At 70.0% G+C, this 54471-nt stretch carries 49 protein-coding genes and 1 tRNA gene; 27 read left to right on the top strand and 23 right to left on the bottom strand.

From position 1 onward, the window contains the following. The coding region (locus PUT80_RS38620) for a PHP domain-containing protein (RefSeq protein ID WP_275295086.1) at window positions 1–341 on the bottom strand (341 nt) is incomplete at its 3' end. 390 nt (window positions 342–731) lie between these two features. Here PUT80_RS38620 and PUT80_RS38615 point away from each other — a divergent pair. The 4 genes from PUT80_RS38615 (at window position 732) to PUT80_RS38600 (ending at window position 5661) form a co-directional block, all read left to right on the top strand. Beyond that, window positions 732–1409: an FCD domain-containing protein gene (locus PUT80_RS38615; RefSeq protein ID WP_043835998.1), complete on the top strand. Its 678-nt coding sequence runs from the start codon at window positions 732–734 to the stop codon at window positions 1407–1409. Further along, window positions 1406–2842 (top strand): amino acid permease, encoded by a 1437-nt coding sequence (locus tag PUT80_RS38610; protein ID WP_037820504.1) that lies wholly within the window; start codon window positions 1406–1408, stop codon window positions 2840–2842. The genes PUT80_RS38615 and PUT80_RS38610 overlap by 4 nt, the downstream gene beginning before the upstream one ends. Then, the gene (locus PUT80_RS38605) at window positions 2839–3783 is read left to right on the top strand and encodes an asparaginase (protein ID WP_134733740.1); all 945 of its coding nucleotides are present in this window, start codon (window positions 2839–2841) and stop codon (window positions 3781–3783) included. The genes PUT80_RS38610 and PUT80_RS38605 overlap by 4 nt, the downstream gene beginning before the upstream one ends. Before the next feature lie 252 nt (window positions 3784–4035). After that, window positions 4036–5661 carry a CocE/NonD family hydrolase gene (locus PUT80_RS38600; protein WP_275295085.1) on the top strand — a complete coding sequence of 542 codons (1626 nt, stop codon included), beginning with the start codon at window positions 4036–4038 and terminating at the stop codon, window positions 5659–5661. Here PUT80_RS38600 and PUT80_RS38595 read toward each other — a convergent pair. Both PUT80_RS38595 and PUT80_RS38590 read right to left on the bottom strand, forming a co-directional pair. Beyond that, on the bottom strand, window positions 5651–6412 hold the full coding sequence (locus PUT80_RS38595; RefSeq protein WP_275295084.1) for a metallophosphoesterase: 762 nt from the start codon (window positions 6410–6412) through the stop codon (window positions 5651–5653). The two genes, PUT80_RS38600 and PUT80_RS38595, sit on opposite strands and share 11 nt — an antisense overlap. Before the next feature lie 4 nt (window positions 6413–6416). Continuing rightward, window positions 6417–7031 (bottom strand): GntR family transcriptional regulator, encoded by a 615-nt coding sequence (locus PUT80_RS38590; protein WP_275295083.1) that lies wholly within the window; start codon window positions 7029–7031, stop codon window positions 6417–6419. A 45-nt stretch (window positions 7032–7076) separates the two neighbouring features. On the opposite strand from PUT80_RS38590, the gene PUT80_RS38585 reads away from it, so the two are divergent. Continuing rightward, the gene (locus tag PUT80_RS38585; protein WP_275295082.1) at window positions 7077–8261 is read left to right on the top strand and encodes an aminotransferase class V-fold PLP-dependent enzyme; all 1185 of its coding nucleotides are present in this window, start codon (window positions 7077–7079) and stop codon (window positions 8259–8261) included. 281 nt (window positions 8262–8542) lie between these two features. On the opposite strand, the gene PUT80_RS38580 is transcribed toward PUT80_RS38585, so the two are convergent. From PUT80_RS38580 to PUT80_RS38570, 3 genes are all read right to left on the bottom strand, one after another. After that, window positions 8543–8614: transfer RNA gene (locus tag PUT80_RS38580), tRNA-Val, on the bottom strand. 44 nt (window positions 8615–8658) lie between these two features. Beyond that, window positions 8659–9123: a peroxiredoxin gene (locus PUT80_RS38575; RefSeq protein ID WP_020657595.1), complete on the bottom strand. Its 465-nt coding sequence runs from the start codon at window positions 9121–9123 to the stop codon at window positions 8659–8661. Window positions 9124–9178: 55 nt separating this feature from the next. After that, window positions 9179–9613 carry a DUF3052 domain-containing protein gene (locus PUT80_RS38570; RefSeq protein ID WP_009074710.1) on the bottom strand — a complete coding sequence of 145 codons (435 nt, stop codon included), beginning with the start codon at window positions 9611–9613 and terminating at the stop codon, window positions 9179–9181. Window positions 9614–10011: 398 nt separating this feature from the next. Between PUT80_RS38570 and aceE the strand changes: the two genes are divergently transcribed. The 3 genes from aceE (at window position 10012) to PUT80_RS38555 (ending at window position 14466) form a co-directional block, all read left to right on the top strand. Beyond that, the gene (gene aceE, locus PUT80_RS38565; RefSeq protein WP_275295081.1) at window positions 10012–12807 is read left to right on the top strand and encodes a pyruvate dehydrogenase (acetyl-transferring), homodimeric type; all 2796 of its coding nucleotides are present in this window, start codon (window positions 10012–10014) and stop codon (window positions 12805–12807) included. Window positions 12808–12912: 105 nt separating this feature from the next. Next, window positions 12913–14124 (top strand): alpha-hydroxy acid oxidase, encoded by a 1212-nt coding sequence (locus tag PUT80_RS38560; protein ID WP_275295080.1) that lies wholly within the window; start codon window positions 12913–12915, stop codon window positions 14122–14124. A 96-nt stretch (window positions 14125–14220) separates the two neighbouring features. Continuing rightward, a complete protein-coding gene (locus tag PUT80_RS38555; RefSeq protein WP_037820494.1) occupies window positions 14221–14466 on the top strand; it encodes a hypothetical protein in 246 nt (81 codons plus the stop codon). A gap of 2 nt (window positions 14467–14468) precedes the next feature. Here PUT80_RS38555 and PUT80_RS38550 read toward each other — a convergent pair whose 3' ends face one another. From PUT80_RS38550 to PUT80_RS38535, 4 genes are all read right to left on the bottom strand, one after another. Further along, a complete protein-coding gene (locus PUT80_RS38550) occupies window positions 14469–15107 on the bottom strand; it encodes a nicotinamide mononucleotide transporter family protein (protein ID WP_275295079.1) in 639 nt (212 codons plus the stop codon). Between the two features lie 416 nt (window positions 15108–15523). Further along, window positions 15524–16387 carry a hypothetical protein gene (locus tag PUT80_RS38545; protein WP_275295078.1) on the bottom strand — a complete coding sequence of 288 codons (864 nt, stop codon included), beginning with the start codon at window positions 16385–16387 and terminating at the stop codon, window positions 15524–15526. Window positions 16388–17097: 710 nt separating this feature from the next. Continuing rightward, a complete protein-coding gene (locus tag PUT80_RS38540; RefSeq protein WP_107051249.1) occupies window positions 17098–18312 on the bottom strand; it encodes an ABC transporter permease in 1215 nt (404 codons plus the stop codon). Then, the gene (locus tag PUT80_RS38535; protein WP_043835984.1) at window positions 18309–19226 is read right to left on the bottom strand and encodes an ATP-binding cassette domain-containing protein; all 918 of its coding nucleotides are present in this window, start codon (window positions 19224–19226) and stop codon (window positions 18309–18311) included. Before PUT80_RS38535 ends, PUT80_RS38540 begins: the two co-directional genes overlap by 4 nt. Window positions 19227–19381: 155 nt before the next feature. On the opposite strand from PUT80_RS38535, the gene PUT80_RS38530 reads away from it, so the two are divergent. The 5 genes from PUT80_RS38530 to PUT80_RS38510 all read left to right on the top strand — a co-directional run bounded on the left by PUT80_RS38530 (window position 19382) and on the right by PUT80_RS38510 (window position 24783). Continuing rightward, on the top strand, window positions 19382–20593 hold the full coding sequence (locus PUT80_RS38530) for a helix-turn-helix domain-containing protein (protein ID WP_037820487.1): 1212 nt from the start codon (window positions 19382–19384) through the stop codon (window positions 20591–20593). A gap of 680 nt (window positions 20594–21273) precedes the next feature. Continuing rightward, a complete protein-coding gene (locus PUT80_RS38525) occupies window positions 21274–22185 on the top strand; it encodes an ACP S-malonyltransferase (RefSeq protein WP_078870821.1) in 912 nt (303 codons plus the stop codon). Continuing rightward, window positions 22182–23165, top strand: coding sequence for a beta-ketoacyl-ACP synthase III (locus tag PUT80_RS38520; RefSeq protein ID WP_037820483.1), 984 nt, complete (start codon window positions 22182–22184; stop codon window positions 23163–23165). The genes PUT80_RS38525 and PUT80_RS38520 overlap by 4 nt, the downstream gene beginning before the upstream one ends. A 70-nt stretch (window positions 23166–23235) precedes the next feature. Continuing rightward, window positions 23236–23481 carry an acyl carrier protein gene (locus PUT80_RS38515; protein WP_037820481.1) on the top strand — a complete coding sequence of 82 codons (246 nt, stop codon included), beginning with the start codon at window positions 23236–23238 and terminating at the stop codon, window positions 23479–23481. Between the two features lie 51 nt (window positions 23482–23532). Beyond that, complete coding sequence (locus PUT80_RS38510) at window positions 23533–24783, top strand: beta-ketoacyl-[acyl-carrier-protein] synthase family protein (protein WP_037820479.1); 1251 nt, start codon at window positions 23533–23535, stop codon at window positions 24781–24783. A 66-nt stretch (window positions 24784–24849) separates the two neighbouring features. On the opposite strand, the gene PUT80_RS38505 is transcribed toward PUT80_RS38510, so the two are convergent. Together PUT80_RS38505 and PUT80_RS38500 are read right to left on the bottom strand one after the other, a co-directional pair. Further along, complete coding sequence (locus PUT80_RS38505; RefSeq protein WP_037820478.1) at window positions 24850–25449, bottom strand: hypothetical protein; 600 nt, start codon at window positions 25447–25449, stop codon at window positions 24850–24852. 23 nt (window positions 25450–25472) lie between these two features. Beyond that, window positions 25473–25976 (bottom strand): DUF3145 domain-containing protein, encoded by a 504-nt coding sequence (locus PUT80_RS38500; protein WP_093576929.1) that lies wholly within the window; start codon window positions 25974–25976, stop codon window positions 25473–25475. 2281 nt (window positions 25977–28257) lie between these two features. On the opposite strand from PUT80_RS38500, the gene PUT80_RS46360 reads away from it, so the two are divergent. Further along, window positions 28258–28857: a hypothetical protein gene (locus PUT80_RS46360; protein WP_238607729.1), complete on the top strand. Its 600-nt coding sequence runs from the start codon at window positions 28258–28260 to the stop codon at window positions 28855–28857. Between the two features lie 400 nt (window positions 28858–29257). On the opposite strand, the gene PUT80_RS38490 is transcribed toward PUT80_RS46360, so the two are convergent. Continuing rightward, window positions 29258–29827 (bottom strand): TetR/AcrR family transcriptional regulator, encoded by a 570-nt coding sequence (locus tag PUT80_RS38490; protein WP_275295076.1) that lies wholly within the window; start codon window positions 29825–29827, stop codon window positions 29258–29260. 29 nt (window positions 29828–29856) lie between these two features. Then, window positions 29857–31251 (bottom strand): NAD(P)/FAD-dependent oxidoreductase, encoded by a 1395-nt coding sequence (locus PUT80_RS38485; protein WP_275295075.1) that lies wholly within the window; start codon window positions 31249–31251, stop codon window positions 29857–29859. A gap of 145 nt (window positions 31252–31396) precedes the next feature. On the opposite strand from PUT80_RS38485, the gene PUT80_RS38480 reads away from it, so the two are divergent. Continuing rightward, window positions 31397–32104: a histone-like nucleoid-structuring protein Lsr2 gene (locus PUT80_RS38480; RefSeq protein ID WP_275295074.1), complete on the top strand. Its 708-nt coding sequence runs from the start codon at window positions 31397–31399 to the stop codon at window positions 32102–32104. A gap of 78 nt (window positions 32105–32182) precedes the next feature. Here the strand turns inward: PUT80_RS38480 and PUT80_RS38475 are convergent, their stop codons facing one another. Genes PUT80_RS38475 through PUT80_RS38465 form a run of 3 tightly spaced genes read right to left on the bottom strand, consistent with a single transcriptional unit; the run spans window position 32183 to window position 34004 of the window. Then, complete coding sequence (locus tag PUT80_RS38475; RefSeq protein WP_037820464.1) at window positions 32183–32911, bottom strand: lipoate--protein ligase family protein; 729 nt, start codon at window positions 32909–32911, stop codon at window positions 32183–32185. Window positions 32912–32956: 45 nt separating this feature from the next. Further along, window positions 32957–33358 carry a VOC family protein gene (locus PUT80_RS38470; protein WP_037820462.1) on the bottom strand — a complete coding sequence of 134 codons (402 nt, stop codon included), beginning with the start codon at window positions 33356–33358 and terminating at the stop codon, window positions 32957–32959. Between the two features lie 4 nt (window positions 33359–33362). Then, complete coding sequence (locus PUT80_RS38465; RefSeq protein ID WP_235146962.1) at window positions 33363–34004, bottom strand: TetR family transcriptional regulator; 642 nt, start codon at window positions 34002–34004, stop codon at window positions 33363–33365. A 128-nt stretch (window positions 34005–34132) separates the two neighbouring features. On the opposite strand from PUT80_RS38465, the gene PUT80_RS38460 reads away from it, so the two are divergent. From PUT80_RS38460 to PUT80_RS38425, 8 genes are all read left to right on the top strand, one after another. Further along, window positions 34133–35221 (top strand): ferredoxin reductase, encoded by a 1089-nt coding sequence (locus PUT80_RS38460; protein ID WP_275295073.1) that lies wholly within the window; start codon window positions 34133–34135, stop codon window positions 35219–35221. 17 nt (window positions 35222–35238) lie between these two features. Next, window positions 35239–36348, top strand: a complete 1110-nt coding sequence (locus PUT80_RS38455) for an acyl-CoA desaturase (RefSeq protein WP_275295072.1) — start codon at window positions 35239–35241, stop codon at window positions 36346–36348. Between the two features lie 8 nt (window positions 36349–36356). Further along, window positions 36357–36575, top strand: a complete 219-nt coding sequence (locus PUT80_RS38450; RefSeq protein ID WP_037820457.1) for a hypothetical protein — start codon at window positions 36357–36359, stop codon at window positions 36573–36575. Window positions 36576–36671: 96 nt separating this feature from the next. Beyond that, entirely contained in the window at window positions 36672–38264 is a 1593-nt protein-coding gene (locus PUT80_RS38445) for a sensor domain-containing protein (RefSeq protein ID WP_343076914.1), read from the top strand. 24 nt (window positions 38265–38288) lie between these two features. Then, on the top strand, window positions 38289–38933 hold the full coding sequence (locus PUT80_RS38440; protein ID WP_275295070.1) for a response regulator transcription factor: 645 nt from the start codon (window positions 38289–38291) through the stop codon (window positions 38931–38933). A gap of 16 nt (window positions 38934–38949) precedes the next feature. Then, complete coding sequence (locus PUT80_RS38435) at window positions 38950–39360, top strand: YjbQ family protein (RefSeq protein WP_134669575.1); 411 nt, start codon at window positions 38950–38952, stop codon at window positions 39358–39360. A 30-nt stretch (window positions 39361–39390) separates the two neighbouring features. After that, window positions 39391–40092, top strand: a complete 702-nt coding sequence (locus tag PUT80_RS38430; RefSeq protein ID WP_343076915.1) for a haloacid dehalogenase-like hydrolase — start codon at window positions 39391–39393, stop codon at window positions 40090–40092. 234 nt (window positions 40093–40326) lie between these two features. Then, entirely contained in the window at window positions 40327–42498 is a 2172-nt protein-coding gene (locus PUT80_RS38425) for a DUF2156 domain-containing protein (RefSeq protein WP_275295068.1), read from the top strand. On the opposite strand, the gene PUT80_RS38420 is transcribed toward PUT80_RS38425, so the two are convergent. Together PUT80_RS38420 and PUT80_RS38415 are read right to left on the bottom strand one after the other, a co-directional pair. Further along, entirely contained in the window at window positions 42438–43415 is a 978-nt protein-coding gene (locus tag PUT80_RS38420; protein WP_275295067.1) for a hypothetical protein, read from the bottom strand. The two genes, PUT80_RS38425 and PUT80_RS38420, sit on opposite strands and share 61 nt — an antisense overlap. Window positions 43416–43420: 5 nt before the next feature. Next, the gene (locus PUT80_RS38415) at window positions 43421–45169 is read right to left on the bottom strand and encodes a proline--tRNA ligase (protein WP_275295066.1); all 1749 of its coding nucleotides are present in this window, start codon (window positions 45167–45169) and stop codon (window positions 43421–43423) included. Between the two features lie 124 nt (window positions 45170–45293). Between PUT80_RS38415 and PUT80_RS38410 the strand changes: the two genes are divergently transcribed. Beyond that, on the top strand, window positions 45294–45650 hold the full coding sequence (locus PUT80_RS38410) for a VOC family protein (protein ID WP_043834320.1): 357 nt from the start codon (window positions 45294–45296) through the stop codon (window positions 45648–45650). A gap of 452 nt (window positions 45651–46102) precedes the next feature. Here the strand turns inward: PUT80_RS38410 and PUT80_RS38405 are convergent, their stop codons facing one another. Then, window positions 46103–47068 (bottom strand): GNAT family N-acetyltransferase, encoded by a 966-nt coding sequence (locus PUT80_RS38405; RefSeq protein WP_275295065.1) that lies wholly within the window; start codon window positions 47066–47068, stop codon window positions 46103–46105. Window positions 47069–47133: 65 nt separating this feature from the next. On the opposite strand from PUT80_RS38405, the gene yaaA reads away from it, so the two are divergent. Then, window positions 47134–47877: a peroxide stress protein YaaA gene (yaaA, locus tag PUT80_RS38400; protein ID WP_238607742.1), complete on the top strand. Its 744-nt coding sequence runs from the start codon at window positions 47134–47136 to the stop codon at window positions 47875–47877. A gap of 207 nt (window positions 47878–48084) precedes the next feature. On the opposite strand, the gene PUT80_RS38395 is transcribed toward yaaA, so the two are convergent. Beyond that, complete coding sequence (locus PUT80_RS38395; RefSeq protein ID WP_275295064.1) at window positions 48085–49173, bottom strand: FAD-dependent oxidoreductase; 1089 nt, start codon at window positions 49171–49173, stop codon at window positions 48085–48087. Between the two features lie 4 nt (window positions 49174–49177). After that, on the bottom strand, window positions 49178–50725 hold the full coding sequence (locus PUT80_RS38390; RefSeq protein ID WP_275295063.1) for an NAD(P)/FAD-dependent oxidoreductase: 1548 nt from the start codon (window positions 50723–50725) through the stop codon (window positions 49178–49180). An 83-nt stretch (window positions 50726–50808) separates the two neighbouring features. Here PUT80_RS38390 and PUT80_RS38385 point away from each other — a divergent pair, with 83 nt between their 5' ends. Continuing rightward, window positions 50809–51795: an aldo/keto reductase gene (locus tag PUT80_RS38385; protein WP_275295062.1), complete on the top strand. Its 987-nt coding sequence runs from the start codon at window positions 50809–50811 to the stop codon at window positions 51793–51795. Window positions 51796–51880: 85 nt separating this feature from the next. Here PUT80_RS38385 and PUT80_RS38380 read toward each other — a convergent pair whose 3' ends face one another. After that, window positions 51881–52483, bottom strand: coding sequence for a TetR/AcrR family transcriptional regulator (locus PUT80_RS38380; RefSeq protein ID WP_037820363.1), 603 nt, complete (start codon window positions 52481–52483; stop codon window positions 51881–51883). Window positions 52484–52575: 92 nt separating this feature from the next. Between PUT80_RS38380 and PUT80_RS38375 the strand changes: the two genes are divergently transcribed. After that, on the top strand, window positions 52576–54090 hold the full coding sequence (locus PUT80_RS38375; RefSeq protein WP_275295061.1) for an FAD-dependent oxidoreductase: 1515 nt from the start codon (window positions 52576–52578) through the stop codon (window positions 54088–54090). Window positions 54091–54471 lie beyond the last annotated feature (381 nt).

Below are 54471 nucleotides of genomic sequence, written 5' to 3'. Positions count from 1 at the left end.
ACCATCGTCATGTGCGTATACGCACCGCCACCCGAGACGTCGCCGCCCTCGCCGAACTCGTCCGACCCCCGCTGCGACGCCTGCCCCCAGAACACCGGCTTCTTGTGAAACCGCGACTCCGGCGCGATGTACGCCTCAATACCGATGATCGGCTTGATCCCGTGCTTCTTCGACGTCTGATAAAACTCGTCGCCGCCGTACATGTTCCCGTGGTCGGTCATCCCGACCGCGGGCATGTTCAGCCGGGCCGCCTCCGCGAAAAGGGGTCCGATCTTCGCCGCACCATCCAGCATCGAGTACTCGGTGTGGACGTGCAGGTGGACGAAAGAATCGTTCGACACCAGCGAAAACCTCCCCTAGGCAGACGGCTTCCCGGCTCCGGTCGACGCGGCGGGCCCGGGCTGTCCACCCTAGTCCGCCGCGGTCTGAGCGCTCCGTCTGGATCCTCTCTCTTCCGTAGGCCGGGCGCGGCTCCGACGCGCCGGGCGCGTTCGGCGTGGTGATCGCCGGTGCGCCCTCAGTACCCGGACACGGTCGCACCCGGCACCGACAAAACCGGCGCCTCGGACAGCCGGGCCGCCCAGAGTCACCCGGGAGCGTGAACCAGCCCACAACCGCCGAGCAAGGGGCCATGGCTCCGCTTGACAGCGGCCGGGCCGGAACCGACGATCCGTCGCGTGAACCTGTCTGACAGCCGGGCAGCCGGACCGCTCCCCCGGCGCGTCAGCGCGATGGAGGCCGTCCTCGGCCATCTGCGGCAGGCGATCGAGCACGGCGAGTACGCGATCGGCGACCAGCTGCCGTCGGAGGCCGCGCTGAGCAGGGAGTTCGAGGTCAGCCGCTCGGTCGTGCGCGAGGCGCTGCGCGGGCTGCAGGCGCTCGGGCTGACCGTGTCCCGCACCGGCCGCGGCACGTTCGTCACCGCGAGCGGCCCGCCGGAGAACCCTACGTTCGGCGACTACTCGGCCCGCGACCTGGTCGAGGTGCGCAGGCACGTCGAGGTCCCGGTGGCCGCGTACGCCGCGCGCCGCCGCGATGCCGACCAGCTCGCCCGGCTCGCCGATCTCGTCGACCGGATGGACGCCGAGACCGCGGACGCCGCCTGGGTGGCGCTCGACTCACAGTTTCACGTCACGATCGCACGGGCATCTGGCAATCCGGTGTTCGCGAAGGTGATCGAGGAGATCCGCGACGCACTGGCCCGCCAGTCGGCGTTCCTGAACCAGCTCGGCGGACGGCGCACCCAGTCGAACGTCGAGCACCGGCGCATCGTCACGGCGATCGCCGAAGGCGAGGAAGACGCGGCGGCGGCCGCGATGACCGAGCATCTCGATCACGTCGAGAAGACCCTGACCACGATCGTCCGACCGGCGCGCGCCGGCGAAGCAGAAACAGGTACCACCGCGTGAGTGAAGAAACCCTGCCCGCCACTGCCGAGGCGGGTCCCGCCGACGCGGGCGACGCCGGATACAACAAGGCGCTGAAATCCCGGCACATCAACATGATCGCCATCGGCGGCGCGATCGGCACCGGCCTGTTCCTCGGCGCGGGCGGACGGCTCGCGCAAGCCGGTCCGGCGCTCGCGATCGTGTACGCGGTGTGCGGGCTCTTCGCGTTCTTCGTGGTGCGCTCGCTCGGCGAACTGATCCTGCACCGTCCGTCGTCCGGCGCGTTCGTGTCCTACGCGCGCGAGTTCATGGGCGAGAAGGGCGCGTACGTCGCGGGCTGGATGCACTTCCTCAACTGGTCGACGACCGGCATCGCGGACATCACCGCCATCGCGCTGTACGCGCACTTCTGGTCGTTCTTCACGCCGATCCCGCAGTGGGTGCTCGCGCTGATCGCGCTGGCGGTCGTGCTGTCGCTGAACCTCGTGTCGGTGAAGCTGTTCGGCGAGATGGAATTCTGGTTCTCGATCGTCAAGGTCGCCGCGCTGGTGCTGTTCCTGATCGTCGGCATCGTCCTGCTGGTGACGCAGCATCCGATCGACGGCCACATCCCCGGCCCGCAGCTGATCTCCGACCACGGCGGCGTGTTCCCGGCGGGCATCGTGCCGATGATCCTGATCGTGCAGGGCGTCGTGTTCGCCTACGCCTCGTGCGAACTGGTCGGCGTCGCGGCGGGCGAAACGGAGAACCCGAAGAAGATCGTGCCCAAGGCGATCAACTCGATCATGTGGCGGATCGCGCTGTTCTACGTCGGCTCGGTCGTGCTGCTGGCGATGCTGCTGCCGTGGGACGCGTACTCGGCCGACCAGAGCCCGTTCGTCACCGTGCTGGCGAAACTGGGCGTGCCCGGCGCGGACAGCATCATGAACCTGGTCGTGCTGACCGCCGCGCTGTCGAGCCTCAACTCCGGCCTGTACTCGACCGGGCGGATCCTGCGCTCGATGTCGCTGGCCGGGTCCGCGCCGAAGTTCACCGGCGTGATGAACCGCAACCAGGTGCCCTACGGCGGGATCCTGCTGACGTCGTCGGTGTGCGTGGTCGGCGTCGGGCTGAACTACGTGGTGCCGAAGGACGCGTTCGAGATCGTGCTGAACTTCGCCGCCGTCGGCATCCTCGGCACCTGGGCGATCATCGTGCTCAGCCACCTGCTGTTCGTGCGGAAGGCCAAGCGCGGCGAGGTGACCCGGCCGCACTTCCGGCTGCCGTTCTCGCCCTACACCGAAATCGCGACGCTCGCCTTCCTCGCCGCGGTCGTCGTGCTGATGGGCTTCGACAAGACCGGCCGGATCACCCTGATGGCGCTGCCGGTGATCGTCGTCGCGCTCGTCGCCGGCTGGTTCGTCGTGCGCAAGCGGATCGACATGAGCGCGTTCGACAAGGCAGAGGCGTCGTGATCCCGCAGGAACGCGAACCGCGGCACGTCCCGCTGGTCCACCTTCTGCGCGACGGCATGGTCGAGGGCGTCCACCACGGTTCCGTCGTCGTGCTCTCGCCCGACGGTTCGACGCTGTTCGAGGCGGGCGACCCCGACGTCGCGATGTACCCGCGTTCGACCGCGAAGCCGTTGCAGGCCGCCGCGATGGCCCGGCTCGGACTGCGCCTCGACCCGTCCGGTTTCGCGATCGCCGCGGCCAGCCACTCCGGCGAACCGCGGCATCTCGAGGCAGCCGCCGCCGTGCTGGAAAGCCGCGGCTTCACCGAAACCGATCTGGGCAACCCCGCTGACCTGCCCTACGACCCGGTCGAGCGGGACGCCTGGATCGCTGCTGGACGGCAGCCGTCGCGACTCGCGCACAACTGCTCCGGCAAGCACGCCGCGATGCTGGCCGTGTGCCAAGAGCAGCGGTGGGACGTCGACGGTTACCTCGATCCGGCACACCCGCTGCAGCGTGCGATCCGGGAAACCGTCGAGGAACTGACCGGGCAAACCGTGCCGCGCGTAGCCACGGACGGCTGCGGTGCGCCACTGTTCGCGCTGTCTCTGCGAGGTTTGGCGAAGGCTGCTTCGCGGATCGCGACCGCGCCAGAGGGTTCGCCGGAATCGTTGGTGGCCAACGGGATCCGGCAGCATCCGGATCTGGTGGCCGGGAGCCGACGCGACGTCACCCGGCTGATGCGGGCCGTGCCGGGACTGATCGCGAAGGACGGTTTCGAGGCCGTGCAGCTCGCCGCGTTGCCGGACGGAACCGCAGTGGCGCTGAAGATCGCGGACGGCGGCGACCGAGCCCGTCCTGCCGTACTCGCGGCGGCGCTGGCACGAGCAGGCGTCGATCCGGAACTGCTCGCCCCGTTCCGCAACCCCGCCCTCCAAGTGACGGACGCACTCGCCGCCTAGGTACGTGAGGGGAACCCTCATTGACTCTGATTCCCTCAGGGTTCCCTTCACGACCAGCCACCGGTCCGGCCCCGCGCCCCGCCGGGATGCCGCCCCAACCGCAGCCAGCGCGCCCACCGCATCGAGGCACCCAGTCCCTCCCCCGCACCCCGATACGAAGCCTCCCGTCAGCACACTCGGGATTCGGGGTGCCCCACGTACCCCACTTCTCACCAAGAGCGGAACGGTAGCGACTCGCGTACGTTCGATTACGTGCTGAACCGAATCGTCGACCGACTGCTCGGTCTCCCCGCCGCCGAGGGTCCGGCCCCGACCGCAGCCAAGGGCCTCCGCGTCCCGATGCACGACGGCGTGCACCTCCTAGCCGATCGCTACACCCCGGCGGGCCTGACGAACGGCCCCGTAGTCCTGATCCGCACCCCATACGGCCGCACCGGCCCCCTCGCCAAGCTCTTCGGCGAAACCTTCGCGCGCCACGGCCTGCAAACCGTCCTGCAAAGCACCCGCGGCACCTTCGGCTCCGAAGGCGAATTCCGCCCGTTCCACCTCGAACGCGAGGACGGGATCGCCACCGCCGAATGGCTGCGCGCACAGCCCTGGTGCGACGGGCGGATCGCGATGGCGGGCGCGAGCTATCTCGGGCACACGCAATGGGCAGTCGGCCCGTATCTCGATCCGCCGCTGGAAGCCATGTGCCTCGGGATCACCGCGTCGGAATTCGTCAGCACGTTCTATCCGGGCGGGGTGCTCGCGGCGGACAACATGGTGTCCTGGTCGGCGATGATCGGGAAGCAGGAGGAGCGGTTCGCCGCGCTGCCGAACCCGTTGCAGACGCGGCGCACGCGCAGTGCGATGGCGTACCTGCCGATCGCGGGCGCGGACGTGGCGGCGATCGGCAAGCCGGTGCAATTCCTGCAGGACGTCACCGAGCACGCCGAACCGGACGACGATTTCTGGCAGATGTCCGACCACAGCGCCGAAGTCGCGAAACTCGACGTGCCGGTCAGCATGGTCACCGGCTGGTACGACCTGTTCATCCGCGCGCAGATGCGGGACTTCCGCACGCTGCAGGACGCCGGACGGTCGCCGCGGATCACCGTCGGCCCGTGGTCGCACGGCGAACCGGCCAGCTTCCGCGTGCTGATCCAGGACCAGCTCGGCTTCCTGCGCGCGCACCTCGCCGACGACCGCACCCAGTTGCAGCGCTCCCCCGTGCGGATCTTCCTGCAGAAGGCGTCGACCTGGCTCGATTTCGACCACTGGCCGCCGGCTTCCGAGCCCACGCACGCACACCTGCGCCCGGTCGGCGGTCTCGGCGAGACGGTGCCCGGCGAGGCCCTGCCCACGCCCTTCACCTACGACCCGGCGGACCCGACCCCGGCTGTCGGCGGGCCGTTGCTGATGGGAAAGTCCAAGCAGCGCGACAATTCCGAGATCGAGGCGCGCGACGACGTGCTGGTGTTCACCGGCGAACCGCTGGTGCACGACGTCGACGTGATCGGCGATGTGTCCGCCACCGTGTTCGTGCGGACCGAATTGGCCGACGCCGACGTGTACGTGCGGCTGTGCGACGTCGACCCCGGCGGCATCTCGCGCAACGTCACCGACGGGATCCTGCGGCTGCGTCCCGGCCTGCCGGAAGCCGACGCCGACGGAGTGGTGCGGGCCGAGGTGGAGCTCGACCCGACCGCGTACCGCTTCCGTCGCGGGCACCGGTTGCGGGTTCAGGTCGCGGGCGGCGCGTTCCCCCGGTTCGCGCGCAATCACGGTACGGGAGAACGGGTTTCGTCCGCGGTGCGCGGCACGCCGAACCGGTTCGAGGTGTTCCACGACGAGACCCGGCCCTCGCGGGTCACGCTGCCGGTTTTTACTCGGTGACCGCGCGCTGATGCGTCGTCAGCCTGCCGTCGTCGTGCAGCACGTGCAGCAGCAGCGACGGCGGGCTGTCGAAGTCCAGCGGCCCGCCTTCGTCCCAGCCGCGGCCCGCGCCGGGTTCCACCGGCAGCAGTGAACCGGACACCACGCCCGGCGCGATCCGCACCGGCACGCCCGCGAACTCCGTTGCCGCGCCGGTGTGCACGTGCCCGCACAACAGCGCCACGACGCCGGGATGCCGCTTCAGCACGGCAGCGAGACGGTCTTCGCCGGTCTGGCGGATCGCGTCCACCAGCGGCACCCCGACGTCGAGCGGCGGGTGGTGGAACGCGACGAACGACGGACCGTCGTGCCCGGCGAGCGTGTCGTCCAGCCAGGCGAGCGTCTCGTCGGCGAGGTAGCCCGCGCCCTTGCCCGGGATCGTCGAATCGCACGACACGAGCAGGACATCGGCCACCTTGGTCGCGGAGTTCACCGGTGCGTCGCCAGCCGGCTCTCCCAACAGCGCTTCGCGAAACTGCGCGCGGACGTCGTGGTTGCCGGGGCAGACCACCACCGGCACCGGAAGGTCCAGCAGTTCGGCCGCGCGACGGTATTCCTCGGGCAGGCCGTGATCGGCGATGTCGCCGGTGGCGAACACAGCGTCGACCGGCGCTTCGAGGTTTCGCAGGTACCGCGTCACTGCGGCGGCCCGTGCGTCGGCGCGCTCGCTGCCGTCGAGGTGGATGTCGGAAAGATGCGCGAAAACCCGCACCGGATCAGCTCCCTTGCAAGTACGTCAACGCTTTCACCCAGTTCCGGACCAGCAGCGCGGACGCGCCGGGCAAATCGTTCGCCCGCAAGGCCGCCGCGATCTCGCGGTGTTCGGCCACGCTCTCCGCCACTCGGTCCCGCCCGCCGAAGTATGCCGTCTCGTAGCGTTTGAGCAACGGCTTTGTCTGCTCGATCAAGCGCAGCAGATGGGGGTTGCCGCAGCGGGACGTGAGCAGCGCGTGCCACCGGTCGTCGGCCGTCGGGAGATCGCAGGAATCGGCTATCTCGTCGGAAATCCGGTCGAGCGCGTCCGGCAGCGAGGCGAGTTCCAGCGGCGACGTCCAGCGCAGCGCGAGCGCTTCCAGTTCGGCGATCAGCGGGTACAGCCGGCGCGCTTCCTGCGGATCGAGTGGCGCGACGAGGAATCCGCGCCCCGGAGCGGCGACGAGCAGCCCGCGGTCGGCCAGTCCGATCAGCGCCTCGCGCAACGGCGTGCGGGAGACGCCCAGCTCGTTCGCCAGGTGGACCTCGTTGATCCGGGTCTCGGCGGGGAACCGTCCGTCGAGGACGCGCGCGGTGATCTCCTCGATGAGTTCACCGCGCAGGAGTCTCTTGCCCATGCGGCGAGTATTGCACACAGTTCACTCGTACTGTATTCAGTTCATATGGCCAGCTCTTTCGATGTCGCCCGCGCACGGTCCGAAACCCCAGGGTGCGTCGGAGTCACGCACTTCAACAACGCCGGCTCCGCGCTCCCGCCCGCACGCGTCACCGACACCGTGATCGACTACCTGCGCACCGAATCCCTGCTCGGCGGCTACGAAGCGGTCGAACAGGCCAAGGACCGCATCGACGGCGTATACGCCTCGATCGCGCGGTTGCTCAACGCCGCTCCGGACGACATCGCGCTCAGCGACAACGCCACCCGCTCGTGGCAGGCGATCTTCTACGCGCTGCCGTTCGGACCGGGCGACCGGATCCTCACCGCGAGCGCCGAATACGCCAGCAACGCCATCGCCTACCTCCAGATCGCGCGCCGCACCGGAGCGACCGTCGAGGTCGTGGGCGACGACGAAACCGGCCAGCTCGACGTCGCCGACCTGCGCCGCCGGATCGACTCCGACGTCAAGCTCATCGCGGTGACCCACGTGCCCACCCAGGGCGGCCTGGTGAACCCCGCCGAGGAAATCGGCGCCGTCGCGCGCGAGGCGGGCATCCCGTTCCTGCTCGACGCGTGCCAGTCGGCCGGACAGCTGGACCTCGACGTCGAACGCATCGGCTGCGACGCCCTGACCACCACCGGCCGCAAGTACCTGCGCGGCCCGCGCGGCACCGGCTTCCTGTACGTGCACCCGCGGCTGCGCGACCGGCTCGAACCGGCGATGCTCGACCTGCACTCGGCCAAGTGGACCTCCCCCACCGAGTACGTCGTCGACCCGACCGCCAAGCGATTCGAGGTATGGGAACGCGATTACGCCGCGGTACTCGGCCTCGGCGCGGCCGTGGACTACGCGCTGGAATGGGGCCTGCCCGCGATCGAAGAACGCGTCACCGCCCTGGCCGCGACCCTGCGCTCCCGCCTGGCCGAACTGGACCGAGTCACCGTGCACGACGCGGGCGCGCGCAAATGCGGGCTCGTGACCTTCAGCGTCGACGGACTGCCCGCGGACGAGATCAAGGACCGGCTGAACGCGGCGAAAATCAACACGAGCGTGGCACGCCCGCCGTCGGCGCAGTACGACTTCACCGCCCGCCAATTGCCGGATCTGGTGCGCGCGTCGGTGCACTACTACAACACCGACGAGGAGATCGACCGGCTGATCGGAGAGGTCGCCGCACTCGCGCGGTGAGATCACCCGGTTGGCGCAGTATCCAGCGCCGCCGAAGCCGTCTCTTGTCTCGCGTACACCCGCGGAGTGCGCTGCGGCCGGGCCTGTCGAGGGGGCAGGCCCGACGGGGCAAGGGGAGGAACGAGAAGGCCTCTTGGGCCGGGAACGATGGGGGATCCCGGTTCGAGGGGCCTTCTCTTGCGTCCGCGGACACCGCACCGGATGCTCACCAGTCCAGGCGGCGAAAACAAGCCGACCCCATCCGGTGAAAACTCCACCGGATGGGGTCGGCTCGAGAACGGTGGGCGCAGCAGGGATCGAACCTGCGACCGCTCGGGTGTAAACCGAGTGCTCTCCCGCTGAGCTATGCGCCCGCGCGCCGGAACGGGGAATCCCCGCCCCGGCGAGCGAAAAGAATTCAGGCGGTCAGTTCCTCGACCGCCTTCTTCCACCCGGCCTGGTCGCGCGCCTCGCCCGGCGCGTTGACCTCGGCGAAGCGGACCACGCCTTCGGTGTCGATCAGGAAGGTGCCGCGGACGGCGAGCCCTGCCTGGTCGTTGAACACGCCGTACTTCTGCGCCACCTCGCCGTGCGGCCAGAAGTCCGACAGCAGCGGGAACTGGTAGCCCTCGACCTCGGCCCACGCCTTGAGCGAGAACGGCGTGTCGACCGAGACGCCCAGCACCTGGACGCCCTTGCCGTCGTAGTCGCCGAACTCGTCGCGCAGCTGGCACAGTTCGCCGGTGCAGATCCCGCTGAAAGCGAACGGGTAGAACACCAGCAGGACCGGCTTGTCGCCCTTGAACTGCGACAGCGTGACCGGCTGCTTGTTGTAGTCGTTGAGCGTGAAGTCAGGGGCCTGCGAACCGACCTCGACGGCCATACCGGCGATTCCTCTCCAGAGCGAACACGAGCGTGCCGCCCACCCTATCGCGGCCTCAGCGCTGCTTGGCCTTCGAGGACTTCGGCGACACCAGCCGGGTGCCCAGCCAGCCGGGGCCCACGCTGATGTTGGCCGTCTGGGCGAGCCCGACCTGGGGCACCGCCTCGGCGATGTCGCTGGGCTCGACGTGCCCGGGCTGCCCGGTCTTCGGGGTCAGCACCCAGATCACGCCGTTCTCGTCCAGCGGGCCTCGCGCGTCGACCAGCGCGTCCCCGAGGTCTCCGTCGTTGTCGCGCCACCACAGCAGCACAACGTCGATGACCTCCTGCGCGTCTTCGTCGAGGAGCTCACCGCCGATGGTTTCCTCGATCGCCGCGCGGACGTCGTCGTCGACGTCCTCGTCCCAGCCGATCTCCTGGACCACCATGTCCGGCTTGATGCCAAGGCTCTCGGCGACGCCGGCGTTGCCTGCGTCTCCCGCGGCGACCACTGCTTCCACTCCTCCAACTACGACGGAGCGCGGCGGTAGGTCCGCCGCACTCGGATACACGGTTGTCGAACAGCGAACACTGACGCGGCGCTGCGCGCAACCGTCCACACCGGATCTTTGGCAAGTCGTGTCTGCAGCGTAGGGGCTTGCCGCCTCCCCGCCCGACTCCGGGTGGCACTCAGTACCCACCGCTGCGACGCCCTCCCCGAGAGCCTCCTTTAGGGTGGAGGAGAGAAAACGCGCGCGCGATACACCGTGCGCGGGGAGTGGCGACACTCGGGCGGCCGATGTTACCGGGCAGTACAGGTGACGGGAACCCCAACCGGGACGACCATGGACGTCGGCGAGCACTCCCGCCCACCAGCTACAACGGCTACAACCAGCTACAAGGAGACCCCTTGGCCCCGCAGAACGACGGCGCCTCCGGCAAGGAGACCCCGGCTCGCGTACGCGTCATCCGTGACGGACTCGCGGCGCACCTTCCCGACATCGACCCGGAAGAGACCAGCGAATGGCTGGACTCCTTCGACGAGGCGCTGGCGCGAGGGGGCCAGCAGCGGGCCAGGTACCTGATGCTGCGCATCCTCGAGCGCGCCCGGGAGCGCAACGTCGGCGTCCCGGCGCTCACGTCGACCGACTACGTGAACACGATCCCCACCGAGAACGAGCCGTGGTTCCCGGGCGACGAGGAGATCGAGCGCCGCTACCGCCGCTACATCCGCTGGAACGCGGCGATCATGGTGCACCGCGCGCAGCGGCCGGGCGTCGGCGTCGGCGGCCACATCTCCACCTACGCCTCGTCGGCGGCGCTGTACGAGGTCGGCTTCAACCACTTCTTCCGCGGCAAGGACCACTCCGGCGGCGGCGACCAGGTCTTCTTCCAGGGCCACGCCTCCCCCGGCATGTACGCCCGCGCGTTCCTCGAGGGCCGCCTTTCCGAGCAGCAGCTCGACGGGTTCCGCCAGGAGTACAGCCACGCGGGCGAGGGCGGCGGCCTCCCGTCGTACCCGCACCCGCGGCTGATGCCGGAGTTCTGGGAGAACCCGACGGTGTCGATGGGCCTCGGCCCGATGAACGCGATCTACCAGGCGCGGTTCAACCGCTACCTGCACGACCGCGGCATCAAGGACACCTCCGACCAGCACGTCTGGGCGTTCCTCGGCGACGGCGAGATGGACGAGGCCGAATCGCGCGGCCTGATCCACGTGGCCGCGGGCGAGGGCCTCGACAACCTGACCTTCGTGATCAACTGCAACCTGCAGCGGCTCGACGGCCCGGTGCGCGGCAACGGCAAGATCATCCAGGAGCTGGAATCCTACTTCCGCGGCGCCGGCTGGAACGTGATCAAGGTCATCTGGGGCCGCGAGTGGGACGCGCTGCTCTCGGCCGACCGCGACGGCGCGCTGGTCAACCTGATGAACGTCACGCCGGACGGCGACTACCAGACGTACAAGGCCAACGACGGCGCCTTCGTCCGCGAGCACTTCTTCGGCCGCGACCCGCGGACGAAGGAACTGGTCAAGGACCTGTCCGACGCCGACGTCTGGAACCTCAAGCGCGGCGGGCACGACTACCGCAAGGTGTACGCGGCGTACAAGGCGGCCATGGAGCACCACGGCCAGCCGACGGTGATCCTGGCCCACACCATCAAGGGCTACGGCCTCGGCCCGTCGTTCGAGGGCCGCAACGCCACGCACCAGATGAAGAAGCTCACCCTCGACGACCTGAAGCTGTTCCGGGACGCGCAGCGGATCCCGATCAGCGACGAGGAGCTCGAGAAGAACCCGAAGCTGCCGCCGTACTTCCACCCCGGCCCGGATTCGCCGGAGATCGAGTACATGCGCGGCCGCCGCAAGGCGCTGGGCGGGTACCTGCCGGAGCGCCGCCCGAAGACCGCCAAGGCGCTCGTGCTGCCCGGCGACAAGGTCTACGAGGGCGTCCGCAAGGGCTCGGGCAAGCAGGAGGTCGCCACCACGATGGCGATCGTCCGGCTCATCCGCGAGCTGGCGAAGGACTCGGAGATCGGCAAGCGGATCGTCCCGATCATCCCGGACGAGGCGCGCACGTTCGGCCTCGACTCGATGTTCCCGACCGCCAAGATCTACAACCCGCACGGCCAGACCTACACCTCGGTCGACGCGAGCCTGATGCTGGCGTACAAGGAGTCCGAGAAGGGCCAACTGCTGCACGAGGGCATCAACGAGGCGGGTTCCACCGCGTCGTTCACCGCCGTCGGCACGTCGTACGCGACGCACGGCGAGCCGATGATCCCGATCTACATCTTCTACTCGATGTTCGGGTTCCAGCGCACCGGCGACGGCCTGTATGCGGCGGCGGACCAGATGGCCCGCGGTTTCGTGCTGGGAGCCACCGCCGGCCGCACCACGCTGACCGGTGAGGGTCTCCAGCACGCGGACGGGCACTCGCTGCTGCTGGCGGCGACGAACCCGGCCGTGGTGGCGTACGACCCGGCGTACTCGTTCGAGATCGCCCACATCGTCAAGGACGGCCTGCGCCGGATGTACGGCGAGACCGGCCCGGACGGCAACGGCGAGAACGTCTTCTACTACATCACCATCTACAACGAGCCGTACCAGCAGCCGGCGGAGCCGGAGAACCTGGACGTCGACGGCGTCCTGAAGGGCCTCTACCGGTACGCCGACGCCCCTGAGGGCGACGGCCCGGAGGTCCAGGTGCTGGTCTCCGGCGTCACGATGCCGGACGCGCTCAAGGCGCAGAAGATGCTGGCCGAGGAGTGGGGCGTGCGCGCCGCGGTGTGGTCGGCGACGTCGTGGGGCGAACTGCGCCGCGAAGCGGTCGAGATCGACCACGAGAACCTGCTGCACCCGGACCAGACGCCGCGGGTTCCGTACGTCACGCAGAAGCTGGCCGAGGTTTCCGGCCCGGTCGTGGCGGTGTCGGACTGGATGCGCGCGGTGCCGGACATGATCCGTCCGTGGGTGCCCACCGACATGCTCACGCTCGGCACCGACGGGTTCGGCTTCTCCGACACCCGCCCGGCCGCGCGGCGCAAGTTCCTGGTGGACGCCGAGTCGATCACCGTCGGGGCGCTGTCCGCGCTCGCCAAGCGCGGCGAGTTCGACCAGGCGAAGGTCGCCGAGGCGGCGCGCCGCTACCGGCTCGACGACGTGGCGGCCGCCGGGCCGCAGACGTCCGACTCCGGCAACGCGTGACCGCTGCCTGACTGCGGAGGCCCCTCCAGGACGATGTCCTGGCGGGGCCTCTGCCTTAAGGTAGACATCGGATGTATCCGGATGCCTGACGAAAGGTGGTCGAGCGTGACCCAGCGTCGCCTGCCCCGGCCCAGCGAGCTCAAAGAGATCCTGCGGCCGAAGCCGATCGTGCTCAACCCGACCGACCGGCGCCTGGCCGGCGCGCACACGATCGCCGACCTGCGGATGATCGCGCGCAAGCGGACCCCGCGCGCGGCGTTCGACTACACCGACGGCGCGGCCGAGCTCGAGGACAGCCTGCGCCGCGCCCGGCAGGCCTACCGCCGGGTGGAATTCCAGCCCAACGTGCTGCGCGGCGTGTCCGATGTGGACACCAGCAGGGAGATCCTCGGCAAGCGCTCGGCGCTGCCGTTCGCGTTCGCGCCCACCGGGTTCACGCGGATGATGCAGACCGAAGGCGAGCGCGCGGTGGCCAGGGTGGCGCAGCGCAACAACATGCCGATGGCGCTTTCGACGATGGGCACCACGTCGATCGAGGATCTCGCGGCCGCCGCGCCGGACGCGCGCAAGTGGTTCCAGCTGTACGTGTGGCGCGACCACGGCGCGGGCGAAGATCTGATGAATCGCGCGTGGGAGAGCGGATACGACACGCTCCTGCTGACCGTCGACACCCCGGTCGCGGGCCAGCGGCTGCGCGACGTCCGCAACGGCCTCACCATCCCGCCCGCGATCACGCTGAAGACGTTCGTGGACGGCGCGATGCATCCGGCCTGGTGGTTCAACATGCTGACCACCGAGCCGCTGAACTTCGCGTCGCTCAACCGGTTCGGCGGCACCGTCGCGGAACTGCTGGACAAGCTTTTCGACCCGACGCTGAACTTCGACGACCTCGATTGGGTGCGCAAGACCTGGCCGGGCAAGCTCGTGATCAAGGGCGTGCAGAACGTCGACGACGCCCGCGAGGTGGTGAAACACGGCGCGGACGCGGTCCTGCTGTCCAACCACGGCGGCCGTCAGCTCGACCGGGCCCCGACGCCGATCGAGCTGCTGCCCGCGACGCTGGACGCGGTCCAGGGCAGCGCCGAGGTCTGGGTCGACACCGGCATCCTGTCCGGCGGCGACATCGTGGCCGCGCTCGCCCGCGGCGCGAACGCGGTGCTGATCGGCCGCGCGTTCCTGTACGGCCTGATGGCGGGCGGCGAACGCGGCGTGCAGCGCTGCGTGGACATCCTGCGCACCGAGATGATCCGCACGATGCAGCTGCTCGGGGTCCGGCGGGTGGACGACCTGCGCCCCACCCACGCCACGCTCCGCTGAGCGGGGCGCGGGCGCGGACTGGTGCGGTCGGCGTAATCGCGTATCCAGTGACGGACATCACGTCTCCTGCCTTCGGAAGATCCGAGGGGGAAGACCATGTCCGTCACGCTGAACCGCCGCGCGCTGGCGATGCTCCGCGCGATCGCCGCCGGCCGAGCCGAACTCACCCGCAGCTGCGAACCGGATCTGAGGGTCGACGGCCTGCCCTGCTGCGACCAGACGACCGCGCACGATCTCGTCCGGGAAGGCCTGGTCCGCCCGGTATCCGCGCTGGGCGGCCCGGTCGGGCAGTGGACGCGGGCCGAGCTGACCCCGGACGGGCAGCTCGCGCTCGGCGCCTGACCTCAGCGCGCCGCGGCGACGGCCTTCTCGCCGGACACCGCGGTGCGCGCCGAGCGATTCCAGGTGACCCAGCCGTGGACGACCAGCGCGGCGAAGACGAGGTAGATCGCGGCCGAGAAGTACAGGCCGGAGCTGATCTGCAGCGGCACGCCGATCGCGTCGACCACCAGCCACACGCCCCAGAACTCCACGAGCCCGACGCCTTGCGCGGCGAACGCGACGAGCGTCCCGACGAAGATCGCGGCGTCCGGCCAGGGCGCCCACGAGGCGTCGAGTGCCTGGAGCGTCAGCGCCATCGCGACCGTGCCCAGTCCGAACGCGCCGAGCATCACGGCCCGCTCGGTCCAGCGGCCCTTGCGCACGACGACGCCGTACACCGGGTCGGTCCTGCGGTTCCAGGCCCACCAGCCGTAGAGCGAGATGAGCAGGATCGCGACCTGCCGTCCGGCGAGGCCGCCGAGATGCGCGGACGCGTAAACGGAGAAGAGCAGGACGGTCGCGCCGACCTGCACCGGCCAGGTCCACAGCGTCCGCCGCTGCGCGAGGAACACGACCGCGAGCGCGAACACCTGCCCGGCCAGCTCGGCGATCGAGATCCACTGGCCGAACACGGTCACGCCGTGATGCAACAGGAAGTCCACGTCGGCACCCCTTCCGATCTACGCCTCCCAACATGCAACACGGAGCCGCCATTCCCGTGCCGATGTGAGACTGCAGACAGTCCCGCTGAGTGGACGCCGGAGCCGGACATGGCGAAGGCCCGGCGCCGGGGTGGCACCGGGCCTCCATCGCCCGAGCGGCGGGGCCGACTGTGGTCGTCGAGCCCCAGCCCTACATGCCGTCCTTGCCGACCGCCGCGAGCAGACTGGCGGCAGGCAGACCGCGGGGCCGCGCTGCCGAAGCAACGCGGCCCCTTGTCCCCGACCCGCGGATCGGGGAAGGCCGTCAGCGAAGCCGCCGGCCGGGTTTGAATCCGGTCAGCAGCACGGCCCGGAGCCGGTGAACCTCCGCGGATCAGCTCGCTGTCCGCGGAATCCCCGGCTCGGCTGGCCTCCGCTCAGCGGTCCACGCGGCCGAACCCGGCGGGCGGGGTCGGCGGCTCCGGCGGGCGACCGCCGTCCGCGGGCATCTGGCGGGTCTGCTCGCCCGGCTGCGGGAGGCTGCCCGACTGGGACTGCGGGTAGCTCTGCGTCCGGGCCTGCCCGGCGTGCGCGTGCTGCCCGCTCACCTGGCCCTGCTCCCGCGCACCGTTGCCGGAGCCGACCTGGCCCTGCAGGTTCGCCAGCCAGCCGCCCCAGCGTTCCTGGGCCGGCTTGATCAGGCCGCCGCCGAAGCCGACCACGATCACGCCGCCCGCGGTCGCCAGGACCGCGATCAGGATCGGGCCGGTCACCGCCGTCGCGATGTTCACCTGGCCCAGCGCCGCGATGATGCCGAACGCCATCACCAGCCAGTACGCGGTCGTGCTGAGCAGCCGCCCGGCCGAACGGCCCGACAGCGCGCCCGCGACGACGTCCCGCACGACCTTCGCGATCGCCGCCGCGACGATGATCAGCACCACCGCGACCAGGATCCTCGGCAGGAACGCGATGATGTCGTTCAGCAGCTGGCTCACCGGGTTCGACTGCCCGAACACCCCGAACGCCAGCTGCAGCGCGATCAGCAGAATGAAGTAGTAGACGAGTTTCACGAGCACCGCGGTGGCGTCGAGATTCGCGCCCTTCACCATTCCGGTCAGCCCGGTCTTCTCCACCATCCGCGTGAAACCGAGCTTTCCGAGAACGAGCCCGACCGCTTTGGACACGGCTTTCGCGATCAGCCAGCCGATCAAGAGGATGATCAGAAAACCCACGAGTTTCGGGACGAACGTGGCCACCAGATTCCAGGCCTGTCCGAGTCCGTCCTTGAGTTGTTCACCCACGCTGGCTCCCTTCGCCGCGGTTCGACGTGGATTCCGGCACCGTCCTGTCGCACCGGGTCGCAGGACAGGTACCCACTGCGCCCGAGTGCTGTGCACCACGATCGAGTGAGACGACTGGCGCGGGAAGATCAATCGCCGCCATACTTGTCCTACCGGTGGGGACCGGGGAGACGAGGCCGCTCGGCGCAGCGAAAACCGCAAGCGCCGAGCGGCCTCGAACATTTTCCGCTCTTTATCGCCGCGCGCGGGCGCTTCCGAGACGAATGCGGTTCGGGTTTTCTCCGCCGTTCATCTGGCCTTCATGTTCGGGCGATTGGCGAGTCGCCGACGGATTTGCGTGCCGACCAGCGTACGGCGGCGGAGATGTCCGGACGGGAATCCCGTGCGGGCGCGGTCTGTGCGGTGCGAATTCGCGTCGCGCGACAGCCCGCGGCGGCGAATTGCGCGGGTCTTCCGCACGCGTGCCGGATTACCGCGCGGCGGAGATGCCACGCGAAGGTCATTAACGGGCGTTCGGCCGGGTGACCGGAACGGCGGGTTCGCGAGGGCGGCGTTCACGCAACTCACCCGATGCCGCTAACCCACGTGGGTTAGGGCCCCCGCTGCCCAGGTCCCTCACCGGGACAACGCCTCCACCGAGAGTAGAGGCTTCGGCACACAAACGGCGGGCCGCGGCATTCCGCCGCGGCCCGCCGTCCGGAACTTCGCGGTCAGGCCGCGCGCAGGGCGTCCCGCAGCTTCACCTTCGCGCCGGTGCGCATCACCGCGTTGCGGTAGATCCGCGCGGCCAGCCAGATCAGCGCCGGGATCAGCACGATCACCAGACCCACCGACAGCACCGCCTCCCACACCGGCACGCCGCCCATCGCGAGCCGCATCGGCATCAGCGTCGGCGCGAACACCGGGATCAGCGACAGCACCTCGGCCAGCGGGCTGCCCGGATTCGACGGCAGGATCGAAATCCCCACCACGTACCCGGCGATCACGAACATCAGCGCGGGCATCGTCGCACCGCCCACGTCCTCCTGCCGCGACACCAGCGCGCCGAGAGCGGCGAACACGATCGAATACATGAAGAACCCGAGCAGGTACCAGACGATCAGCCAGATCACGGTGCCGACCGCGGCGTTCACCGAGATCGTCAGCACCCCGAACCCGAGCCCGGCCGCGACGCCGGCCACGCCGATCGCCAGCATCTGGATCAGCCCGACGACGCCGATGCCGAGCACCTTCCCGGCCATCAGCTGCCACGGTTTGATCGTCGACAGCAGCAGTTCGACCACCCGCGAGGTTTTCTCCTCGACGACGCCCTGGGCCACGCTCTGCCCGTTGAGCATCAGCGAGAGGTAGATCAGGATGCCCGCGATGATGCCGAGCACCAGCTGCTGCCCGTTGTAGTCGTACGGTTTCTCGAGCGGCGGCAGTTCGTCGATCGTCGCCTCGGCGGTCGCCTGGCGCACCTTCGCCGGATCGCCGCCGAGGGACTCGATCTGCTGGTTGAGCGCCAGCTGGCCCTCGAGCACGGTGAACGTGTTCTTCAGCTTCGCGTCCAGGTCCTTCTTCACCTGGACGTGCACCCGCTTCGCGTCCTGCACCAGCAGCGCGTCGATCGAGCCGTCCCGGAGCTTGTCCTGGCCGGTCTTCTCGTCGGGCACCTGCTGCGTCGCGACCGTCTGGCCGATCGACTTCGCCGTCGCGCTCAGCGGCTGCGCCAGCGGCGAGGCGGCCGGCACGTAGCCGACCGTCGCGTCGGCGCCCCCGCCGCCGTTGAAGAGCTTGAAGACCAGCGCCAGCCCGACGACGATGACCACCATCACCAGCGTCGTGATGCGGTAGGCCTTGGAATTGACCCGCGTGGTGATTTCCCGGCCGGCGACGAGGCCGACCGCGGACATCGGGCTCATCTGAACGTTCGACCCGGTCATGCCGCGGCCTCCTGCTGCTCGGACACGACAGAACGGAACAACTCGGTCAGGGACGGCAGTTTGCGGGCGAATTCCCGCACCGGGCCGGTCGCCAGCGCGGCGCGCAGCACCGCCTGGTCGTCGGCGCCGTCAGCCAGTTCCAGTTCGGTCACCGGGCCCTTGCGGCCGAGCACGGTCACGCCGGGCAGCGCGGCGGCCCAGTTTTCCGGAGCCTCCGGCGCGTCGACGAGCAGCCGGACGGTCCCGCCCGCGCGCAGTTCCGCCACCGTGCCGGACGCTTCCATCCGTCCACTCCGGACAATCCCGATCCGGTCGCACAGCCGTTCCACCAAATCCAGCTGGTGACTGGAAAACACGACCGGAACGCCCTCGGCGGCCTTCTCCTTCAGCACGTCGCTCATCACGTCGACGGCCACCGGGTCCAATCCGGAAAACGGTTCGTCCAGCACGAGAATCCGCGGTTCGTGCACCAGCGCGGCGGCCAGCTGCACGCGCTGCTGGTTGCCGAGGCTGAGCTTCTGCACCTCGTCGTCGCGGCGCGCGGCCACGCCGAGGCGTTCGGTCCACCGTTCGCTCGACGCCTTCGCCGCGGCGGCGGGCATTCCGTGCAGCCGGGCCAGATACGTGAGCTGCTCGCCGACCTTCATCTTCGGGTACAGGCCGCGTTCCTCGGGCATGTAGCCGATCTGCCGGCGCGTTTCGTGCGTGATGGGCTCGCCCGCGTAGCGAACCTGGCCCGCGTCGGCGCTCAGCACCCCGAGCGCGATGCGCATGGTGGTCGTTTTGCCCGCCCCGTTGCTGCCGACGAATCCGAAAAGCTCCCCCGGCCGCACGTCGAACGTCATTTTCTCGAGCGCCACCACGGCGCCGTACCGTTTGGAGATCCCGTCGATCTCCAGTCCGGGCTCTGGCATGGCCCGTCCCCCTGTTCTTTTTTCGCGCGGGGTGATCCCCTGCCACCCCACCCCGGATCCTAGGCACTTCGTCCAGGCGCCGCCCACCGCCTGAGGTCGCCGTCGCATCCGCCTAAAGTTGCGGGTCGCGCGCGGCACGTAGGATCGGATCCGACATGGCCGACACCACGGGACGCCCAGCGCGCAAGCACCACGGACTGTCCGCGAAAACCCTGCGCAGCCTGGAGCACGCCTCCGGGCGGCTGGCGAGCGCGAGCGTCGCGGAAATGGAACGCAGGCTGGTGTGGTTCGCGCGGCTCCCCGCCGACCAGCGCGCCAGCGTTTTGCTGATCACGCAGACCGGGGCCAGCGGATTCGTCGCGTGGCTGCGGGATTCGAAGGAAGCGCTGAAGCTCACCACCGAGGCCTTCCGCGACGCGCCGACCGAAGTGTCGCGCTGGATCAGCCTGCGCCAGGCCGTCGCGATGGTGCGGCTCGCGATCGAGGTATTCGAGGAGCAGCTCCCCGAATTCGCCGCTTCGGAAGCCGAACGTGCCGCGCTGATCGAAGGAATTCTGCGCTACGGCAGGGAAATCGCTTTCGCCGCGGCCAATTCCTACGCCGCGGCGGCGGAAGCGCGCGGCGCGTGGGACGCCCGGCTCGAAGCGCTCGTGGTCGACGGAATCGTCCGCGGGGACGCCGAAGAATCCGTCCTTTCGCGAGCCGCGGCGCTCGGGTGGGATCCGGCCGCGGCGGCGACTGTGCTGGTGGGAAATCCACCGTCGGACGACCCGCCGACGGTGGTTTTCGACGTCCGCGCCCGCGCCGCCCGCGTCGGCCGCGCGGTGCTGCTGTCGGTGCAGGGCTCGCGGCTGGTGATCGTGATCGGCGGCCCCACCGAGGGCGGGCCGAAGGAACGCGAAATCCTGGCCCGGATGTCAACGGTGTTCGCCGACGGCCCGGTCGTCGCCGGTCCGACAGTGCCGACACTGGCCGAGGCGCACCACAGCGCGGCCGAAGCGCTGTCCGGCCTGCGCGCGGTGGTCGGCTGGCCCGCCGCGCCGCGCCCAGTGCGCTCCGACGACCTCCTCCCCGAACGAGCCCTCTCCGGCGACCCCGGCGCGGAACGGCTGCTGGTCGACCTGGTGGCCCGGCCGTTGGAAGAAGCCGGAGCCGCCCTGCAGCGGACGGTCGAGACCTATCTGGACACCGGCGGGGTGCTGGAACGCTGCGCGCAAACCCTGTTCGTGCACCCGAACACGGTCCGGTACCGGCTGCGCAAAGCCGCCGAACTCACCGGCCGCAACCCGACCGACGCCCGCGATGCACTGGTGCTGCGGGTCGCACTCACGGTGGGCAGACTCGCCCGGGCTCGCGGGCTTTGGTGAACGCCCCAGTGAGGTTTTCTCACTAGCGCGGTGCGCGAGCGGCAGCGGTGCTTGCGAGGTGCTGCGGACACCGGCCAGCAAGGCGCGCCGGGGCGGCTCCTCTCCCGTTTCGGTCCGTGAAGGGCTCCTTGAGGGAATCTGATTCCCTCAAGGAGCCCTTCACGGACCTCGCCACCGCGCCCACCCGCTGCCGGAGGAACGAAACTCTCCACGGACGCGGTGCGCGAAGCCGCCCCCGGTCGACGGCGCGGTTGGGCCGGTGCAGATGTCGTGAGGGGCCCCTGACGGAATCTGATTCCCTCAGGGCCCCCTCACCGACGCCACCCAGAGCGGAGAAGCAACGCGGCCCGGTCGACGTCTCGCTGCTGAAAACCCCAATGTGGCATTGGGTGCATGTCACGCACCCAATGTGGCGTTCGGTGCGTCTGACGCACCCAATGCCACATTGGGGACATCCCGCCCGGCCTACTCCGCCCCTCCGAGACGCGGCGTGACAGGGGAGCGGCGAGCGCGTGGCGGGTGACAGACTTCACGGCAAGCGCTGGTTGAATCCCACAAGGCGGATGGGTTAAGGGCCGGGTTCTCCGGCGGGTCTTTGGAGGTTTCCTCCAATAACGCCGCGCGGACTTGGTGACCGCCCGCAGCCGAAGCGCGACGGGTCCCGTGGTCTCATAGACAGCGTGACAGTTGCAGTCCTCTCCCCCGGCCAGGGTTCCCAAGCCCCCGGCATGCTCGCTCCGTGGCTCGAGCTCGACGGCGCCCGCGCGCGCGTCGAAGAGTGGTCCGCCCGCTGCGGGCTCGACCTGATCCGGCTCGGCACCGAGGCCGGCGCCGAGGAGATCCAGGACACCGCTGTCGCGCAGCCGCTGATCGTCGCGCTGTCCCTGCTGTCCTTCGAGCACCTCCCGGTCGCCGACGACGCTCCGGTCGCCGGCCACTCCGTCGGCGAACTGGCCGCGGCCGCGATCGCCGGGGTGCTCAGCCCGGCCGACGCCGTCGCGCTCGCCGCGGTCCGCGGCGCCGAGATGGCCAAGGCCTGCGCGCTCGAACCGACGTCGATGGCCGCGGTGATGCTCGGCGATCCCGAGGAAGTCGCCGCGTGGCTGGAAAGCCAGGGCCTCGCCGCCGCGAACCGCAACGGGGCCGGGCAGATCGTCGCCTCCGGGTCCGCCGCCGCGATCGAGAAGATCATCGCCGAGCCGATGGAGGGCACGAAGATCCGTGCGCTCAAGGTCGCCGGCGCCTTCCACACGCCCTACATGGCCCCCGCGGAAGACGCCCTGCGCGAGCACGCCGCCGGTCTCTCCCCGGCCGACCCGACGCGCCCGCTGCTGTCCAATGCCGACGGTCAGGTCGTCACGAGCGGCGCGGAGTACCTGCGCAGGCTCGTCGCCCAGGTGACCCGCCCGGTCCGCTGGGACCTCACCATGGACGGGCTCGTCTCGCTCGGCGTGGACCGCACCGTCGAACTGGCGCCCGCGGGCACCCTGACCGGACTGGTCAAGCGGCAGCTCAAGGGCGTCGTCACCACTACCACCGCGCTGAAGTCGCCCGCCGAGCTGGCGGCGCTGCGCGAGGAGGACGCCCAGTGACCGCCCGCCCCACCCTGCGCCTGGCCCAGGGCGCCCCCGCCGCCCGCATCCTCGGCTTCGGCAGCTACCAGCCGGACCGGATCGTCACGAACGACGACCTGTCGCAGGTCATGGACACCAGCGACCAGTGGATCCGCGACCGCGTCGGCATCATCGAGCGGCGGTTCGGCGAGAAGGACGACGTGCTGGTCGACTACGCCGTCGCCGCCGGGTCCGAAGCGCTCGCCGACGCGGGCCTCGACGCGTCCGAAGTGGACACCGTCATCGTGCCCAACTGCACCATGCCCTCCCAGATCCCGAACGCGGCCGGGCAGGTCGCCGCGCGGATCGGCGTCGCGGCCCCCGGCGCGTTCGACCTCAACGCCGCGTGCGCCGGATTCTGCTACGGCCTCGGCGTCGCCTCCGACCTCGTGCGCGCGGGCTCGGCGAAGAAGGTCCTCGTGATCGGCGCGGAGAAGCTCACCGACGTCGTGGACCCGACCGACCGCGCGAACGCGATCATCTTCGCCGACGGCGCGGGAGCCGCGGTGGTCGGCGGGTCCGACGAACCGGGCATCGGCCCGGTCGTGTGGGGCAGCGCGGGCGACCTCGTCGACCTCATCTACATGCGCGACCACCAGTGGATCTACCAGGAGGGCCAGTCGGTCTTCCGCTGGGCGACCACGCAGATCGCGCCGATCGCGCTGCGCGCGCTGGAAGCCGCCGGGCTGCAACCGTCCGATGTGGACGTGCTGGCGCCGCACCAGGCGAACCTCCGGATCGTCGAGTCGATCGCCAAGAAGCTGCGCGCCAAGGGGGCGCGCGAGGACATGGTGGTGGCCGACGACATCAAGTACTCGGGCAACACCTCGTCCGCTTCGATCCCGATGGCGCTGGACCACATGCGCAAGGCGGGGACGGCGAAAAGCGGCGACGTGGTGCTGGCGGTCGGCTTCGGAGCCGGGCTTTCCTATGCCGCGCAGGCGTTCGTCCTGCCCTGAGCGATACTTCCCCCGCGGGCGCCGTGCCCGCGAGCGGACCTCCAGAAGAACCGAGAAGGGAACAACACCGATGGCTGACAACACTGAGATTCTCGCCGGCCTCGCCGAGATCGTCGAAGAGGTCGCCGGCGTGGCTCAGGACGACGTCACCGCCGAGAAGTCGTTCGTGGACGACCTGGACATCGACTCGCTGTCGATGGTCGAGATCGCCGTGCAGGCCGAGGACAAGTTCGGCGTCAAGATCCCGGACGACGAGCTGGCCAACCTGAAGACCGTCGGCGACGCGGTGAACTACGTGTCCGCCAACTCGAAGTAAGTCCTCTTCGTACCCGGGCCCCGGTCCGGAGCCGACCTTGGGGAGACACCCATGAGCAACATCGACGTCGTGATCACCGGAATGGGCGCGACCACGCCGCTCGGCGGGGACGTCGCGTCCACCTGGGACGGTCTGCTGGCCGGCCGCAGCGGGATCCGCACGATCGAGGCGGACTGGGCGGCGGAGCTGGACCTGCCGGTGCGGATCGCGGCGCAGCTCGCCGTCGAGCCGACCGACATCCTGCCCCGCGTGCAGGCCCGCCGGCTCGACCGGTGCGAGCAGGTGGCGATCATCGCCGCCCGTCAGGCCTGGGCCGACGCCGGGTTCGCCGAGCAGACCGACGAGCACGCCGACGTCGAACCGGAACGCCTCGGCGTCTCGATCGGCACCGGGGTCGGCGGGCCGGTGACCCTGCTGACCCAGAACGATCTGTTGCACCAGCAGGGTCTTCGCAAGGTGTCGCCGCTGACCGTGCCGATGCTGATGCCGAACGGGCCCGCCGCGCACGTGGGCATCGACCTGAAGGCACGGGCCGGGGTGCACTCGCCCGCGTCGGCGTGCGCGTCCGGGGCCGAGGGCATCGCGAACGGCTTCGAGATGATCCGGTCCGGACGGGCCGACGTGGTGGTCGCGGGCGGTTCCGAGGCGTGCATCCACCCGATCACCGTCGCCGGGTTCGCCCAGGCGCGCACGGTGTCGACGCGCAACGACGACCCGGCCGCGGCGTCGCGTCCGTTCGACGTGAGCCGCGACGGCTTCGTGCTCGGCGAGGGCTCCGGCGTCGTCGTGCTCGAGCGGGCCGACCGCGCGAAGGCCCGCGGCGCGCGGATCTACGCGAAGCTGGCCGGCTACGGCCTGACGTCCGACGCCTACCACATCACGGGCAACCACCCGGAGGGCATCGGGCAGATCGCGGCGATGCGCGCGGCGATGACGATGGCCGGACTGTCCCCTTCGGACGTCGGCCACGTGAACGCGCACGCGACGTCCACTGTGGTCGGGGACATCGGCGAGGCGGCCGCGATCCGGTCCGCGATCGGCGAGCACCCGGTGGTCACCGCGCCGAAGGGCGCGCTCGGCCACCTCGTCGGCGGTGCGGGCGCGGTCGAGGGCATCGCGACGATTCTCGCGCTGTACGAGGGCGTCGTTCCCGCGACGCTGAACCTCACCGAACTGGACCCGAAGGTGCAGCTCGACGTCGTCGCCGGGGAGAACCGCAAGGTCGAACTCGCCGCGGCGCTGTCCAACTCGTTCGGTTTCGGCGGGCACAACACCGCTCTGCTGTTCACGCCGGCGAACTGAGTCCTTTTCACGCTGAAGGGCCCCGCGGAAATCTTCCGCGGGGCCCTTCAGCGTTTCACCGGGTTCTCAGCACTTGTCGTGTTCGGTGGCGGTGCCGTCGACGGTGTCGATCCGGTACGAGCCGTGCTCGAACTTCAGCGGCAGCACCAGCCGCCAGTGGATGCACTTCTCCTGGAAGTCGACCGGGGCCTCGTTGAGCGACTGGGTGCTGGTGAACCCGACCAGCGCCCGCAGCGTCCCCTGCGCGCCCGGTTCGATGCGGTACAGCATCACGTCGACGTCCTTAGTGGACTGGAAGCTCCGGTGGAAGTCGTACTCCGGCATCTTGCTGCGGCGAGCGTCGCTGACCGTCTCCGCCCAGGCCTCGTAGTCCTTCTGGTTCACCGCGGTGAAATAGGACTTCAGCACCGTGCGGACGGCGTCGTCCTGCGGGTGGTTCTCGGCGTCCGGGGTGGCCCCGACCTCGACCGCGCCGGACTTGTCGGCCGCACCGCCGCTGGTGGTGGCGGACGGAGCCATGGCTTCGCCGTCGGCCGCACGCGGCGAATCGGGGCGGCGGTACAGCTCGCGGGCGAGCAGACCCCCGGCGACGGTGATGGACAGCACCACCACGAGCACGGGGATCAACCACCGCTGACGGGAAGGCGGGGCCGGGTGAACGCTCACCCGGGTGAGGGTACCGCCCCCGCTCACCCGACCTGGTGCAGCCAGGTGACCGGGGCGCCGTCGCCCGCGTGCCGGTACGGCTCGAGCGCCTCGTCCCAGGCCGCGGCGAGGAGTTCGTCGAGCTTGTGCGCGAGGGTTTCGCCGCCGCGGGTCATGCTGACGAGCGCGCGCAGCTGGTCCTCGCCCACGACGATGTCGCCGTTGGCGCTGGTGCGGCCGTGCCAGAGCCCGAGTCCGGGCGCGAAGCAGAACCGCTCGCCGTCGACGCCCGCGCTGGGTTCCTCGGTGATTTCGAAGCGCACCATCGGCCACGCCTTGAGCGCGCCGGCGAGTTTGCCCGCGGTTCCTGCGGGCGCGCTCCAGCTGCATTCGGCCCGGAGCTGTCCCGGACTGGCCGGCTGGGCCGTCCACTTCAGCTCGACACGGGCACCAAGGGTGCCCGAAATCGCCCACTCGACGTGCGGACATACCGCAGACGGCGACGAGTGGACGTACACCACGCCTCGGGTGCTGCCACGGGTGCTCACTGCTGACCTCCGCTTGTTCGACGAGGGACGTCTTCCCCTACGACCTCTCGAACCCTGCGCAGGTTGCGTAGCCTCCACGGCAGTTCCCGACCTGTGTAGCACATTCTGCACCCCAACCGTGCCGTTTGGCCACATGAACACCACAAGTCGCAGCGGACGACCCATTGTGGTGAGCCACGCCGACGCGAGGGCGCGAAGCACGGTTCCGGCGGCCCGGCACGCTAGCGTGGTGCACCGGAAACGCTGCGGATTCGACAGGAGAATTTCGGTGCGACTGGTCCGTCTCGGGCAGCAGCCCTCGCGCGTCGCGGAAGACGTGCGGGCCGCACTGGCCTCCCTCGGCCGGGGGAGCACGGTGATCGGCGGCGTAGCGCTCGTCGGCGCCCGCCCGACCGGAGACCGTCCGGTCGAGGCGGTCGTGGTGCTGCCCGCGGGCGTGCTCGTCGTGATCGGCGTCGACCTGCCCGACCCGGCCCTGCGCCTCGAAGCCCCGCTGAGCGGCCCGTGGAAAGCGGACGGCTGGCCCCTGGTCCACGGCGACGACGTCAACCCCGCCACCGAAGCTCTCGACCTGTCCCAGGAATGCGAGCGCCGCATCGCGGAACTCGGCGGAGGCCCGGTCGGCACGATCGTGGCGGTCGGCCCGTACGTCGAGACGGTCGACCAGCCCCCCGGCGACCTCGCGGGCCCGGTCCGCGTGCTGCACCCGACGCCGACGACCATGCTGGCAGCAACGGTCTCCCTCGCCACGGCCCGGCATCCGCGCTCGGTGGACCAGGCCCGCGCGTTGATCGCGGCGCTGGCTCCGGACGCGCCGGAGCTTTCGGACGAGGTCCTGCGCGGGGAAGGGTTCGTCCGGTTCGCGGACGACGTTCCGGTTCCTCCTGGGCCCCGGTCTCCCGGGGGTTCGGCTGGTTCTGCCGCTGCCGCTGCCGGGGTGGCTGGCGGTGCTTCGGCTGGTTCGGCTGCTGCCGCGAGCGCAGTCAACACTGGCCCGGCGAGCAATGGCACTGCCGCCGCGAACTCCGGTGCTGAGGTCGGAACGGGGGTCTCCGCTGGGGCTGCGACCGCAGGGCTCGGAGCTGCTGCGGCCACCGCGGCGACATCCGGCCCTGCTGGAACCGCCGCCAAGCCCGATCCTGCTGGGGCCGTCGCCGGTTCCGGCTCGCCAGGCCCGGGAAACTCCGCTCCAGACTCGGCTCGGGCCGTTGCTGTCGGGTCCGGCGCAACCCCGTCCAGTGCCGCTGGATCGAACACCGTCGCTCCCGGCACAACACCTTCCGGTGCTGCCGGATCGAACGCTCTCGCTCCCGGTACCACACCTTCCGGTGCTGCCGGATCGAACGCTGTCGCTCCCGGTACCGCTCCATCCACCGCGGAGGCCGTCCCCGGCGGCACTGCGAGGCCGCAAACTCCAGCCGGTGCCGGTGATGTCCGAGGGCTTCCCGTCTTCCCCGGTGCCGCCACGTCGGGATCCGCAGGCACCGCGACGCCGAAGGCTGCTGCTTCCCCCAGCAACCCTTCCGCCGCACCGAAGTCCGTCACTCCGCCGGTGCCGAGGCCGAAGATCATCGCGGTACGGCCGCCTCGTCCGGAGATTCCGTCGATCGAACTGGAGTCGCTTTCCGAAGCGCCTACCGAGTCCGCGGACCCGCCTGAGGCGCCGACCGAGAAGATGCCGTCCCCGGCGAAGCCGCAGCCTGCCGGACGTCCGCGCGGTGCCGTTCCGCCAGTCGTGCCGAGCAGTCCGCCCCAACCCCCGCGACCGGCTCCCTCCGCAAGCTCGGCCGCCAGCCCCGGTACCGGATCGAAGGCAGTCAGTCCCGGAACCGGAACAACCGCTGCGGCAGGACCTGCGCCTGGGGCAGCCCGAGCTGGAGCAGGTGCACCCTCCGCTGCCGGAACACGCGCGACCGCCACGCCAGGAACCGGCACCGGGACAGCAGGGGCAGGACCTGAGGCAACCGTCATGGCCGGACCCGGTACTGGGGCAAGCTCAGCCGCAACCGCCACGCCAGGAACCGGCGCTGGGGCAACCGGGGCGGGCGCTGCGACAACTCCCGCGGGAAACCGTGCCGGGGCGGCCGGGGCAGGAGCAGCGACAACCCCCGCGGGAACCGTGGCCGGGGCGGGAGCTGCGGCAACCTCCGCGGGGACCGGCACCGGGGCAGGAGCAGCGACAACCGCCGCGGGAACCGGTGCCGGAGCCGGGCCGAACTCCCCGGCTGGGCCGAACTCCCCTGCCGGACCTGGGAAACCGGGCTCCCGGACCGTCAAGTGGGTGCCGATCGCGGCGATCGTCTTGCTGGTCGTCCTGGTGGTGTCGGCGATCGTCGTGGCGACCAGCGGCGGTGACGACACCGCCGCCGCGCCCGTCAGCAGTGCACCGCCGAGCAGTGTTCCGAGTCCGGTGCCTAGCAGTGTCCAGTCGAGCGCCCCGCCGGCCCCGACTCTCACCTTCGAACCCCGCGCGAGCAGCGCTGACCAGAAGTGCGCCTCGCACGCGTTCGGGGACGTCCAGGCGAGCCTCCAGCAAACCAGCTGCTCCGCGGTCCGCCGCGCGAGCTACACGGCGCTCGTGGACGGGCGGCCGGCCGCGGTGACCGTCGCGGTAGTCGAGTTTTCCGATGCCGGGCAGGCCGATCATCTCAAGCAGATCGCCGACATCCCGGGCGGCGGCGGAATCCTGGACGTCGCCACGGAAACCGGCAAGTGGCCTTCGGGGCCGCCGCAGTTCGACGGTGCCGCCTACGCCAGCAAGATCGACGGGAAGGGCGTCCGGATCGTGCAGGCGGTCTGGCAGCCCGGACCGTCCACTCCGGACGATCCCGGTCTTGCCCGCGCGGCGAAAGGCGCGCTCGACTTGCAGCTGCCGTCCTGAGGGAGCGGCTCAGCGGCCGACCGCGTTCAGTTCGGCCCTGCCGTCCTGAGGGGAAGCCTCAGCAATCGCCCGCCGCCGCGGCACCAGGTGAACGGCGCAGCAACCGGACGGCACCACCACACCCGGCGAACGACTCAGCAATCGACCGCCACGGCGGCACCGCGCGAACGACCCACCAACCGATCTCCGCTGCAGCACCGAGCTAACAGCTCACCGACCGCCCGCCACCACAGCACCGCGCGAACAACTCACCAACCAACCGCCACCACACCACCGCGCGAACAACTCACCAACCATCCGCCACCGCAGCACCGAGCCAACAGTTCGCCAACCGACCTCCACGGCAGCACCGCGCGAACGGCTCACCAACCAACCGCCACCACACCACCGCGCGAACGGCTCACTGCCACCCGTTCTCCAGCAGGTCGAACGCCACGTCGACAACCCGCGGCGGGTCGTCCGAGCGGTCGGCCAGCGAGGCCGTCTCCAGTGCGAAATGAGCCAGCACCGCGCATCGCGGGTCGTCCTCCGGCGCACCGGTTTCCGCGGCGATCACGCGGCTCAGCGTGTGCTCGTGCCCCATCCACATCTTGTGCCAGTACTCGGAAAGCGCGGGCGTCTCCCGCACCAGCCGCAGCAGCGGTTCGGCTTCCGCGCGGATGCCGGAGGTCGCCCGCACGTGGATGTGCGCGCGGAGCGCCTCCAGCACCGACGTGCCCTCCGGCCGGTCGCGGACTGCCGAGACCAGCGCCTCGTCCACCTCGGGCTCCCGGTCGAACACGAGAGCTTCCTTCGTCGGGAAGTGCTTCATCAGCGTGGTGGTGGACACGTCGGCGGCGTCGGCGATCTCGCGCACGGTCACCTGGTCGTAGCCCCGCTCCAGGAACATCCGCAGGGCAGCGTCGGCCAGCGCCTGGCGGGTCGCCGCCTTTTTGCGTTCACGCCGGCCGGGAGCGGGGGCACTGGTCATGCCCCGACGCTACCGGACCGCACCGACATTCAGAGTCCGTAAGCCTCCAGCAGCCGCAGCCACACCTCGCTGATCGTCGGGAACGCGGGGACCGCGTGCCACAACCGGTCCAGCGGCACCTCGCCGACGACCGCGATGGTCGCCGAGTGCAGCAGTTCCGCCACGTCTTGCCCGACGAACGTGACACCCAGCACGACACCGCGTTCGGTGTCGACGACCATGCGCGCTTTGCCCTGGTACCCGTCGGCGTGCAAGGACGAACCGGCGACCGCGATGTCGATGTCCACCACCCGGTCGGCAGATCCGTCGCGCGCCTCGGTCAGGCCGACTGACGTCACCTCCGGGTCGGTGAACACCACTTGCGGCACCGCGTGATGGTCGGCGGTCGCGCTGTAGCGGCTCCACGGTTCGGTCGAGATCTCCTCGCCGCGGGCGCGGGCGGCGACCGAGTCCCCGACGACGCGAGCGGCGTATTTTCCCTGGTGGGTCAGCAAAGCGCGGCCGGTGACGTCGCCCGCGCCGTACAGCCAGCCACCCTCCACAGCGGACACTCGGCCGCTTTCGTCCACCTGGAGCGGGCCGTCGGTGGGCAAACCGAGGACGTCCAGCCCGATTGTGCTGGTCGCGGGCGCGCGGCCGGTGGCGACCAGGAGTTCGTCCACGACGATCTCCCCGCCCTCGGAGAGCTTCAGCCGGGTTCCACCGTCCACACTGGACACTTCACTCAGGCCCGAATTCGCGTGCACGCGGACGCCCGCCTCGCGCAATCCGTCCAGGACCAGGTCTCCGGCGAACTCCGGCAGCCGGGGCAGCGGGCGTTCGCCGGTGATCACGAGGTCGACCTGCGCGCCGAGCCGGGCCCACGCCTGCGCCATCTCGACGCCGACCACGCCGCCGCCGAGCACGCCGAGCCGTCCGGGCACCTCGGTCGCCGACGTCGCTTCCCGCGAACCCCACGGCTTGATGGTGTCCAGACCCGGAATCCGCGGCGTGCGCGGGACGCTGCCGGTGCACACGATCACCGCGTGCCGGGCGGCGAAAACGCGGCCGTCGTCAAGCGTGACCTCGCGTTCTCCGCTGATCCGGCCGTACCCGCGCACGGGTTCGATGCCCGCGCCGCGCGCCCATTCGACCTGGCCGGAGTCGTCGCCCTTGCCGGTGAACCAGTCGCGGCGGGCGAGCGCCTTGCCCGCGTCGAGCGCGTCGCCGATCGGCACTCCGGGCATCCGCTTCGCCGCGGCGAGCAGGTTTCCCGGGCGCAGCAACGCCTTGCTCGGGATGCACGCCCAGTACGAACACTCCCCGCCGAACCGTTCGTGTTCGACCAGGGCCACCTTCAGCCCGCCCATGGCGGCCCGTTCGGCGGCCACTTCCCCGACCGGACCCGCGCCGATGACCACCACGTCGAAAGTCTCTGCTGCCATTGCCCCAGCGCACACCACCGCGCAGGTTCGCGCAAGCCTGCCGGTATTCTCGTACGAGAGCTGCAAGAAACCGGCGGCACCGCGAAATCCGGGTCGTCGCCGTGCCGGTTGCACGCACGACCACGATCGAGCACGGGAGGCTCCCATGGCGAGGAACACTGCTGTCCGCACTCAGGACGACCTGACCGGAGGACGCGCGGCCGAGACCGTCGCGTTCGCGCTGGACGGCATCGAGTACGACATCGACCTCGGCGCCCGCAACGCGGCCGCGCTCCGGCGGTTGCTGGAGCGGTACGCCAAGGCAGGCCGCCGGACGGGCGGGCGGAAGCTGCGGCCGCGGCTCGTCGCCGGGGCGAAGAAGGCCGAGGCGAAGCCGGTGGCGGAGAAGGCCGCCGCGGCGGGCAAGGGCGGGAAAGCCGTTGCTGGCAAGAAGACCGCTGCCGCCGCTACCGCGAAGACCGCGGCGAAGACTGCCCGAACGGGTGGCGCGACCGGGACTGCGCGCAAGACCGCCGCGACCAAGCCGACGAAGACCACCGCGAAGTCGACGAGCGCCGCGGCGACCAAGTCCGCGCCCAAGTCGGCGAAGACCGCCGCGGTCAAGGCTCCCGCCGCGACGACGGCGAAGACCGCGACGGCCAAGGCATCTGTCAAGACTTCGGCTGCCAAGGCACCCGCAGCTGCGAAGACCGCGACCGCCAAAGCACCGGCACCCGCGAAGACCGCCACCGCCAAGGTCTCCGCACCCGCGAAGACCGCCCCGGCGAAGACCGCCGCTCCGGCAACGGCCAAGCCGCGCCGCCGTGCGGCCAGCGCGGTGCCGCAGGTGCTGTTCTCCTCCTCCGCAACCTGATCCGTCCGTGAGGGGAACCCTCAGGGAATCAGATTCCCTCAGGGTTCCCCTCACGCACTTTCGCCCAGGGCAAGGCGATTACGAACGCTGGCGTCCCTCGGCGTGCCAGTCCGGGTATTCGTAGCGGCTCCACAGCAATGCCCGCTGCCGCTCCAACTCCCCCGCCGTCGGTTCGCGCGGCGGGAGCGGGCCGAGGAGTCCCGCCGCGGCCGCGCGGACGGTGTCTTCCACCTCCGCCAGCGGCAGCCGCACCCCGTGGTCGAGCAGGGACGCGACCTTGCTCCGGTGCGAATCCAGCGGCTTCGGGTCCGGCGGCGGGCCGGTGAGGTAAGCGCCGACGCGGGCGGCGTCGGTGTCGACCAGCAGCGTCGAATGCGCCAGCAGCACGTCTTTGGTCCGGAACACCGCGAACCCGCACAGTTTCGCGTCGCCGACGAAGATCCCGCGGTCGCCGATCCTGGCCGGCAGACCGAGTTTCTCCACCGCGGCCGACATCACGAGGCCGAGCATTTCCAGCGGACGCGGCGCAGGGCCGGGCAACACGAGCGTCACGTTGAGATTGCCCGGGTCGTGGAACACCGTGCCGCCGCCGCTGGCCCGCCGCAGCACGGGAACGCCGTCCCGGGCGCATTCGTCCACGCGGACTTCGCGCGCGATTCGCTGGCCGCGGCCGACGACGACGCACACCGGGTTGCGCCACAGCCACACCACCGGCGCGGTCGGCCCCTCGCGCAGCAGCGCCTCGTCGAACGCCAGGTTGAGCACTGGGTCGGTGAATTCGGCTCGGACTTCCGACCCGCTCGGCATAGCGTTCCTCCACGATCTGCTGGACCCCGGGATCGTAGAACAGGCTCAGGAAGCGGCCGGTCCGAGCAGGTCCCAGCGGTTGCCCGCGACGTCGCGGAACACGACGACCTGGCCGTACGGCTCGGTCCGCGGTTCGCCGAGAAACTCGACCCCGGCGTCCCGCATCCGCGCGTAGCTGGCCGCGAAGTCGTCTACCCGCAGGAAAAATCCGACGCGACCGGCGTGCTGGTCGCCGACCGCGCGGGACTGCCGGTCCCCGTCGGCTTGAGCGAGCAGGATGCCGGTTTCGCCGCCGGGCGGGCGGACGACCACCCACCGCTTGGGGCGGCCGTCGTTGGTGAGCGACGGCGAGTCCTCGACCAGGTCGAAGCCGAGCGCGCGGGTGAAGAAGGCGATCGCCTCGTCGTAGTCGTCGACGATGATCGCGGTCAGGTGCAGGAAGGCCATGCCGCTAAGGCTGCCAGTGCGGCACCCCGAGCAGGATCATCCGGAGTCGTTTTTCCGCCGCGGCCAACGTGCGCTCGTCGGCGGCGGTGTCGCCGGGACGGATTTCCAGCAGTTCGGCGACCGTGCCGAGCATCGCGGTGACGATGAGGTCGGCGAGCAGGTGCAGGTCCTCGGTGGGCCAGGTGCGCAGCGGATCGAAGCGCGCCAGGTCCAGGGCGAGGTCGCTGGAGAACATCCGCATCTCGACCGCGATCGCCCGGGACACCGCGCCGGCGCCGGCGTAACGCTCGCGCGTGACGAACCGGAAGTGGTCCTCGTGCTCGCGGACGTGCCGGTGCAGCGTGTGCACCGAAGCCCGGATCATCCCGCCGTAGCCGCTCTGCTCGGTGCGCGCGCCGCGAAGCAGGCCGCGCAGCGTGCGCGTGGTCTCCTCGACCAGCGCGACGCCGAGCTCCTCCATCGACGAGAAATGCCGGTAGAACGCCGTCGGCACGATGCCCGCGCCCTTCGCGACCTCGCGCAGCGAAAGGCTGGCGAAACTCCGGTCGGCGAGCAGGTCGAGCGCCGCGTCGAGCAGCGCCTGACGGGTGCGCTGTTTGCGCTCCTGCCGGCTCACCGGGCCGGCCGGCTCCTCGGCTGCGGACACGTCGAGCAGCGTACTGGCGATCGCCGCATGGCCCACGTCACATCACCTCGCTTCCGCGTTGACAGGCCCCGGGGCCTTGCCCCCACACTAGTCAGTGTACGACTGTGCACTCAACTTCTGGAGGGGTGATGACCGCACTGCTCCCGCGCCGCGTGCGCGGACTCGTCTCGCTCGCCGAGGCGCTGCTCACCCCGCACGGCGCGGACCGGTACCTCGAACTGGTCGACCCGATGCTGGTGCGGCGCGAGATCCGCGGCCGCGTCACCGCCGTGCGGCATCAGACGCCGGACACCGTCACCTTCACGGTGCGCCCGAGCCGGGCGTGGCAGGGCTTCCGCGCCGGCCAGTACGTGCGGATGCAGGTGGAGATCGACGGCGTGCGCCGGACCCGCTGCTACTCGCCGTGCGGCGCGCAGGGCAGCGGTGACCTGGAGTTCACCGTGAAAGCCGACCCGAAAGGCCTGGTGTCGCGGCATCTGCAGGACACCGCCGTCGGCGCGGTGGTCGGCCTTTCGCCGGCGGACGGCGAGTTCACCCTGCCGTCGCCGCGGCCGGACCGGATCGTGCTGATGAGCGGCGGCAGCGGGATCACGCCGGTGCTCGCGATGGCCCGGACGCTCGTCGCCGAGGGACATCCCGGCGAGGTCGTGTTCCTGCACTACTCGAACACCCCCGCGGACGCGCTCTACCGGGCGGAACTCGCCGAACTCGCCGCCCGGCACCCGGCGTTCCGCGTGGTCCACGCGCACACCCACGCCCGCCGCGGCGGCGACCTGCACGGCCTGTTCTCCGTCAAGCACCTGGAGAAGGCCGCACCGTGGTTCCGCGAGGCCGAGACGTTCCTCTGCGGCCCGGCTCCGCTGATGGCCGCCGCGCGTGAACTCTTCGAAAACGAAGGGTTGAGTGCACAACTGCACACCGAAGAGTTCACGGCAGCGCCGCTGACCTTCTCCGCGGAGGCCGCCGAAGGCCGAGTGCGCTTCGCCCGCAGCGGCCGGGAGTGCGACAACTCCGGCAAGCCGCTGCTCGAACAGGCCGAGGACGCGGGCCTGACGCCGGAGCACGGGTGCCGGATGGGCATCTGCTTCTCCTGCACGCAGCTCAAAACCGCCGGCCGCGTCCGCAACGCCCGCACCGGCGAGGTCTCCGGCGAGGAGAACGAAGAAATCCAGCTCTGCGTCAGCGTCCCCGTCGGGGACGTCGAAATCGACGCCTGACCACCGGAGGAAGCATCATGACCGGTCTGCAGGACCGCCTGACCCCCGAACAGGTCGAGGAATTCGGCCGGGAACTCGACGCGCTGCGCCAGCGGATCGTCGACGACCTCGGCGAGGAAGACCTCGAGTACATCCGCAAGATCATCAAAACCCAGCGCGCGCTGGAGGTGACCGGCCGCGGCCTGCTGTTCGCCGGCTTCCTGCCGCCCGCGTGGCTGGCCGGCGTCGCGGCGCTGTCCGCGGCGAAGATCCTGGACAACATGGAGATCGGCCACAACGTGATGCACGGCCAGTACGACTGGACGCGCATCCCGGAGCTGAGCTCGCAGCGCTTCGAATGGGACACCGTCGCGCCGGCGGAGAACTGGCGGCATTCGCACAACTACATCCACCACACGTACACGAACATCGTCGACAAGGACCGCGACGTCGGCTACGGAATCCTCCGGATGGACCCGGCGCAGAAGTGGCATCCGTACTACCTGGGCAACCCGGTGTACGCGACGCTGCTCGCGCTGCTGTTCCAGTGGGGCGTGATGCTGCACGACCTGGAGGTCGAGCGGGTCGTGAAGGGCGAGCGGACCTGGGCGGAGAACGTGCCGGTGCTGCGCCGGATCGTCCGCAAGGCGTCGCGCCAGATCGGCAAGGACTACGTCCTGTTCCCGCTGCTCACCGGCCCGCTGGCGCCGCTGACGCTGCTGGGCAACGCGAGCGCCAACCTGGTCCGCAACCTGTGGGCGTTCTCGATCATCTTCTGCGGCCACTTCCCGGCGGACGTCGAGAGCTTCACCGAGGAGGAAACGGAGAACGAATCGCGCGGCCAGTGGTACCTGCGCCAGATCCTGGGCTCCGCGAACATCACCGGCGGCCCGCTGTTCCACGTCCTGTCGGGGAACCTGTCGCACCAGATCGAACACCACCTGTTCCCGGACCTGCCCGCCCGCCGCTACCCGCAGATCGCGGACGAGGTGCGGGAAATCTGCGAACGCTACGGCCTGCCCTACAACACCGGCCCCCTGCGCAAGCAGCTGTGGTCGGTAGCGAAGAAGATCGCGCGGCTGGCCCTCCCCGGAAAACCGGCGGCGCCCGCTACCGTGGACCCGGAACGGCAACTCCGAGCAGCCTGAGGAAGCCCATGGTCGGCCCATTCGAAAGTGGCAAGGACACCGTGCAGGAGCTGACGGAGTCCGCAGCCACCCACATCGGCAACATCGCCACGATCATCACGGGAGCAGTCCGCGACATAGCCCGCGAAACCGGCGACTGGTTCACGGACATGATCGAAATGCGCGAAGCAGCCCAACGCGCAAAAGAAGACGACCCCCGCCTGAACCAGCCCCCCAACACAGACTGACGCCAGAAGTACGTGAGGGGAACCCCGAGGAACTCTGATTCCCTCAGGGTTCCCCTCACGCCCCGCTCGCCCCGCGCTCGCCGAGATGCCGCCCCAATGTGGCATTGGGTGCATCCCACGCACCGAACGCCACATTGGGTGCGTCACATGCACCCAATGCCACATTGGGGCGCTACCCCCACCACCAGCCGCAGCCGGTGCACCCAACGAGCGAGGCACCCAGCCCCTCCCCCGCACCCCGATACGAAGCTCCCCTGCACAATCAAGCTTCGGGGTGCCCCACGCACACCCGAACCAATGTCGCCCCCAGGCGACGAGGTAGGGCTATCCCCCGCCCCACCACACAGGCCACCCCGCTACCCGCCACTCATACAACCGGGCAAACTCACCAAGGTGACCACCACCAAGCAACCCCACCCAGGTCACCTAACCCCTGCCCAACTCCGCCACCTCTGGCCAGCCACCCCCCGCCAGACCCTGACCGAAGCAACCTGGATAGCCACCACCGGCCTACTCCCACTACTCTCCGTAATCATCCTCCTAGCAGGAACAACCCTCGGCCTAGCCCTAACCCCGCTCTTCCTAGGCCTCCTAATCCTCACCACGGTCCTGAAAACCGCCAATCTCCTAGGCAGCCTCCACCGCCGCCTAGCCGCCAAACTCCTCAACCTCCCCCTCCCACCCCCACCGAGAACCGACCTCAAACCCGGCCTCTGGAACTGGCTAACCGCCCGCCTCGCCGACCGAACAGCCTGGCGCTCTGTCGCCTACCTCCTGGTCCGCCTCCCCACCGCCCTCCTGGCCCTCCTGGGCACCGGCACCCTCGGCTTCTACGGCCTGGCCTCCTTCACCTACCCCTTCACCTGGCTCCTCGAGACCAGGCCCGGCCACGGCCTCCCGGTCTTCAACATCCAGAGCGACAACTGGATCGGCTCCCTGGTCTGGTGCGTCTCCGGCATCCTGATCCTGGCCGTCTGGCCCGCCGTGGTGCACCTCGTCGCCGGAGTGGACCGCCTCCTCCTCCGCCTGCTGGTAGCCGACCCAGGCCTGCGCGAACGTGTCCGTTTCCTCGAAGAAACCCGCGCCACCGCCCTGGACGAAGCAGCGGAACAGCTCCGCCGCATCGAACGCGACCTCCACGACGGCGCCCAAGCCCAACTGGTCGCCATGGCCATGAAACTGGGCCTGGCAAAGGAAGAACTGGCCACCGACCAGGTCAACCTCGACCAGATCCGCACCCTGGTCGACGCCGCGCACAGCAACGCCAAACAAGCCCTCACCGAACTGCGCGACCTGGCCCGCGGCATCCATCCCGCAGCACTGGACAAAGGCCTGAGCCTCGCACTGTCCACATTGGCCAGTTCCGCCGATTTCTCCGCGAAAGTCACCGTGGAACTGAGCCGCCGTCCGCCACCGTCGCTGGAAACGATCGTCTACTTCGCCGCCGCCGAACTCATGACCAACGCGTCCAAACACGGTGCCGGACGCTGCACCGTCCTGGTCGAAGACCGCGAAGACGTCTTGCGCCTGACCGTAATCGACCACGGCTCCGGCGGTGCCGCGATCATCCCCGGCGGCGGACTGTCCGGCATCGCCGAACGCCTCCGCCCAGCCGACGGGGAACTGACCGTGTCGAGCCCGCCCGGCGGCCCGACCGTCGTCACCGCCACGCTCCCGCTGCCCCGCTAAACTCGGTGAAATGAGGGGGAAACCGTGCGGATCGTGATCGCGGAGGACTCGGCCATCCTGCGCCAGGGTCTCGTCGAATTGCTGGGCCTGCGCGGCCACGAGGTAGTCGCGGCGGTGAAGAACGCCGACGACCTCCGCACCGCCGTCCGCGAGCACCGGCCCGATGTGTCCATTGTGGACATCCGGATGCCGCCGACCCACACCGACGAAGGCCTGCGCGCGGCGATCGACCTGCGCGCCGAACGGCCTGGCTGCGCGATCCTGGTGTTCTCGCAGTACGTCGAGACCAACTACGCCAAGCAACTCCTCGCCGGGGAAGCGGGTGCGGTCGGGTATCTGCTGAAGGACCGCGTCGCCGAGGTGTCGGACTTCCTCACCGCGCTGGAACGCGTCGCCGCCGGCGAGACGGTGCTCGATCCGGAAGTCGTCCGCCAGCTGTTCGCGACCACCGGCCAGGCCGGTCCTCTCGCCGAGCTGACGCCGCGCGAACGCGAGATCCTCGGGTTGATGGCGCAGGGCCGGTCGAACTCAGCGATCGCGGCGGAGGCGTTCCTGTCCGCGGGCTCGGTCGAAAAGTACGTGACGAGCATCTTCGGCAAGCTGGGCCTGCCGCCGTCGGACGGGCACAACCGGCGCGTCCTCGCCGCGCTCCGCTATCTCGATTCCTGACGCCTAAGCTGACGGGATGTACTCCACCGAGATCGAGGTGCACACCGGCAACGCCGCGGTCGTGCACAACCTGACCCGGGAAGCGGAGAAGTTCCTGCGCGACGCCGACGCCACCGACGGCCTGCTGCACGTGTGGGTGCCGCACGCGACGGCCGGGCTCGCGGTGCTGGAAACCGGCGCGGGCAGCGACGACGACCTCCTCGCCGCGCTCGACGACCTGCTCCCCCGCGACAACCGCTGGCGCCACCAGCACGGCACCGGCGGACACGGCCGCGACCACGTGCTCCCGGCGTTCCTCCCGCCGTACGCGACCGTGCCGGTACTCGGCGGCGTGCTGCTGCTCGGAACCTGGCAGTCGGTGTGCCTGGTGGACACGAACGTCGACAACCCCGTCCGCCGGGTCCGCTTCAGCTACCTCACCGGCTGAGCCCGCCGTAGCATCGCGGACGTGACAGCCATTCGCACGCACCGGCTGGTGCTCTGGGACATCGACCACACGCTCGTCGACTACACCGGGCTGGGGATCGGCTGGTACGGCACCGCGCTCGCCGCCGCGACCGGCACGGAGTTCCGCACGCCCCCGGACTTCGGCGGCCGGACCGAACGCGCGATCACCGCCGACGTGTTGGCGATGCACGGCATCGAGCCGGACGAGGAAACCATCCAGCGGATGTGGCGGGAGCTGATCGCGGCCGTCGAACGCGCCCGGGAAACGCTGCCCGAGGAAGGCCGGGCGCTCGACGGCGCGGCGGCCGTGCTCGCCGACTTCGCCGGCCGCGAGGGCGTCGTGCAGAGCCTCATCACCGGTAACCTGCCGGAGATCTCGCTGCACAAGCTCGCCGCGCTCGGTCTCGACGAACATCTCGATCTGGAGATCGGCGGCTACGGCTCGCTTTCAGCCCGCCGCGCAGATCTCGTTCCACACGCCGTCAAAGCGGCGGAAACGAAGCATGGCACGGAATTTCCTGCCGAATCCGTAGTGATTCTCGGGGACACGCCGCACGACGTCGAGGCCGCGCTCGATTACGGCGCGGTGGCGATCGGCGTCGCTACTGGCCGGTTTTCCGCCGAACAACTGACCGGCGCCGGTGCGCACACGGTTTTGCCGAATCTCGCCGACCTTTCCGCCGTCCGCGCGGCAGTGCTCGGAACGCCGTGAGGCAAGCGACCGGAATCACTCGTTCGGGCGGCTTTCGGCGTCAACCCCTACTCCGGGTCGGAGGCGCCGCTTACTAGCCGAACGCCAGCCCCTTTTCGCTGGTGAGAGCGTTGCCGCACACCGCGGGTCAGTCTTGGGACCAGGGTCGGGTCCCCCTGGGGTAGCAGTCCCTTAGGGGGAGAAGTAGGTCCGACGGCCGATGACCGCTTAAGATCGCCGCGCCAAACTTTCCCCATGACGATCGCACAGGGGGGAACCGGCCTCACGGCCGGAGAGGCACGCGGGCGGCTAGCAGTGCTGTGGCACCGGATTCCGTTCACGACGACCGTGGTGCTCGCCATCTTGATCACCGGCGTCGCGACCGGTTCGCTCTGGCACGCCGCAGAGCACCAGCACGCTTTCCACTATTACGCCTACGGCCTTCCCTCGCTCGAACACGGACGCTGGTGGACGCTGTTCACCGGCCCGTTCTACGCCCTGCGCCCGTGGTTCTACCTGCCGATGGCGGGCAGTTTCGCGCTGATGGCCGGATTCGCCGAATGGCACCTCGGCACCCGGCGGGCGATGGCGGTGACCATCGGCGGACAATTGGTGTCGACGGTCGTGGCGGTGCAGTTCCTCGAGCTTTCCCGCAATTCCGGCTGGGCCTGGGCCGACCGGATCGCCGGCACTCTCGACGTCGGCTTCTCCGGCGGTGCGCTCGCCGCGATCGCCATCACCAGCGCGACCCTGCGGACGCCGTGGCGGCTGCGCCTGCGAGCCGGGCTGTGCGTGTACGCCGGGGTGGCGATCGTCTATGTCGGCACGCTCGCCGATCTCGTGCATTTCTTCGCACTCGTTCTCGCGCTTCCGCTGGGCCGACGCCTCGCCGGACCCGCCGCACGCAACGCCAACAAGCCGTCGCTGCGCGAATGGCGACTGCTCGCGTCGGCCGGGCTGGTGCTGCTGGTCGTCGCCGAAGTGGTGATGTGGCTGGTGCCCGGCGACGGACCGTTCGGCTCGTCCGACTCGATCTCGATGTCCGGCAACGAACTCATCCCGCTGTGCCTCATCGCGGTGCCGATCCTCAACGGGCTGCGCCGGGGTTCGCGGTTCGCCTGGCGGTGCGCGATCACGCTGTGCGTGCTCGCCGCGTCGCAGATGGCGGTGCTGGCCGGAGTCGTCGCGATCACGCAGGTCGTCCGGCAGGAAGCCGAACTCAGCAATCCGCCGCTGTTCATTGTGGACAATCTCTTGTGGGGCGTGGAACTGGTGCTGCTGATCTCCGCGCGGCGCGCGTTCCGCGTGCCCTCGCGGCGCAGGCGGCGCAAGCTGTTCCGCGGCGGCCCGGACCCGGCCTTCGCCCGGCTTCTGCTGGGCCGCAACGGCGGCAGCACCATCTCGTGGATGACGACGTGGCCGCAGAACACCTACTTCGTCGCGTCCGACGGTGCTTCGTACCTGGCCTACCAGCGCCACGCCGGCGTCGCGGTGGCGCTCGGCGACCCGGTCGCGCCGGACGGGACGAGCGACCGCACGCTGCGGGAATTCGCCGCGATGTGCGAGAACACCGGGCTCGTGCCGTGCGTTTTCTCGGCGACCGCGGGAACCGCCGCGCAGACCGCGAAACTGGGCTGGCAGCACGTGCAGGTCGCCGAGGACACGTTGGTGGACTTGGAAAACCTCGAATTCCGCGGCAAGGCCTGGCAGGACGTGCGGACCGCGCTGAACCGCGCGAAGAAGGACGGGATCGAGTTCCGGCTCGTGCGGCTGGCCGAGCAGCCGTGGTCGATCCGCGACCAGGTGCGCGCGCTGTCCGAGGAGTGGATCTGCGACAAGGGCCTGCCGGAAATGGGCTTCACGCTCGGCGGCGTGGACCAGGCGATGGACCCGGCGACCCGGGTCGGCCTCGCGGTCGACGCCGACGGCACGGTGCACGGCGTGACGTCGTGGCTGCCGGTGCACACCGGCGACGGCGAGGTCGGCGGCTGGACGCTCGACGTGATGCGCCGCCGCACCGGCGGATTCCGGCCGGTGATGGAGTTCCTGATCGCCTCGGCCTGCCTGGAGTTCCGCGAGGAGGGCGCGCAGTTCGTGTCGCTCTCGGGCGCGCCGCTGGTCCGCAGCAACGACAGCACGCCGCGGCAGATGGTCGACCGGATGCTGGACGCGCTGGGCTCGATGATGGAGCCGTACTACGGATTCCGTTCCCTGCACGCGTTCAAGGCGAAGTTCCAGCCGCGGCACGAGCCGCTGTACCTCGCTTACCGCGACGAGGCCGATCTGCCGCGGATCGGGATCGCGCTCGGCCGCGCGTATCTGCCGAACGCCGGGCTGAGGGACTTCGCGAAGCTGGCGCTGCGCCGTCAGCGCGTGGTCGGCGGCGGCGTGGTCGTGGACCGGTCCGCGGCCGGGACGCCGCGGTAACTGTGCAGAATCCGGACGAGGTCGTCCCGGGACGCGGATCCCGGGCGGCCTTGTTCGGAATACGCGACCAGCACGGCCGACTTTTCGCCGGCGGTGAGCGCGAGCGCCCCGACCAGCGCGCTCCTCGGCTGGCACGGCGCGTTGCTCGGGGCGACCTCGGCGACCACGAGCGTGCCCTCGCGGCTTTCGTTCTCGATCTTGACTTCGGTCTTCTCCGGCGCACCAGGCGTCACCTTCGCGGCCGGAGCGCCTTCGCCGGTGTACGCGCTGACGCCCAGGTCGGTGACGGCCTTACGGGCGGCTTCAGCGGCGTCGCTGGTCTTCTCGGTGGTGAAACCCGAGCCGCCGATCTGGCCGACCGGATCTTCCTTGCAGCTGCCCTTGCCGAGGAACGCGCTGGTGGACAGGTTGATGCCGGGCGATCCGGCGACCGGGTCCCAGCCGTGCAGCGTGGTCGGAGCCGGTTCCCAGGACGGCGGCACGTCGTACGCGTAACTGCCGTCCTTGCCCGCCACTGACTGCCATCCCGCGACCACCGGCGGCACGACGACCCGGGGGTCCGGCTGGTAGGTGTACGGGGCGCGCGGAGTGTCGTCCGTGCTGGCGGAATGGCGGCTGTTGGCGGAGAAGACGTTGTAGCCGAACACCCCGATCAGGATGACGATCGGGACCGCCTTGACCAGGCGGAGATTGGTCTTGCGGGGCGTCCCTCGCCGCAACTGCGCCGGGGTGAGGGACTGCCGCATCGGGTCGGCCCGCGGCTCCGGGGCTGGTTCGGACGGCGCCGGGTCCGGTTTCCCGTACCCGGCGCTCGGGAACTTCGGCGCGTCGGACGGCTCGTACCCGCCGAAGCCGCTCAGCGCGGCGTTGTCCCGGTACCCGCCGTCGTCGCGGCGTTTGCGCCCGAACCAGCCCACCGGCTTCAGCCGCGGACGAGCTTCGCGAGGTGGTCGACGACCGAGTCGACGGCGATTTCCTCGCGTTCGCCGGTGCGCCGGTCCTTGACCTCGACCAGCCCGTTCGCGAGGCCACGGCCGACGACGAGGATCGTCGGGACGCCGACCAGCTCCGCGTCGGCGAACTTCACGCCCGGGGTGGCCTTGCGGTCGTCGAGGATGATTTCGAGGCCGGCGGCGTCGAGTTCGGCGGCGATCTTCTCCGCGCCCTCGCGCACCGTCTCGTCCTTGCCCGCGATGACCACGTGCACGTCGAACGGCGACACCTCGCGCGGCCACACGAGGCCCTGCTCGTCGTGGTTCTGCTCGGCGAGCACGGCGACCAGGCGGGAGACGCCGACGCCGTAGGAGCCCATGGTGATGCGGACCGGCTTGGAGTCCGGGCCGAGCGCGTCGACCTCGAAGGCATCGGTGTACTTGCGGCCGAGCTGGAAGATGTGCCCGATCTCGATGCCGCGCGCGGCGACGAGCGTGCCGTGCCCGTCCGGCGACGCGTCGCCCTCGCGCACCTCGGCGGCCTCGATGGTGCCGTCCGGGGTGAAGTCGCGGCCCACGACCAGGTCGAGCACGTGGTGGTCGCGCTCGTCGGCGCCGGTCAGCCAGGCAGTGCCCTCGACCACGCGCGGGTCGACGAGGTAGCGGACCCCGTTCTCCTGCAACGCCTTCGGGCCGATGTAGCCCTTGACGAGGAACGGGTTCTTCGCGAAGTCGGCTTCTTCGAGCAGCTCCACCTCGGCGGGTTCGAGCGCGGCTTCGAGGCGCTTGAAGTCCACCTCGCGGTCGCCCGGGACGCCGATGCCGAGCAGCTCCCACTGCTTCGCGCCCGGCTGGCGCGTCTTGACCAGGACGTTCTTCAGCGTGTCCGCCGCGGTGAACTCGCGGCCGAGCCCGGCGGCGTTGAAGAACGCGACGAGGGTCTCGATGGTCGGCGTGTTCGGCGTGTGGTGCACCTGCGCCTCGGGCAGCCCCTCGATCGGGCGGGCAGCGGGCGCGGGCGTGACGACCGCTTCGACGTTCGCCGCGTAGCCCGACTCGGTGCTGCGGACGAAGGTGTCCTCGCCGTTCTCCGCGACCGCCAGGAACTCCTCGGACGCCGAACCGCCCATCGCGCCGGACGTGGCGGACACGATGACGTACTCGATGCCGAGCCGGTCGAACAGCTTGATGTAGGCGTCCCGGTGCTTCTGGTACGAGCTGGCGAGGCCTTCATCGTCGAGGTCGAAGGAGTAGGAGTCCTTCATGACGAACTCGCGGCCGCGCAGGATGCCCGCGCGGGGACGCGCCTCGTCGCGGTACTTGGTCTGGATTTGGTAGAGCGTGACCGGGAAGTCCTTGTAGGAGCTGTACTCGCCCTTCACGGTGAGCGCGAACAGCTCCTCGTGGGTCGGGCCGAGGAGGTAGTCGGCTCCCTTGCGGTCCTTGAGGCGGAAGAGCGTGTCGCCGTACTCGGTCCAGCGGTTGGTGGCCTCGTAGGGTTCGCGGGGCAGCAGCGCGGGGAACTGGATCTCCTGCGCGCCGATCGCGTTCATCTCCTCGCGCACGGTCTCCTCGACGCGCCGCAGCACGCGCAGCCCGAGCGGCAGCCACGAGTAACCACCCGGGGCGACCCGGCGGACGTAGCCGGCGCGTACCAGCAGCCGGTGGCTGGGTACCTCGGCGTCCGCCGGATCCTCGCGCAGCGTGCGGAGGAACAACGACGACATCCTGGTGATCACTGGGAACTCCCTGCGCTGAGCGGGCCTTAGACGTTTCGCACAGAGTAGTCAACCCCCTGGCCGCGACGCATGCGGGTTATCGGCGGACGCCGTTTTTGTCGGTGGTCGCGGTTAGCGTGCGGGCATGGGTTTGGAAATGGGCATGATCACCGTCGACTGCGCCGAGCCGCAGCGCCTGGCGGAGTTCTGGACGGCGGCGCTGGGCGTTTCGGTGGCCGCGGACTACGGCGAGTTCGTGATGCTGGAGGACCCGGCGTCCGGCGGCCCTCGGCTGGGCTTCCAGCGGGTGCCGGAGCCGCGGGCCGGGAAGAACCGCGTCCACGTGGACTTCGGAGCCGACGACCGGGAAGCCGAGGTCCGGCGGCTGGTGGGGCTGGGTGCGGTGGAGCGGGGAGGGCATTCGGTGCCCGGGCTGGAGTGGACGGTGCTGGAGGATCCGGAGGGGAACGTGTTCTGCGTGTCGGCGAAGGGGGCGCATTGAGGCTGTGGTGAGGGGCCGCGCTGGGCGCGAACGGCGACGGCCCAGCTGGACCGAACGCGACCGGCGGCGGCCTGCGTCCGGCGCCGAACGCGGCTGAACCCACGTCGCACCCGGCTGGACCAGGCGCGGGCGACGGAGCGCCCAACTGCGCGCGGCTAGGCGAGCGCGTCTGGGCCAGCGAGTCTGTGCGAGCGCGTTTGGGCGAGCACGTCTAGGCGGGCGCGTCCGGGCCAGCGGGTCCGCGCGAGCACGTCTGGGCCAGCACGTCTAGGTGGGCGCGTCTGGACCAGCGGGTCTGCGCGAGCACGTCCAAGCGGGCGCGTCTCGACCAGCGGGTCCGCGCGAGCGCGTCTGGTCCAGCGCGGCCGCCAGTCCGCTCAGTCAGCGGGCAACTGCCGTCGGCGTCGGACAGCTCCCCGCTCGCCGCCCCCGCCGCAGCCCCGCACCGGCGGTCAGTCGAGCGGCAGAACGTACCCGTAATTCCGTGCGTCCGTCCGGTACCCGCACCGCTCGTACACCGCGAGCGCGCGATGGGTGTTGTCCACGTCCACCGACAGCGACGACCTCTCGAAACCGGCCGCGCGACCGGCTCCGAGAGTGTGGGCCAGCAAGGCCGACGCCAGTCCTCGCCCGCGGGCCTCCGCCAGGGTCCCGACGTAGTTGACGTGCAGCTCCCGCACCCCGGTCGCCTGTGCGTCCGCCTCGAAGAACGACGACATCACGAACGCCACCACCCGGTCGCGCTCCGGGGAAAGGAGGAGGAACGACAAGTCCGGCTGGAAGTCCTTGCTGTCGCGGAACCGGTGCTTCCACTCGTCGGCCGAAAGCCACGTGCTGCCCCAGTGACCGGCGAACGCGGCGTTGCGCGCGGCGAGAACCAAGGCGTCGTAGCGCTCTTCGCAGGCGACCAGCGGAAGGTCGCCCGGGAGCAGCGGTCCGGCGGGGAGCGAGGTGAGGTCGGCACGCATCTCCACGAAGGTGCGTTCCTGCTTGAACCCGCCGCGTTCGAGGAGCGAGAGGTACCAATGCTCGTTCTCGTGCGCACCGGCGTGGAGTTCGAGCTTCGCGTCCGGAAAGTGCTGCGCGTGGACGCTCCGCGCCGTGCGCACGAGCCACTCCGTCAGCACCGAAGCGACCTCGTCCGTCCGGTACTCCGGGTCGGTCAGCGCCGCCACGTGTGGCTGGTGCACTGGGTCAGCGGCGTCGCGCGGGATGACCAGGGCGTAGCTCACCAGGCGCGAACCGTCCCACGCTCCGATGCTCGCATCGGGCAGGTCGACCGACGGGCCCGACATTTCCTGGCGCACGTCACTCTCGTCCCAATGCTCACCGGTCCGGTCGGTTTCCTCCGCGACCGCGCAGAGCCGGGTGACGGCCTCGACGTCGGCGAGCGCGAGCGGGCGCCAGGTGAGTTCCATGCGGCCAGGGTAAGGACCGGCACACGGCCGCCGCACCTGGATTACCGGGCGGTTACGCTCCGGGGGTGCTGGTGCTCCTCCCCCCTTCAGAAACCAAAGCCGACGGCGGCAAAGGCGCGCCGCTGGACCTGGACGCATTGTCGTTCCCAGAGCTGAACCCAGTGCGCGCCAAACTGGCCGACGCCCTGGTCGAACTCGCGGCGGACGTCCCCGCGAGCCTCGCCGCACTGGGCATCTCCGCGCGCCAAGCGGACGAGGTCACCCGCAACGCCCAGCTCTGGACCTCCCCGACGATGCCCGCCCTGCGCCGCTACACCGGCGTCCTCTACGACGCACTAGACGTCAAAAGCTTCACCCGCGCCGGACTAGCGAAAGCACAACAACGCCTGGCCGTCACGTCTTCCTTGTTCGGCGTCGTAGCGGCAACCGACCCCATCCCCGCCTACCGCCTCTCCGGCGGCAACACGGTCCCCGCGCTGGGAACCGTACGAGGCCTGTGGAAGCCAGTCCTGGAACCGGTACTGCACAACGTAGAAGGCCTGCTGGTAGACCTCCGCTCCGGCACGTACGCAGCCTTCGCAAAGCTTCCGTCGGACGCAGTAACCGTCCGCGTAGTAACCGAAGACGCCAACGGAAACCGCACCACAGTCAGCCACTTCAACAAGGCCTACAAGGGAAAACTGGCAGCAGTACTAGCCACCTCGCGCACCGAACCGTCCACTGTGGACCAGCTAGTACGCGTAATCACCAAAGCAGGCCTAACAGTAGAACGCACAGGCGACCACGCCCTAGAACTACTAACCGACTAACCACCCGCACCGGTACACCCAAAACATCGAGGCACCCAGCCCCTCCCCCGCACCCCGATACGAAGCCTCCCTGCGGTTCGGGGGTGCTTGTCAAGGCATCTTTCCAGCCTTGACAAGCACCCCCGAACCGTCAGCACAATCAAGCTTCGGGGTGCCCCACGCAACCAAGAGGCCAATGTCGCCGCCAGGCGACGAGCCGAACGCAATTCAAGAAAACCTCCCCACCCCAAACCCAGCCAACAACTCCCCAGGAACATCCGCCCCCAAAACCAACTCCGCCACCAACTTCCCGACAAACGGCCCCAACGTAAGCCCAGCCGGCCCAAACCCAGTAGCCAGATACAACCCAGGCGCCACCTGCCCCAGCAACGGCAACCCGTCGGGCGAAACCGGCCGAAACCCCACCCGAGTCTCCACCAACCCCGCACTCCCCAACCCAGGCGCAACCGCCAACGCCTGCTCCAGCACTTCCCGCTGGCCAGCCGCAGTCACCCGATGGTCAAACCCAGCCCCACTCTCCCGAGTAGCCCCAGCCACCACCCGACCACCGGGAAACGCCAGAAGATAATGGCTGCTCCGAGGCAACACCACCGGCCACCCAGCAGTCTCCACCCCAGGCAGATCAAAGTGACTGATCTGCCCCCGCTGTGGCACAACCGGCACCGGCACCCCCAGCGCCTCGGCCACCTCCCCGGACCAAGCCCCAGCGGCAAGCACCACCGCGTCCCCGGAGAGCTCCTCCGCCCCAGCCCGCACCCGCAGCCCAGACTCCAACGCAGCCTCAGCGGTCACGAACTCAACGCCCCGGTCAATCGCCGCGGAGATCAGCGCACGCCGCAGCACCTGCCCGTCCACCCGCCCGGCCCCCGACAGATGCACCGCAGCCAGTTCCGGTGCCAACGGCGGAAAAAGCTCCCGCGCCTGCCCGGCATCAAGCCGCTCGACAGCCCCAGCCTCCGGCGCATCCGCCGCCCGCCCGGCAAGCCGGTCGTAAGCTTCAGTCAGCTCCCCTTCAGAAGCCGACACCACCATCCCGCCGACCACTTCGTACGACGATTCGTGCCCAGCCTCGCTCAATTCGGCTGCCAAAGCCGGGTAATACCGCCCAGCAGCAGCCGCGAGCGGATAGACCGCTTCGTCCCAGGAAGACGTCCAAGGGCTGACGATCCCGGCACCGGCATCGGTCGCCACCCCGGCCCGGTCCGCGTCCACCACGACGACGTCCGCTCCACGCAGCGCCAGGTGGTAAGCCGTCGAAGCCCCGCCGATTCCGCTGCCGATCACGATCACGCGCATGTCTTCACCCTGCCTGTCCGCCGCCGAAACGTCGACCGAGCACCGCCATCGCCGCGTTGTGCCCGGGAATCCCGCTGACCCCGCCGCCCCGGACCGCGCCGGCCCCGCACAGCAACACCCGCTCGTGCCCGGTCTCGACACCCCAGGTCCCCGCCGTCTCGTCATCCCCGTACGGCCACGACAGGTCGCGATGGAAGATGTGCCCGCGCGGCAATCCCAGCTCCGCCTCCAGATCCAGCGGCGTTTTGGCTTCAATACACGGTTTTCCGTCGCCGTCCAGCAGGAGACAGTCCTCGATCGGCTCCGCGAGCACGCTGTCCAGCGACGCCACCGTGGCCCGCAACGCCTCCGCCCGCGCCCTGCCGTTGTCCGCCTCGAACAGCCGAGCAGGCATGTGCAGGCCGAACAACGTCAGTGTCTGCACGCCCGCCGCCCGCTCAGCCGGGCCGAGAATCGACGGATCAGTCAGCGAATGGCAGTAGATCTCGCACGGCGGCACCGTCGGGATCCGGCCCGCCGCAGCTTCCCGGTAAGCAGTTTCGAGCTGGGCAAACGATTCGTTGACGTGGAAAGTCCCGCCGAACGCGTCGCGCGGATCAACCGCCGTGTCCCGCAACCGAGGCAGCCGGCGCAGCACCATGTTCACCTTCAGCTGCGCACCCTCCGGCGACTCCGCGGGCTCTTCGCCGAGCAACCGGGCGAGCGTGCGCGGCGCGACATTCGCCAGCACATGCCCGCCGACCACCACATGTTCCGCATCGCCTGCGCGGTAACGAACTTCTCCGTCCGGCGTCACAGACAGCACCTCCGCGCCGGTGACCAGCGTCGCCCCGGCGCGACGGGCGGCGTCGGCGAGCGCATCGGTGACCGCGCCCATTCCGCCGACCGGGACGTCCCAGTCGCCAGTTCCGTTGCCGATGAGGTGATAGAGCAGGCAACGGTTCTGCCGAAGCTGATCGTCGTCCGCGGCGGCGAAAGTGCCGATCAGCGCGTCCGTGAGCACGACGCCGCGCACGACGTCGTCCTCGAACAGCTCGCGCAGCGTTTCCCCTGCCGGACGCTCGAAAAACGTCGTCCACGCCTCGTCGTCGCCAATCCGTCGACGCAGCTCAGCACGCGTCGGCAACGGCTCGGTCAGCGAATCGAAAGTCGCCTCCGCCACCCGCGCGGCCGAGGCGTAGAAACGTTGCCAGGCCGCATAGTCCTTTGTGGACCCGGTGACCGCGCGGAACGACGCGCCGGTCCGCTCGTCGTCGCCCGTGTCGACAAGGAGACCCGTGTCGACAGCCGGGGTGTAGGACGACATCCGCCGCCTCCGCAGCTGGACATTCAGGCCCAGCTCGGCCGCGATCCGCCGGGGCAGCAGGCTGACCAGGTACGAATAGCGCGAGAGCCGGACGTCCACGCCAGGGAAAGCGCGGAACGACACCGCCGCGCCGCCGATCTCCGCACGCCGTTCGAGCACCAGCACCGACTGTCCGGCCCGGGCCAGAAAGGCAGCGGCGACGAGCCCGTTGTGCCCGCCGCCGACGATCACCGCGTCGTAGTCCACCGCCGCGAGCCTAATGCTTGACCCGGAGCGCGCTCCAGGATTTAGCGTCGCCGGAGACAGGATCCAGCGCAGAAGGAGCGACCATGACCGACGTCCCGACCCGGAACCTCGGCGGCCTGACGGTTTCCGCACAGGGCTTGGGCTGCATGGGAATGAGCCACGGCTACGGCGCGACCGACGACGCGCAGTCGATCGAGACGCTGCGCCACGCCGTCGACCTCGGGGTGAACTTCCTCGACACCTCTGACTTTTACGGCTCCGGACACAACGAGGAACTGATCGGCCGCGCGATCGCCGACCGCCGCGACGAGGTCGTGCTGGCCACGAAATTCGGCATCGCGAACCGCCTCGGCGAACCGACCAAGGTGCGCGGCGACGCCGCCTACGTGCACCAGGCCTGCGACGCCTCGCTGCGACGGCTCGGCATCGACCACATCGACCTGTACTACCTGCACCGAGTCGATCCGGACGTGCCGATCGAGGAAACCGTCGGCGCGATGGCGGAGCTGGTTCAGGCCGGGAAAGTCCGCCATCTGGGGCTTTCCGAGGCGAGCGCGCAGACCGTCCGGCGCGCCCACGCGGTGCACCCGATCGCGGCGCTGCAGAGCGAATGGTCGCTGTGGACCCGCGGCCTGGAGGCGGAAATCGCGCCGGCCTGCCGCGAACTTGGCATCGGCATCGTCCCGTTCTCGCCGCTCGGCCGCGGTTTCCTGACCGGCCGCTACCGCTCCACCGAAACGATGGCGGACAACGACGTGCGCCGCTACCAGCCCCGTTTCGCCGACGGCAACCTCGACCGGAACCTCGCGATCGTGGCGAAGCTGGAGGAGCTGGCCGCCGCGAAGGAGGTCACGACCGGGCAGCTGGCACTCGCGTGGGTGCAGGCGCGCGGCGAGGACGTGGTGCCGATCCCGGGCACGCGGCGGAAGCAGTACCTGGAGGAAAACCTCGCGGCTCTGACGGTAGACCTCACCACCGACGATCTCGCCGCGATCGAGGCGGTCGCCGCGCCGGAGAACTTCGTGGGCGAGCGCTACGACGCCACGCACCTGGCGTTCGTCAACGGCTGACTTGCCGGAGGCGGCGCTGGATTTCCGTCCAGCGCCGCCTCAGCCGCCCCCTGACCGAGGCGAGACCTGGACGCAGCGGCGTGCCTCAGCCGCTGACCAGGCGATCGACCATGTCGAACGCCCGCGTCAACCGCTCCCGGTGCGACGCCGCCAGCTCAGCCAGATCCTCCCCCTCCAGCCGCCGCCGGATCGTCTCCACCGCCACGGTCCGGTAAGCCGCCACCACCAACGCCGCGAGCAGCGTCGAGTCCCCGGAGAACCGCGCGTCCGCGGCCAGTTCCGCGGCCAGTTCGGCTTCCATCTCGTACCCGAAGGCCCGCAGCCGCGCGATCAGTGCGGGCGACTCCGCGACCGTCCGCATCAGCGGCTCGATGTCGCCGCCCACGCCGGACAGCACGTGCCCCTCTTCCTGCAGCGTCAGCGCGAGCTGCCGGAGCGCGTCCACCACGCCGCCAGTCCGTTCGCGGACCGCCGACCGCACCAGGTCGATCGCCTCCGGCAGGCGGTCCAGGAGCAGGTCTTCCTTGCGCTCGAAGTGCGAAAACACCGTCACCTTGGACACCCCGGCCGCGGCGGCGACCTCGGCGATCGTGACCGCGTCGAACCCGCGCTCGAGGAACAGCCCGGTCGCGACCTCGGCGATCCGCGCCCGCGTCTTGGCCCCGCCCCGATCGCCGCGATTGGGCATGAGTCCACCCTTCCGTGTTACGTTTACCTGGTAAGCTTACCCAGTAAGCACACTTGGTTAAGCCGTCAGGCAAGGGTAGAGGGGAGAACGACATGGAGCGGACTGAGGTGATCGTCGCGGGGGCCGGGCCCACCGGGCTGTTCCTCGCCGGGGAGCTGGCGCTGCGCGGGGTGGCAGTGACGGTGCTGGACCGGCTGCCGGAGCCGGACCCGACCATCAAGGCCGGGTCGGTCAACGTCGCGAGCGCCGAACTGCTCGACCGGCGCGGCCTGCTGCCCGCGGCGGAGGCGGCGCAGCGGCGGTTCCTCGCGTCAGTCGGCAAATTCGGCCCCACGGTCGAGGCGGCCAAACGAGGCGGCCGCCGGTTCCTGGCCGCCGGGCACTTCGCCGGTTTCCTGTTCGACAACGACTTGATCGACCAGAGCGATCCCGTGCTCGCCGCGCACCGGGCGGTGTCGAACGGGCTGGGAGTGCCGCAGCAGGAAGTCGAGCAGATGCTCGGCGAACACTGCGCCACGCTGGGTGTCGACCTCCGGCGCGGCGTCGAAGTGCACAGCGTGCGCGCAGCCGACGAGTCCGTGACAGTCGAAACGAGCGCAGGCGAGTTCGCCGCGAGCTGGCTCGTCGCGGCCGACGGCGGACGGAGCGTCATCCGCAAGCAGCTCGGCATCGAGTTCGACGGCACGGATCCGGAAATGACCGGCTACCAGGCCATCGCCGACTTCGAAGACGCGACCGGCCTGCGCCCAGGCTGGACCTGGACACCCCGCGGCGTCTACGCGTACGGCCCGGTCCCCGGCCGCATCTTCCTCAGCCGCTTCCGGCAACCGCCGGAAGACCGCGACGCCCCGGTGTCGGTCGAAGAGCTGCAGGAAGCCGTCCGCGACGTCACCGGTGTCCCGGTCACCATCACCGGAATCCAGGGCCGGGCAACGCGCTTCACCGACAACGCGCGCCAGGCCCGGCACTACCGCCAAGGCCGCGTATTCCTGGCCGGCGACGCGGCACACGTCCACTCGCCACTCGGCGGCCAGGGCCTGAACCTCGGCCTGGGCGACGCGGCAAACCTCGGCTGGAAACTCGCCGCGACCGTCCAAGGCTGGGCACCGGCGGGATTGCTCGACACCTACGAAACCGAACGCCACCCCATCGGCGCAGCAGTGCTCGACTGGACCCGCGCCCAAGTCGCCCTCCTCCGCGGCGACGAACGCACCGAACAACTCCGCACCATCGTCGGCGGCGAACTGCTCCGAGTGCCCGCCGCGATGAACCGCATCGTCGCGCTGTCGTCCGGAATCCTGCAGCACTACAACGTCGCCGACGAGTCCCCCGCCCCAGTCGGGTCGATCGCCGGAGACGTCGACCTGACCTCCGGCTCCCGCCTCGCCGACCACGCCCACGACGGCAGCTTCGTACTCGTCGACCGCTCCCCCGACGGCCGCTTCGCAGTCACCGGCTTGACCGACCGGCTCACCCGCGTAACCGACCCAGCCGACGAACCGAGCCTCCTCGTCCGCCCGGACGGAGTGATCGTGTGGGCCAGTTCCGGAAGCGACGACCAGAAGCTCCTCGACGCCGCCCTTGCGCGATGGGCAGGCGCGAAATGACCAGCCACGCTGTCCAACCGACAAGCCGAGCCCCGAGCCATACGCCAGACCCGGATCCGACACCTGCTCGACTCCGCACTCTGACGGAGGCTGGCACGAAATGACCAGCGGCGCGGGCAGCCGACAAATCCAGCCCCTTCGCCCGCGCAGGACGGAGCGATCCCGTAGGCCGGTCCCGGAAAGTTCCCGGCACCGCGCTCACCCGCTAGGCAGGCACGAAACGATCCGCCACGAAGTCCAGCCGACAAACCAAGCCCCTCCCCGCCCGGATCGCCCAGCCGACCCCCGGAACCGACGACCAGAAGCCCCGCCCCGCGCTCGCACGGCAGACGGGCGCGAAACAGTCCAGTCACGCGGCTCAACCAAGATCGGGAGGGCGAC

Source organism: Amycolatopsis sp. La24, from assembly GCF_029087445.1.
Classification (GTDB): Bacteria; Actinomycetota; Actinomycetes; order Mycobacteriales; family Pseudonocardiaceae; genus Amycolatopsis; species Amycolatopsis nivea.
This window is presented reverse-complemented; position numbering and strand designations above follow the sequence as displayed.

Coding starts and splice junctions, on each gene's coding strand:
- PUT80_RS38385 (WP_275295062.1), top strand. CDS start 50,809: ATGACCGACGTCCCGACCCGGAACCTCGGCGGCCTGACGGTTTCCGCA.
- PUT80_RS38575 (WP_020657595.1), bottom strand. CDS start 9,123: ATGGCCGTCGAGGTCGGTTCGCAGGCCCCTGACTTCACGCTCAACGAC.
- PUT80_RS38425 (WP_275295068.1), top strand. CDS start 40,327: ATGACGATCGCACAGGGGGGAACCGGCCTCACGGCCGGAGAGGCACGC.
- PUT80_RS38590 (WP_275295083.1), bottom strand. CDS start 7,031: ATGGGCAAGAGACTCCTGCGCGGTGAACTCATCGAGGAGATCACCGCG.
- PUT80_RS38540 (WP_107051249.1), bottom strand. CDS start 18,312: ATGACCGGGTCGAACGTTCAGATGAGCCCGATGTCCGCGGTCGGCCTC.
- PUT80_RS38455 (WP_275295072.1), top strand. CDS start 35,239: ATGACCGGTCTGCAGGACCGCCTGACCCCCGAACAGGTCGAGGAATTC.
- PUT80_RS38450 (WP_037820457.1), top strand. CDS start 36,357: ATGGTCGGCCCATTCGAAAGTGGCAAGGACACCGTGCAGGAGCTGACG.
- PUT80_RS38515 (WP_037820481.1), top strand. CDS start 23,236: ATGGCTGACAACACTGAGATTCTCGCCGGCCTCGCCGAGATCGTCGAA.
- PUT80_RS38460 (WP_275295073.1), top strand. CDS start 34,133: ATGACCGCACTGCTCCCGCGCCGCGTGCGCGGACTCGTCTCGCTCGCC.
- PUT80_RS38445 (WP_343076914.1), top strand. CDS start 36,672: ATGTGGCATTGGGTGCATCCCACGCACCGAACGCCACATTGGGTGCGT.
- PUT80_RS38480 (WP_275295074.1), top strand. CDS start 31,397: ATGGCGAGGAACACTGCTGTCCGCACTCAGGACGACCTGACCGGAGGA.
- PUT80_RS38435 (WP_134669575.1), top strand. CDS start 38,950: ATGTACTCCACCGAGATCGAGGTGCACACCGGCAACGCCGCGGTCGTG.
- PUT80_RS38530 (WP_037820487.1), top strand. CDS start 19,382: ATGGCCGACACCACGGGACGCCCAGCGCGCAAGCACCACGGACTGTCC.
- PUT80_RS38395 (WP_275295064.1), bottom strand. CDS start 49,173: ATGCGCGTGATCGTGATCGGCAGCGGAATCGGCGGGGCTTCGACGGCT.
- PUT80_RS38470 (WP_037820462.1), bottom strand. CDS start 33,358: ATGGCCTTCCTGCACCTGACCGCGATCATCGTCGACGACTACGACGAG.
- PUT80_RS38380 (WP_037820363.1), bottom strand. CDS start 52,483: ATGCCCAATCGCGGCGATCGGGGCGGGGCCAAGACGCGGGCGCGGATC.
- PUT80_RS38555 (WP_037820494.1), top strand. CDS start 14,221: ATGTCCGTCACGCTGAACCGCCGCGCGCTGGCGATGCTCCGCGCGATC.
- PUT80_RS38535 (WP_043835984.1), bottom strand. CDS start 19,226: ATGCCAGAGCCCGGACTGGAGATCGACGGGATCTCCAAACGGTACGGC.
- PUT80_RS38510 (WP_037820479.1), top strand. CDS start 23,533: ATGAGCAACATCGACGTCGTGATCACCGGAATGGGCGCGACCACGCCG.
- PUT80_RS38490 (WP_275295076.1), bottom strand. CDS start 29,827: ATGACCAGTGCCCCCGCTCCCGGCCGGCGTGAACGCAAAAAGGCGGCG.
- PUT80_RS38585 (WP_275295082.1), top strand. CDS start 7,077: ATGGCCAGCTCTTTCGATGTCGCCCGCGCACGGTCCGAAACCCCAGGG.
- PUT80_RS38475 (WP_037820464.1), bottom strand. CDS start 32,911: ATGCCGAGCGGGTCGGAAGTCCGAGCCGAATTCACCGACCCAGTGCTC.
- PUT80_RS38375 (WP_275295061.1), top strand. CDS start 52,576: ATGGAGCGGACTGAGGTGATCGTCGCGGGGGCCGGGCCCACCGGGCTG.
- PUT80_RS38405 (WP_275295065.1), bottom strand. CDS start 47,068: ATGGAACTCACCTGGCGCCCGCTCGCGCTCGCCGACGTCGAGGCCGTC.
- PUT80_RS38485 (WP_275295075.1), bottom strand. CDS start 31,251: ATGGCAGCAGAGACTTTCGACGTGGTGGTCATCGGCGCGGGTCCGGTC.
- PUT80_RS38410 (WP_043834320.1), top strand. CDS start 45,294: ATGGGTTTGGAAATGGGCATGATCACCGTCGACTGCGCCGAGCCGCAG.
- PUT80_RS38615 (WP_043835998.1), top strand. CDS start 732: ATGGAGGCCGTCCTCGGCCATCTGCGGCAGGCGATCGAGCACGGCGAG.